Here is a 57,671-nt window from a genome sequence, read left to right as displayed (position 1 = left end):
CCTGATGGAATTCAAACCTCCATTCATCGATGTCACCACCTCTCGCGAAGAGTATATTTATATCGATCGAGATGGGTTGCTCGACAAAAAACTTACTCGGATGCGACCTGGAACTTTAGGAATATGCGCTTCCATAAAACACAAATACGATGTGGATACGGTGCCTCACGTACTTTGCGGTGGATTTACCAAGGAAGAGACCGAATATTTATTGGTAGATTGTCAGTATCTGGGAATCGATAACGTAATGGCACTTCGTGGCGATGCTATGAAGGAACAACGATATTTTGAGGCGACCAATGGCGGCCATCAATACGCAAAGGACCTAGTTGAGCAAATTGCCAATATGAATCGTGGGAATTTTTTGCACGAGGTCGTGGAGACCGATAATTGTTCTAATTTTTGCGTAGGAGTGGCAGGGTATCCAGAAAAGCATATCGAGGCACCTTCTTTGCTTTCAGACTTAAAACGACTGAAGGAAAAAGTGGACGCTGGGGCCGACTACGTGGTGACGCAGATGTTTTTTGACAATAAACGCTTTTTTGAATTTTGTGATAAGGCCAAAGAGTATGGTATCGATGTTCCGATCATTCCCGGTATTAAACCGCTGGCCATAAAAAAGCATTTACAGTTATTGCCTCAGGTTTTTAAGATAGATATTCCGCAGGATCTGGTCGATGCCGTGGAGGCTTGTAAAGATAACAAGGCGGTGCGCCAAGTTGGAGTCGAATGGGCGGCACAACAATCCAAGGAATTGATGGATGCCGGTGTTCCTGTGTTGCATTATTATTCTATGGGGAAATCCGATAATATCAAAGCGATCGCCAAAACGGTATTTTAAGCTCAAGGCTTGCGTAACCCTTTTACTAAAAAATTCATTCACTTGTGAGTTTGCGCTAATTGCTTAGCTTTGCTTCCGTTTATGAAACAACTCCTTTTAATTTGCAGCATGGTAATAGGCTTTGTTGGTCTTTCACAAGAAGACCCAAAGCTGTCCTATTTCGATATCAGCTATTTTAAGGGCAACATTGCAGAACATAATCCCGATATTTCTCATCTCATCACAGGGCACCCAGAAGGATTTATTCTTGGATGGAACCGAAAGACGTTTGGATTCGAGGATTGGGAGGCACGTTATGGCTACCCAGATTATGGCTTTTCGTTTGCTTATCAGAATTTGAAGAATCGATTTCTAGGAGAAAACTTGTCGCTATATGCGCATTACAACTTCTACTTCTTGAAACGAAAGGTAATGCTGCGTATTGGCCAAGGGATCGGCTACACTAACAATCCGTACGACAAAGAGACCAATTTTAGGAATATAGCCTTTGGAACACGGTTGATGAGCAGTACCTATATGATGCTCAATTACAAGAAGGAGCGCATCTTTGATCGTTTTGGATTTCAAGCTGGGTTTTCGTTGATCCATTATTCCAATGCCAATATCAAGGCGCCAAATACCAGTATCAACTCGATCAATTTTAGTTTTGGGTTGAATTATCAATTGGATGATAACACCGAGGTCGAATTTCAGCCTAAAACCGAAGAGGAACGATATACACAACCCTGGAAATACAACCTCGTCTTTAGAACAGGCGCCAATGAGAGCGATATCGTTGATAGCGGGGTATATGCCTTCTATATTTTCTCGGCCTATGCAGATAAGCGCCTTAACAGAAAGAGTGCTATCCAGTTTGGGACAGACATCTTCTTCTCTAACTTTTTAAAGGAATTCATCAAATTTAGAGGAATCGCTTTTCCGGGCCAAGGAATCGATGGTGATGAAGATCATAAGCGCATCGGACTTTTTGTAGGCCATGAATTATTTATCAATAAAACATCGATTGTCACCCAGCTGGGATATTATGTATATTATCCTGTCGATTTTGAAGGACAAGTATATCAGCGCATCGGATTGAAACGTTATTTTAGCGATAAGCTTTTCGGCGCGATCACCTTAAAATCGCATGCGGCAAAAGCCGAGGCGGTAGAATTTGGAATAGGAATTAGATTATAACATGTTGTCATTCCTGTCCCGAGGACTCGGGAGCAGGAATTCATATAATGAAGAAGCTACTATACATACCATTCATCTTTATTCTCTTTGCCTGTAGCAATGAGAATGCATTCGATTGTATCCAGACTGCTGGTAAGATCGTGCAAAGAGAGATAGCCGTTGGAGACTTTGACCGTGTTTTGGTCAATGAGCATATCGAGATGATCATCTCCTCAGGGACAGAGAATAGGGTAGTAGTGGAGACAGGAGAAAATCTGATCAATGATGTAAAGGCCGTGGTCCAAAGCGGACGCTTGATACTCACAGATAATAACGACTGTAACTGGGTACGTGATTATGGCATTACCAAAATATATGTTACTGCTATCGATATTACTGAAATAAGGAGTGGGACCCAGTTTCCCATTCGGTCAGAAGGGGTGTTGACCTTTCCACAGCTCACGATCTTATCTGAGACCTTCGAAGCACCGGATACCGCTGCAGTAGGGGAGTTTTTTCTAGAGATCGATAACGAAAACTTAACCGTTGTCTTCAACAATCTTTCCAATATGTTCATATCTGGGAACGTAGATGATCTCGACCTAAGTTTTGCCGCTGGAAATCCTCGATTTGAAGGAGCAGAACTTATCGCAAGAAACGTAAACGTGTTTCACCGAAGCTCCAACGATATCATCATACATCCAACAGAAACACTAACCGGCAGGATCGTCAGCACTGGTGACGTTATAGCGGTCAACCAACCTCCGGTCGTCGATGTAGAAGTGTTATACCAAGGTAGATTGATATTCCGAAATTAATCAGCCGTGAGCTCTCTAAAAAGGCTCTCCAAATTCTTATTCTTCTGATTCAGCTTTAGTGTTTTCAACTGATTGTCGTGCGCAAAGTCAAAGACGGTTGGGCGCATGTCAGTATCTGTAGCAAAGGTGATCTCGTAGGTAAAGTCATGTGTATTCTTTACCGCTTTCACATGCGGAAGACGATTCAGCAATACATCTTCTACGCGGTAATCGAATTCTACCTCAATTATTTGGTCTTGATTTTCTCGAAGTGCGGATAGCTTGGTATCTGCAACAATAGTTCCTTTATTGATGATGATCACCCTGTCGCAGATGGCCTCGACCTCTTGCATGATATGCGTAGAAAGAAAGACCGTCTTTTCCTTGGCTACATTTTTGATCAAATTCCGGATCTCTACCAATTGGTTAGGGTCCAATCCGGTAGTAGGCTCATCTAGGATCAATACTTCGGGATCGTGAAGCAAGGCGTTTGCCAGTCCCACGCGCTGTCGATATCCTTTAGAGAGTTGTCCGATCTTCTTATTTGCTTCAGGGGTAAGACCTGTCGATTCGATCACCTCCTCTATGCGGTCTTTCGATATCTTGTACACAGAAGCGTTAAAGCTGAGATATTCTCTCACATACATTTCTAGATATAGTGGATTGTGTTCTGGAAGATAGCCAACACTCCGCTGTACCTTCTTTTTTTGGTGCTGGATGTCATGACCGTTCACCTTCGCGCTACCCTCAGATGCCTCGATGTAGGTGGTGAGAATTTTCATCATAGTAGATTTGCCAGCACCGTTAGGGCCTAGAAAACCAACGATCTCTCCCTTTTTTATATCAAAGGAAACCTGGTCGAGTGCTTTTTGAGCATCATAGCGTTTAGAGATATTTTCAACTATAATAGACATTGATGAGAATTTAGGTAAAAATAAGGAATTCATTCAGTTTGACACATTCTTAAAAAAACCATCTTTTTTCCCTCGCAATGCTAATTATTTTGTCGTAAGATTGCTTAATCCAAAAAAATAAGCTCCTTGGTTTGTTTTTCTCGGAATGAATGCTACATTAGCATTATAATTATATGACAAGAATGTTTAACAACACTTTTTTCTGGAACGGTTTTTATTTTTTCTTCTACTATTTTGAAGAGAAAACGGGACGGTACGCAAAAAAGTGAAGTAACAATCACATAAAGCATTAAAAGTCCTGATAGAATTCAGGGCTTTTTTTTATGAATCGTTTTTATGAGTATAAAAGTAGCGATACAAGGCGTAAAAGGATCCAATCATCATCAGGTGGCCAAGGAGTATTTTAGCCCAGATGTCGATCTGGACGAGTGCCTTACCTTCGATGAGCTGATCGATAGTATTGTAAGTAAACGCAGTACCGATGCAGTCATGGCGATCGAGAATTCGATCGCAGGTTCCATAATTCCAAATTATGCCTTGATCGACGCGCACGGGTTGCATATTGTAGGAGAACACTATTTGAATATCAGTCATAATTTAATGGTGCTTCCCGGGCAGGATATCCGTGATATCAAAGAGGTGTGCTCGCATCCAATGGCCTTGTTGCAATGTAAAGAGTTCTTTAAGCAATATCCGCATATCAAGCTGGTCGAAGATGCCGATACGGCCGAGGTCGCCCAAAGGATCGCAACGCATCAATTAAGAGGGGTTGGAGCTATCGCAAGTAAGGCGGCGGCGGCTCTCTTTGATGTAGATATAATTGCCGAGAATATCCAGACTATAAAAAACAATGCCACACGCTTTGTAATTTTACATACGAAGAACTCGCTACATCCCGAGGAGGAGATCAACAAGGCATCATTAAGATTCATCACCGACCACAAACGGGGTAGCCTGGCTGCTGTGCTCAATGTCATGAGCGATTGTAAGTTGAATTTGACCAAAATACAGTCGCTGCCAGTGATCGAGACTCCATGGAAGTATTCCTTCTTTGTAGATGTCACTTTTGAGAGTTATAAAGATTATACAAAGGCGAAGGCCATTTTAGAGATCATGCTTGAAGATTTTAAAGTTTTGGGCGAATATAAAAATGCGCGAATCTGATGGAGACCGCCAATCGTTTACATACCGTTGAAGAATATTACTTTTCTAAAAAGCTGAGAGAAGTGCGCGCTATGATAGCCGAGGGAAAGCCCGTGATCAATATGGGCATCGGTAGTCCGGACCTTGCTCCTCATAAAGAAGTGGTAGACACCATTGCCCAAGCGATGCGGCATAACAATGCACATCAATATCAAAGCTATCAAGGGTTGCCAGAACTTCGAAAGGCGATAGCCACATTTTATGCAAGACATTTTAACACACAGGTGAATCCCGAAAATGAGGTACTTCCGTTAATGGGAAGTAAGGAAGGCATCATGCACATTTCTTTAGCTTATTTGAATGAAGGGGATGCAGTATTAATTCCTGATCCTGGGTATCCAACCTATACTTCGGTCACTAGATTGGTCGGTGCGAAGCCTATCTATTATGATTTAACGGCAAAGAATGATTGGTTGCCAGATTTGAAGAAACTGGAGCAACAGGACCTATCCAAAGTGAAGATACTTTGGATCAATTACCCTCACATGCCTACTGGCGCAAAGGCGGACGAAGCTTTCTTCGAGGACCTGATCGCTTTTGCGAAACGACACGAGATCCTGTTGGTCAATGATAATCCTTACAGTTTTGTGCTTAATCAGCATCCGCTAAGTATTTTGCGGTTCGATGGGGCCAAAGAGGTGGCGCTAGAGCTGAATTCGCTGAGTAAGACCTTTAATATGGCGGGATGGCGAGTTGGCATGCTGCTTGGTGCATCGGATAAGATCGCCAATGTGTTGAAGGTAAAGAGCAATATGGATTCGGGGATGTTCTACGGTATCCAGAAGGGTGCTATCACGGCTCTGAACAGCGGAAGAGAATGGTTCGATGAATTGAATGCGATATACCGACGCAGAAAAGCACTCATTTTTCATTTGGCCGACAAATTGAACTGTACTTATGATAAGGACACTGCGGGAATGTTCGTCTGGGCAAAGCTTCCAGCGGGTAGTCCTTCGGCCGAAGAAGTGATCGACAAAATTTTGATCGAAAAGAATATTTTCATCACCCCAGGAACCATTTTTGGAAGCAATGGTGAAGGCTATATACGATTTTCCCTTTGTGTTGATGAAGAAAAAATAGAAGAAGCAATAAGCAGATTTGAGTAATTAGTATTAAGTGTTGAGGTAGCTTTGAAAATCTAATCTCATTACTCAATACCCATTACTAAATACTATAGAATATGAACGTTTTTGTAATAGGAATAGGATTGATCGGTGGGTCGATGGTGAAAGACCTAAGGTCGTTGTATGACGATATCAAAATTTTTGGTTTGGACGTCAACAAAGCGCATGCTGAAAAAGCACTGTCCTTGGGGTTGATCGATGCACAGACAGATTATGACGAGCTTAAGAAAGCCGATGTGGTCATTGTATCCATTCCTGTGGATGTACAATTGGAAGTGCTGCCAAAGGTGTTGGATCATATTGATGATGATACCGTGGTGATGGATGTGGGATCTACCAAGCTGAAAGTTTGCAATGTAGTTAAAGACCATCCCAAACGAAGAAACTTTCTAGCGACACACCCAATAGCTGGGACCGAGTTTTCTGGACCCGAGGCTGCGATCAATGGACTTTTTAAGGGAAAGACCAATATCATCTGCGAGGTGGAGAAGACCGCATTCAAGCTTCAAGAAAAGGCATTGAAGATCTTCGCGGATCTTGGAATGCGCATACGATATATGGATCCTGTGGCACATGATAAGCACATCGCTTACGTTTCGCACCTATCACATATTAGTTCTTTCATGTTAGGGAAAACGGTCATTGAAAAGGAAAAGAACGAACGCGATATTTTTGATATGGCTGGGTCAGGTTTTGAGAGCACGGTACGATTGGCCAAAAGCTCTCCGGCGATGTGGACGCCTATTTTCAAGCAGAACAAAGAAAATGTCATCGAAACCTTAGAGGAATATATAATGAATCTAGAACACTTTAAGCAGTTGATGATCGATGATAACTTTGAGAAGATCTTCGAAGAAATGCAAGACACGAATCATATAAAAGAAATATTAAACGGAATCATAGTAAACGCATAGAATACAAACATTAAGATGGAAAACAAGAAAGAATTGAGAAACTGGCTGGATGCTCATCAATTAGAACACCCTTTGGTAATTGCTGGCCCATGCAGTGCGGAGACCGAACAGCAAGTATTGAAGATCGCTCACGAATTAAAGGATTCGGATGTGTCCTACCTTCGCGCAGGGATTTGGAAACCGCGTACCCGTCCTGGTAATTTTGAAGGGGTCGGCGCCATCGGATTAAAATGGTTACAACGTGCCAAGGAGGAGACCGGCCTGCTTACTGCTACCGAAGTCGCAAACAAGGCGCACGTGGATCTGGCATTAGAACATGATGTGGACATGCTTTGGATAGGTGCCCGATCTACCGTGAGTCCCTTTATTGTACAGGAAATAGCCGATGCATTGAAAGGAACAGACAAGGTGGTTTTAGTTAAGAATCCAGTAAATCCCGATCTTGCACTATGGTTGGGAGGAATAGAACGTTTGCACTCGGCAAATATCAACAAGTTGGGGGTCATTCACAGAGGGTTTTCCACCTACGAAAAGACCAAATATAGAAATATTCCCGAGTGGCAAATAGCCGTGGAACTTCAAAGTAAGTTTCCAGATCTTCCGTTGATCTGTGACCCCTCGCATATTACAGGAAAGAGAGATATGATCTTGGACGTTTCACAAACGGCACTGGATCTCAACTTCGATGGCTTAATGATCGAAACGCATATCGACCCGGACAACGCCTGGAGTGATGCGGCACAGCAAGTAACTCCAGCTGCGCTAATCCAAATTATGAAGGATCTTAAGATACGTAAGGTCATGGATGATGAGGCAGAATTCAATAATAAGTTGACCACCTTACGAACGCAGATCGACGTGATCGACCATCAACTGATCGATACCCTTGGTAAACGGATGAAGGTGGCAGACGATATCGGACATCTGAAAAAATCCAAAAATGTGGCGGTACTTCAAAATAAGCGCTGGAATGAGATCTTGGGCAAGATGATCCTAGAAGGCGAGGGTAGAGGACTTAGCGAAGAGTTTGTGCTTCGAATGTTCAAGGCTATTCACCAAGAGTCGATCAATCATCAAGAGAAGATCATTAAAAGTTAAACAACAAAAAATCCCGCCAAAGAGCGGGATTTTATATGCTTTGCGATTTACTTGGTTATTGGATGTGTATCCTAAAAGGCAAAGCCGGTTGTAAGTCTATAAACAAAGGCGAAGATGATCGTTGCGATAAGTCCTACGCAGAACATCGTTGCCACTTTGAAAAGGAATGCTACGAAAGCGTTCTCTATTTGGTTAAATGCGTTTGAAAAAATGCTGGTGAAGTGTAATAATGTTGTCATATCCGTATGTTTTATTGTTAAGGCAAATAATCGTTTTCTATATTCCAAAGATGGGGCAAGAACAGAGATTCCAAAACTTTTTTGGACGAACAAACCCGAAAAATAGATTAAAAGGCAAAATGCACGTTTTTTTCGGTTAACAACACTTTTTTGATAGTTCACAACAAAAAAGAAATGTTTCACAACAGAAAGATAATTGCAGGAAACGAAAAAAAAGCGGTCTCAATACGCTTACGGGAAAGATATGTGGTGACATCGCTTCCTTGATTTTTTATGCAAGCCTCCATAATTAATTTTGCAAAGAAAGGGGTACACCGATTTCAAAAGATCTTTATAGAAATAAAAAACCCCGCATGTGCGGGGTCCTTTTTCATGTGTGGTTATTGGTTACCTATATCTTAAAAGGCAAATCCGGTAGCAAGTCTATAAACAAATGCAAAAATGATCGTTGCGATAAGTCCCACGCAGAACATGGTTGCCACTTTGAAAAGGAATGCTACGAATGCGTTCTCTATTTGATTGAATGCGTTTGAAAAGATATTGGTGAATTGTAATAATGTTGTCATATCCGTATGTTTTAATGTTAAGGCAAATAATCGTTTTCTATAGCCCAAAGATGTGACGGCGATATGTAACCCTAAACTTTTTTGGACGAACGAGCATAAAAAATAGACGAAAGACCAAAATCGAGCTATTTTTTTCTGTTTACAACACTTTTTTGCCCTTTCACAACAAGAAAATGACTTTTCACAACAGGCTATAAAATTCGAGGTAAAGGTGAATTTTTTAAAGGATCTAATCGATTGTTACCGAAACCATCGTACGATGGCATCACATTTTTTGATTGAACAACCAGAAAAATGAATGTTGATGTAAGGTGAATTTGAAGAAATTTTTGCTGGAGAGCAGAAAAGTATGGCATGGTAAAAAAAAAACCCCGCATTAGCGGGGATCTTTATTTCATGTGTGGTTATCGGTTGTCTATGTTGTATATCTTAAAAGGCGAATCCTGTTGTAAGTCTGTAAACAAAGGCGAAGATGATCGTTGCGATAAGTCCTACACAGAACATCGTTGCCACTTTGAAAAGGAATGCTACGAAAGCGTTCTCTATTTGGTTGAATGCGTTTGAAAAGATGCTGGTGAATTGTAATAATGTTGTCATATCCGTATGTTTTATTGTTAAGGCAAATAATCGTTTTCTATACCCCAAAGATGAGGCAAGAATGCACTCGAGTAAATTTTTTTGGACGAACAAACCCGAAAAATAGATTAAAAGGTAAAATGCACACTTTTTTCGGTTAACAACACTTTTTTGCACTTTCACAACAAAAAAGTACATTTTTACCACAAAACAGGAAGTATGTAAATTTGTATAAAAATCCCTTTAAGGTTAATGCAATAGATATAAAAGGATTATTTTGCACGGGCTTATTTATAGAATTTGATGACAGGAATCGTATATAAATCTACTGGAAGTTGGTACACCGTTAAAACGGCGACGGGCGAGGTATATGAATGCCGCATCAAAGGCAAGTTCAGGATACAGGATATTAAAAGTACCAATCCGATCGCCGTGGGCGATGTGGTCGATTTTAAACTCGACACCAAAGGTGATGAGTTAACAGGGGTGATCCATCACATTCACGATCGGAAGAATTATATCGTACGCAAATCGGTCAATCTTTCCAAACAGATCCACGTCATCGCTTCCAATATCGATCAGGTATTTTTGATGATCACCTTAGACAACCCACCTACATTTACCAGCTTTATCGATCGCTTTTTGGTCACTACAGAGGCTTACGATGTAAAGACCGTGTTGCTCTTCAACAAAATAGACACCTACTCAGAAGAGGATCTGTTGGAGATAAAGTATTTGGCAGCTATATATCGTGAGATCGGATATGAATGCATTGGCATCTCGGCCAAGACCAAAAAGAACGTTGACCAGGTGAAGGCCATGATGGCTAGCAAAGTGAGTATGTTTGCGGGTCATAGTGGTGTTGGGAAATCTACGTTGGTCAATGCTATCGAACCCTCCTTGAACTTGAAGACCAAAGAGATCTCTGAGCAACATCGCCAAGGCCAGCATACGACGACTTTTGCAGAAATGTTCGATCTAAGCTTCGATGATGCGAAGATCATCGACACCCCGGGTATCAAAGGTTTTGGTGTAGTCGACATGGACAAAGAAGAGATAGGCGATTATTTCCCCGAGTTCTTCAGACTAAAAGAAGATTGTAAATTTCATAATTGTTTACATCTCGAGGAACCCAAATGCGCGGTCAAAGAAGCCTTGGAAGAAGGAATAGTAGCATGGAGTCGATACCGAAGTTATGTGCAGATCATTCAAGGTGAGGACGAAAATTATAGAGTGGACGTCTATGACGAAAAGAAATAACCAACGATGAGGGCCGTCATTCAGCGTGTGTCCGAAGCCTCTGTTAAGGTAGAAGGCGAGGTCGTGGCGAAGATCGATAAAGGACTTCTGGTATTGCTAGGTATTGAGGAAGCAGATACGAAGACCGACATTCAATGGCTTTCTAAAAAAATATGTAATCTTCGCATCTTTAACGATTCGGATGGTGTGATGAACCATTCTATGCTCGATGTCCACGGGGAGGCGATCGTTGTAAGTCAATTTACACTTCATGCCAGCACTAAGAAAGGTAATCGTCCCTCCTATATCAGGGCGGCCAAGCCAGAGATAGCAATTCCGCTATACGAAAATTTTATTCTACAATTTGAGAAGGACCTTGGCAAAAAGGTAGGCAAAGGTATCTTTGGAGCTGATATGAAGGTCGCTCTTCTCAACGATGGGCCCGTAACCATCATCATTGATACTAAAAACAAGGAATAGTCTTACAAAGGTCTGCGTTTATACAAGAATCCTGCGTTCACAAAATATTTTTTGTATTTGGCAAACAGGATAGTATATTAGCGCGCTTAATTAATTTTATTTGTCCCGTGAATAGTGCTAAAATGCTTCTTTTCGTATCGTTGATCGCATCAACGATGCAACTTTTCGCACAAGAAAAACAATATTCGTACAATGCTATCCCCGAAGAACTGCTTAAAGGGGCCAATGCCGTTGTAAGACTCGACGAGACGTCCATAGAGGTCAAAGCGATCGATGAAATGGAGGTGGTGCAGAGACGGATAGTCACCGTCCTCAATAAAGAAGGAGATGCTGCGGTCGATGCGTATGTAAATTATGACCCGAACACTAAAGTGAAAAAACTAGAAGCGATAGTGTATGATATGAACGGAAATGAGATCAAGAAGATAAAAAAAAATGATTTTAACGATGTCAGTGCTGTTGATGGAGGAACACTTTATGCGGACAATAGAACAAAATATCTAAGGTATACTCCGATTGCATACCCATATACGGTGAAGTTCGAGTGCATAACTGAAAAGATAAACACCGCATTTATCCCATCTTGGATTCCAATTGATAGCTATTCGCAGAGCTATGAGAAAACAAGTTATTCAATTAAAGTGACTGAGGGTTTCAATATAAGAACGAAAGAGAAGAATTTTGAATACTTTGATATACAGAGAAAGACTGAAGGTCAATCATCATTTCATTATGAATTGAAAAATGTCCCGTCGTCTAAATATGAATCCTATAGCCCTAGTATTTTAAGGATTCACCCATACTTATTGGTTGCCTTAGACAAGTTTCACTTGGAAGGTGTGGATGGAAGTGCTGTTAGCTGGGAGGAATTTGGCAGGTGGAGATATGAGGATATGATTAAGGGTAGGGACTTGTTACCAGAGTCCACCAAGACAGAAGTAGAGCAATTGGTTCAAGGAATAGAAGACCCAATAGCGAAAGCAAAGAAGATTTATGAGTACGTGCAGGACAATACCCGATACATCAGTGTGCAATTGGGAATTGGGGGCTGGAGCCCGATTGAAGCTGAGGAGGTAGATAGAGTAAAATATGGCGACTGCAAAGGACTTACCAATTATACAAAGGCACTGCTCGCATCACAAGGTATAGAATCCTATTATACGGTGCTTTATGCAGGTAATTATCAACGAAGTATAGAGAGTGATTTTGCCTCGATGCAAAGTAATCATGTGATCTTAAATATTCCTAACGGTGATGAGAACATCTGGTTGGAATGTACAAGCCAGGTGCTCCCATTCAATTTTTTAGGAGATTTCACGGATAACAGAGATGTATTGGTCTTAACACCCGAGGGTGGCAAGGTAAAACATACCCATGTCTATCTGGACGAAGATAATTCATTAAAGACCGTAGCCGAATATAGTTTGTCCAAAGACGGCAAACTAACCGGAGATGTGATTATGACTTCGCGAGGTATACAGTACAACGATCGTTTTAGCCAGATAGGAGGTCTTTCAGAAGAAAAGCAACAGAAATATTACAAAGAATATTGGGACAACATCAATAATTTAGAGGTAAGCGAAATCAACCTTTTAAATATCAAAGATCTTGTCACTTATATGGAAACGGTGAACGTTTCCGCTGAGAACTATGCAACTGCCACTTCCGAAGGGTTGCTCTTTCAATTGAATCCCTTCAATGTTAATGACCATGTACCAAAGCGATATCGAAACCGAAAGCAGCCATTCGAGATCCTTCGTGGGTATTTGGACACTGACGAATATACCATCACCTTGCCTCAAGGTTATAAACCTTCATCTTTACCGGCACCCATCAAACTATCGACGAAGTATGGTGATTATGAGGTCTCCCTTCAAAAAGTTGAAGACAACACCCTGAAATATACTCGTAAGTTCCTTTTAAAGCATGGTTTTTACCCAAAAGAAGAATATAATGCCTATCGCAATTTTAGAAGAAAGGTAGCGAAAGGCGACAAATTGAAAATAATACTCGTAAAACAACAACCCTAACTATGTTAAGAAATGTATTGATGCTGCTAGTCCTGTTGAACGGTCTAGCACTAAGCGCACAGGAAGTAAAATTTGGAAAGGTATCCAAAGAAGAACTCGAAGAAAAAGCATACCCGACAGATTCTACTGCTTCTGCAGCTTATTTATATCGCGATATCAAGATCGATTACCGATTCAATATCAGTGAAGGTTTTAAGATCTACACCGAAGTTCATGAACGCATAAAGATCTATGACAAGGATGGTATGGACTATGCCACACAGCAGCTGTTCCTATACGACTCGGGGAATTCAAAAGATGAGGTCTCTGGACTAAAAGGATATACCTATAATCTCGTAGATGGTGAGGTGGTCGAAACAAAACTTAGAAAGGATGGTATCTTTGACAGTGAACGGTCCAAGTATTGGAACGAAAAGAAATTCACGTTCCCAGATGTGAAGGAGGGGTCCGTGATCGATTATAAATATATGATCGTCTCTCCCTTCACTCAAAACATCGATGAGATAGATCTACAGAGCTTCATCCCCATAAAGGAGCAACATATTAGAATTGAGATACCCGAATACTATGTATTTAAGCCAAATTTTAAAGGATTTTTAAGTGTGAACCCCATCAATACAAAAGGTAGGGGTACCGCAAGATGGACAGAAAAAAATGGGTTAGTGGATGCCAGGGGATATGCTACTGGATCACGCCAAGTGAGAAATAGAACCATAGAATATACCTCGAATATCACCAAATTCAACATGACCGATGTGCCGGCTTTAGTTAGTGAGCCTTATGTGAATAATATCAACAACTATCTGTCGGCTGTTAAGTATGAATTATCGTATATAAAATTTCCCAATTCGCCCTTAGAGACCTTTTCTAATAGTTGGGAAGCCGTGGCCGAACGAATTTTTAAGAGCGACGCCTTTGGTGGAGAGCTTAGAAAGGAAAATTACTATGCCGACGAGTTGGATGCAAAACTCGCAACCGTTTCGGATGAAGTGCAAAGATTGGCAATCGTTTTCAACCATGTAAAAGAAAAGGTAAAGTGGAATACCTATCGCGGTGTATACGCTGACGACGGTGTAAAAAAAGCATATAAGGAAGGAAGTGGAAATATCGCAGAGATCAATTTAATGCTGGTGTCCATGCTAAAGCATGCTAAGCTGCGAGCATATCCGGTATTGGTAAGTACCAGAGACCATGGGGTACCTATGTTTCCTACCAGAGAGGGCTTTAACGCAGTGATCGCTGCTGCCAAGATCGGTGACAACTATGTGTTATTGGATGCCACAGACCCTTTTAGTTTGCCAAATGTACTTCCAGTACGGGATTTGAATTGGTTTGGAAGGATCATCACCGAGGACGGAAATTCTACCTCCATCGATCTGATGCCAAGAAGTACATCTCTAGATGCTATCAATATGATGGTGTCGCTGACTGATAGCGGCAGTATAGAAGGGAAATGTAGAGAACAGTATACCATGCATAGTGCGATGATGGCGCGTAAACGATACAATAGCACCAACCAAGAGGAATACCTCACCTCCTTGGAAGAGCGGCACGAAGGCATAGAAATATCAAATTATTCCTTAAAGAACCATCAGGAGATCGGCAAGCCGATGATCGAGAGTTTTGATTTCTATAAAGAAGATGAGATTGAGACCATTGGCGATAAGCTCTATTTTGCTCCGCTTTTTCACTTGAGGGAGGAAGAAAATCCCTTTAAACTAGAAAAGCGAGAATATCCTGTAGATTTTGCCTTTCCAAGAGAGTTCAAGTACATGGTACATATAAAGATTCCTGAAGGTTACGAGGCGGAGAGCGTGCCAGAGTCGACCGCGATCGCTTTACCCGACAATTTGGGAGTGTTCAGATATTCCATCAAAAAATCTGCAAATTCGATCCTATTGAATGTGAATACAACAATCAATGCTGCGGTGGTTGGGCCTGTATATTACGCTTCCTTGAAGGAATTTTACAATAAAATTGTAGAAAAACAGGCAGAACGTGTAGTTTTGAAGAAAATATAAGTCTCATGGATATCAAAGACGCGCAGCTGGTCGTCGATCGCTGGATAAAAGAACATGGGGTACGTTACTTCAATGAGCTCACCAACATGGCGCAACTTACCGAGGAGGTGGGCGAAGTGGCTCGGATCATCGCCAGGCGCTATGGAGAACAAAGCGAAAAAGAAAGCGATAAGGACAAGGATCTAGGCGAAGAACTGGCCGATGTGGTCTTTGTGGTACTCTGTTTGGCAAATCAGACAGGAATTGACCTGCAGGCGGCCTTTGATAAAAAAATGGATAAAAAGACCAAGCGCGACCATGATCGCCATCATAATAACGAAAAGTTGAAGTAGTAAAAGCTATCTAAACTTCCTATATTTGATTCCCGTTTGTCACTGAAACGTTTTAGTGCAAAACGGGAATCTTTTTTAATAAGACCTGATTTTTATAAAGTTGAAGGAAACCGAGGCGAAAAGATCAAAGGTCAAAGTAGTTCCGCTCGCAGGTGGGGCCTATTATTTATATCCTAATTGGGTCTAATGAATATCAAGTTAAGTACCACGAACCAACACATTCAGAACAGCATACAGATCACGGGATCTAAAAGCGAGAGCAATCGCTTGTTACTTCTCCAAGCCTTGTACCCCAATATCTCGATAGAAAATCTGTCCAACTCCGATGATTCCCGAGTCATGCAACAGGCATTAAAGGTATTTGAAGAACCTTCCTCCACCCTTGGAGTGGGGCTCGCAGACATTCATCATGCCGGGACGGCCATGCGTTTCTTAACAGCTTATTTTTCGATTCAAAAGGAGAGGGAAGTGGTGCTCACGGGTTCTAAACGTATGAAAGAACGTCCCATTAAGATCTTGGTGGAGGCGCTTAGACAGTTAGGGGCAGATATTTCCTATGAATTAAACGAGGGCTTTCCTCCTTTGCGCATCAGAGGAAAACAGTTGACGGCTTCTAGAGTGTCGTTGTCAGCCGATGTAAGCAGTCAGTATATTTCGGCCTTATTGCTTATCGCACCAAAGCTTCAAAACGGATTGAAGCTGGAATTGGAGGGGAAGATCACCTCGGTTCCCTATATCAAAATGACGCTGGCATTGCTCAGTACGTTAGAAATCGAAACTTCCTTTGATGGCAACATCATCAAGGTCCTTCCAAAGGAAACAGTGGCAGACACCCAATTGGTGGTCGAAAGCGACTGGAGTTCTGCCTCCTACTTTTATAGCATCGCGGCGTTGAGCGAACTGGGCTCGGAAATAACGCTATCCAGCTATAAACAAGACAGCTTACAGGGAGATTCGGTCTTGGCCGAGATATACACGCAGTTTGGGGTGGTAACTACCTATGAAGGCACCAGTATCGTGCTTAAAAAGGTGAAAGACCATGAGGACACCACGATCAACTGCGAACTGGCAAATGCGCCTGACATCGCGCAGACCATTGCGGTCACATGCTTGGGCCTTGGAATGGGTTGTGATCTTTATGGATTGCATACCTTACCGATCAAGGAGACCGATAGATTGGCGGCCTTACAAACCGAGTTGCAGAAGTTGGGCGCTGAGGTAGAGATCACCGACAAGAGTTTGCATCTAAAACCTTGTGAGACGATCATTGAGCATATTGCGATCGACACCTATCAGGACCATCGCATGGCGATGGCCTTTGCACCCTTGGCACTGCGGGTGACCATCGCCATCAATGAGGCCGAGGTGGTCTCCAAATCCTATCCGGATTATTGGAAGGATCTGGAGCGTTTAGGGGTTAGAATCGTAGAGATTTAGTGTATCCAATTTGTACTTCATGAAACCCGTTGGTTTCCCAGTTACTTGTATTCGTGTAGCGATATCTGAAAAAGAATTGATTGGTCTTACTGGATTTAAAGAAAACTTGTAATTCTAATTGATGCAGCCAACTAAAATTATCCTGCCCAGTTTTCAGGAAACTTTCTTCAGAGGAAATATCTGCAAAATCTTCCGTCACCGTATTGAAACGAATCGGTCTGAATCTAAAAAAACCTCCGTATCGTTCTTCTGGACGAACTCTATAAATAAAGTCTGGATAAAACCGCCAGGTGCTTGTTTGTGTCTCAGTTGAGAGACCTGTTTTGGTAATTTCATTATTGCTGAAAGTTCGTAGAGAATCTACTGCCAGCGTTCTCCCATATCTAAAACCACCGTTGATTTCGACCCGCGACTTTAACCCTGGCATATCCACTGTAAAAATATTAAGATCTGCACCGACCGAAAGGTTTTCATAGCGCAAGAGCTCTAGATGAGTGGTGTATTTAGATGGGGTGTAGGTTCCATTGCTGAAGGCATCTCTATAGGATATGGGCATTCGCTTGTCAGCATCACCGATTCTCGACCATACCAAGCTTAAATCCAAGTAGTTTGCCACACCAGTGTTCATGCTTCTACCGACTTTACTCAACCATTTACCGTGTCTTCTTGTAAAGATGGGAATGTTCTTATTGACTTCGAATTGAATGAGGCTGTTAGGCTCTTTTTCATCAAAGCCAATAAAATCACTAAAAATATTTAGTTTTAGAAGTTCTGAAGTTTTTTCTTTTTTCAGTACGATATAGCCATCGTTGTATTCTGGGTCTCCTTTATTAATTGTTGCGACCAAATCTCTGGGGCTGAAGTTGGTTCGATCGTTCTGATGCTTTTGGACGTACATTTTTAACACATCGCGCAGGGACATCACGTAGGTTTTCTTTTGTCCGTTAAAATGGTAGAGATAATAGTTGTCAAAATCAGCATAGTCGGTTTTAGAACTTAGACCAATCGGGAATTCATTAACGAATTTTAAATCTTTGGTTAGAATGAAATCTGTTCTTTTTCCGTCTAAACTGTCCTTTTCACTACTGTAGATTTCTCCTAAAACCTCTTGAATCTGTTTTCTAAGATCATATCCTATATATTCTGGTAGCGATATCCCATTTATTTTTCCAACTACCGTTATATTTTCTAAAAAACCGTCATTTACATCTAGTTCGATATTTTCTATCTCAAATGAAAATTGTGAAAAGGACTGAATACTTTTGTGGATTTTATATGTTAGTTCATTAAGACGGACTTGTTTAGTTTCAATTGTCCTTTTAAGTTTTTCTATTTCTTTACTGACCGAAGTATTTAGTGAATCGTTTTTTTCCTCAATCGACTCTCTCTTGTCATTTACTAATTTTAAAAGCGAACCTTTTATCTCGTTAATTTTACTCCAGTAATTGAGGTCACCGCTATTTTCTAAATAAATAGATTCTCGTTTGCTGGCGTTATAAGCATACAAACTATCTATCTTCTTTTTCAGGATTGCTTCATTGGCTTCACCTTCAATAATTGCTTCCAGATTTTCTTTTCCTTTACGCAATGCTTCTCTCGGATTTAGATTGTTCGGTAAGTACCAGAAACTATCACTATAGCCAATAAAAATATTGATATGATCAAGCATGCTCGTTTGAACCTTTTTCTCTAGCTTTCTTACTTCATTTCGATGATAATTCAACGATTCTCGCTCATCTTGATAATGGTCAATTATTGTTTTGAATTTCGAATTTTGAATGGAATATATAATGTCTTCAACTTGAAGTTTATCGATGTAATATTTCTTAAATTTTCTTCGATTCATCCAAGGGGTCAAGTCGAAAGTGTCTTTTTTCCCGTTGGCGATCGCATCCCTGTATCTATGATTGTAAAGCCTTTTGTGGAATAATCGGAGATTAGCTGTATCAACGTCTTTGGTATTGTAATAGATCTCACTCTTTTCCTCAGCCTTACTAATTTTTATCCTTTTAGGCCAATCATCTCTCTCACCTTCATAATTTCTTATTTGCTTCATCTTTCTTCGAGCCATGATCTTATATTTGTCCTCTAGATTCAGGCCATATTGGTCCACTCCTTTGGTAACTGTAATTCCTTGTGTGTTGAAATAAAGAATTCCAGCATCGGGCTCATTGTCATATTTGAACAAGGTGGTTATTGAAGATTCAAAATACTGATAAATGAAGTCGTAGGCCTCTTTATCTCTTGGTGTTATAGAATTCTTAGATGGGCTACTGTCTGGCAATAAATAGGAAAGTTCTTTACCTTTACAACTTCCTTTGTAATCTTTGACAAGCTTGTTAAGTCCCACAATCAAATTTTCTTTAATAAAAGGTGAGACGCTCGTTTCTCCTTTGATCATAGTAGCTGTGGTATCGTTCTCTTTAGTTGCTTGAGTGATCTTAATCTTAATATTATTTGGAGTCAATGCGGTTCCAGAGATTTTAAAGTTGTCCTCACAAATTTTAATGTTGATCTCTGGAATCTGCTTCTGCCCAAAAACTATCCCAACACTTACCAATAAAAGAAAGGTCATATATTTTTTCATCGATCTACTGCTTTATGATATTAATGGATAATTGTTGGTTGTTTACCGAGTAAGAGAGGGTGTCACGGAGCATGTCGTTCTCAAAAGAGAACTTGGGAATACTATCTTGGATGCTTGACAAGGTGCCAATATCGCCCTCATCGTCATTCTTTGAGCTGCCGATAAAGAGCGAGCTGCTGTTATAAATGCCCCGAATGGACCTAAAGGTGTCGGTTTCATTCTCAGCGTAAAGTTCCAATTGTCCATCCATATCGATATAGCCAGAAACGACAAAGAATTCTTCCGGATTCAGAACGCTATCGTTCTGAACACTCCAAAGGGCCACCTCGCCTTTGTAGTTACCACTGATGTCCATAGTGCCAAGACCGAACCTGAGCAGGGAGATCTCAATGGTGTTGGTGTCGATCTTGGTTTCACCTGCCTCGTTTATGGTCAAGGTGTCGTGCACACTGGTGGCCGAGCCCGAATAAATAAAATCAAGATTCTCAAAGGAGCGCTTCTCGTCCTTAAAGACATAGATGGTATAGTCCATGTCCAATGCGTCCTCGGTCAGCTTCTGGATGCTGAGTTGCGTCTTAAACGGAGCGATGCTTGCCGCCAGTTCGCTGGTCTGAATGAATTCAAAACGTGCCTTTCCAGGGATGGATTCCGAATAATTTAAGGTGGTGCGCTCTTCGAGTGGGTCGATGGTGGTTGGGTCTTCACAGGAAAAAAAGGAGTTGGAGAGCGCGCAAAATAGGAGCGCTCCCAGACAGCGTATACAGTGTTTCATAATCTAGTTGGGTTGGTGTTTTAAAAATAGGATAAATACTACAAAATAAGTTGTGGTAAAACCGTAGAAATTCTACTTTTATGACGCAGTAAACTGCACTTCGCCAATTAATACACCAATTACTTGACAACCCCTGTCCACAGATTGTATATTTGCAGCTTGAAAAAATCATATAAATGAAATTATCACATTTTAATTTTGACCTTCCGCCAGAATTATTGGCAGAATATCCTTCCGAAAACAGAGACGAGGCTCGTTTGATGGTCTTGAATCGCGAAAAGCAGACCATCGAGCACAAATACTTTAAAGACCTGATCGATTATTTTGATGAGGGCGACGTGATGGTGCTAAACAACACCAAGGTATTTCCAGCACGCCTGTATGGGAACAAGGAAAAGACCGGTGCGCGCATCGAAGTGTTCTTGTTACGAGAGCTGAACGACGATCAGCGTCTTTGGGATGTGTTGGTCGATCCGGCACGAAAGATTAGAATTGGTAATAAACTATACTTTGGCGAGGACGAGAGTCTTGTGGCCGAGGTCATCGATAATACGACTTCTAGAGGCCGAACGCTACGCTTCTTATATGATGGGTCGTATGAGGAGTTTAGACATAAATTGACCGAATTGGGAGAAACACCACTTCCAAAATATATAAAGCGCGATGTTGAACCAGAAGACGAGGAGCGCTACCAAACTATTTATGCTAAGAACGAAGGTGCCGTTGCTGCTCCGACTGCGGGATTGCATTTCTCGAAGCATTTGCTGAAGCGCTTAGAGATCAAGGGTGTGGATCTTGCCGAGGTGACCTTACACGTAGGATTGGGAACATTCAACCCCGTTGAGGTGGAAGACCTTTCCAAGCATAAGATGGATTCTGAAGAGTTGGAGATCGATACCGCGGCGACCAATGTCGTAAACAATGCGATCCAACAAAAGAGAAGGGTATGTGCCGTTGGGACGACCGTGATGCGTGCGTTGGAGAGTTCGGTGTCCTCAGAGCATACCTTGAACGAGTTTAGAGGATGGACCAATAAGTTTATCTTCCCTCCCTACGAGTTTAGCATTGCCGATAGTATGATCACCAACTTTCATACGCCAAAATCGACCTTGTTGATGATGGTTTCTGCCTTTGCCGGCCACGATTTTATCATGAAGGCCTATGACGAGGCGATCAAGGAAGGCTATAAGTTCTATTCGTATGGCGATGCCATGTTGATCATCTAAGCATACGGTTTTATATTCAATATCTAAAACCCCAGCCCCGAAACTTCGGGGCTGGGGTTTTTTTGTGTGTTTTTATGATAAAGACCAATGGGTAGATACGTATTGGTAGTCTTAAAGAATTGAAACACGTCATTACGATGCCGAGACTTCGGCAGAAGTGATCTGTCTATCTTGAATTAGAATTGAGCGGATTCCTTGGCTTCGCTCGGAATGACGGTCAATAGGACACCCTCTTTTAATGCTCAAAGAATTGTATTCAGGTCTTGCCTGCCTATAATCGCCATGATTTCAACAATGTCGTTGTTTACCCTAAAGTAAATACTATCGGATCCACAAACGCAACGTCGATACCCTTTTCGTATAAAGTCTACCGATTCAAACGAGAAAGGGCTTGCCGCGATAAGGTCGAAATACTCAAAGAACGTATGGAAGTATTTGTCGGCCTGGCCCATTCCAAATTGCTGTACTCCGTATTGATGAATTCTGATCAGGTCTTCCTTGGCTTCATTACTCAATCGGTATTCAGCCATTAAGCAAAGACTTTGATTTGCTTAAGATCTGTTCTTTGCTGTCAGTCGTAAACCCGCTGTTCTCAGCTTTCTCCAATTTTGCTTGTATCCAATCGATTTGGACCTGTTGTTTTCTGGCCTGTCTTATCAGATCATTGACCAGCTCACTCTTGCTCGCGTATTCTTTATTGTCCACCTGCTCTTTTAGCCATTCATCGTTTGGCTTTGTGAAGGAAATACTTTGTCTTGCCATAGTTGTTGTATTTGGTGCGAATTTACACCAAAAATGAATCAATAGCAAATGTAAAGAATGTTGCTGGTATGTACGGTGATATCGAGACCGGCTTAATTACATTCTGCCTTATGGAATTCTAAAAGTTTGTCTATCAAAAGATGGATTTCTTTTTTCTCTTTGATTTTAAAATCAACAAAGATTATCAACCCAAAAAAAACAAAGATCATAGGAAGCATCCAACCACCTTTAACTAATAAGACCATTGATACCAAAATTCCGACAACTAATAAGATTTTAGCGGCAACGTTAATTGGATATTTAAAGACGAACTTTAGGTCGTAACTCCCGACATCATTTAAAACTCCGATCAATCTATGGTTATTTGGAAAACGATTGCGGGTCAATTCAAACTTTTCTGGGCTGACATAGCCATTGTAGCAGCCGCTCGTGATCAAATTATTGAGGATTTCTAAATTTTTATCATTTCGGCTGATCGTTTGCTTCATTGTCTCCTCTTTCTTTCACATGGTTTCGATCAGTTTGTCTGTCCATTCGATGATTCGGTCTTCGTCCTCAGTAATTTTTTCAATTAGGCTCGAAAAATCTTCGTCAAGCTCACCATTATCAAAAATCAGCTCTTCATTTAGATATTGCCACTTTCCTTTGTTCTTTTTCAGAAAGGCTACGATTGCTATCAAATTACTACTGTAATCAATATGGGCGTTAATAAAAGGTAAAAAGATTGGTTTTTGGACGGAATCCTTTTTCTTTATGCCTTTTATAACGCCTTGGAGTGCTTTATTGTCTTCAGGAATACCTTTATTAAGACCCTTGATGATCTCCATTCTTCTCTTAAAATGATCTTTATAGATTTCAGATTGACTCTGATAGCGTTTTAGCACTGCTATTTGATACTCGCACTCTGCTATATCATTTAAAACTGCATAATCCAAGATCCTTGGTTCCATTACCGAATCATAAGATCTTTCCCAGTTGACCATTACCGTATTGTTGATCGCAGCAAATTTTTGCAGATTTCTATAGACCTCCTGTTCGTTACCAGTTGTATTTTGAATAATTTTTGACAAGCTTTCATCTACATTCGCCATATGTTTTTCATACGCCGAATCTATATCTTCTTCGTTATTAATCTCGTCTTTATATGTCGAAAGGGATTCAGTCATCTTCTCAATATTATCGGTTCTTTCCTTGCTCATTGCCTCCATCTCTTTCATTATGCCATAGCACATAATGGCTAGTACAATATTAAAGGTATGGGTTCCGGCATATCTTTTTCGACCTCGAATCAGCCAAACAATCACTGAAAATAGCAATGGTATAAATCCGATGCCAATCCATGAACCTGTAAGATGCCCAAGGCTGGCTGCGTTGATTCCGTCACTTCTTAAAAAGACAAATGATGAAATCACAATTACGATCAGCACAAAGATCCAGTTAACTTTTGATAATCTGAAAGCATGTTTATTTTCTTTCATTTTTTTCTTTAAGTCTAATCAATTTTTCTTACCACCGATTTTCGACTAATACATTTAATTCGTAATCTGTGCGGTTACATGACTTATATACTGCCATTCCGCGCCAAGCAAGAAAAATAGTTTATTTTGAATGATAAATTGCAGAGACTGACCGTTGCGGGGAACATTAAGGTTAGCTGCTACTGTTTATTCACTTCTTTCTTTGAGTCTTTTTAATAGATTCACCATATGTTGTTCGGAGTGTACCCGCATTAAAAATTCGAAATGCCAAAGCGCATCATCCTCACTTGTATTCTCCATCCTCCATTTAACAGCTAACATGTCTTTTATGATATCAGCTAAATCGTCTAACTCATCTTCAATTCCAACTTCTACATTTGGCTCCATTTTATTCGAGTCCAAAACCGAACTGTACCAACCGAAATCAGGAAAGTTAGACTTCACATTTTTTAGAATCTCGTTATAATCAAAATCTGGCTCGTCGTCATAGTCCGATTCATCAAATTCAAAATTGACATTTAGGAATTCCAAGTAAATTTCGACCAAGAGTCTCTTCAAAACATTGGTTTTATCTTTTACCTCTACTTCCGGATTAACTCCAAATTCAGTGATCTTTTCTATAAGGACTTTTAATTCGCTCACGTATTTCTCAAATGTGTTTGGGGTACTAAATAAACAAAATTTTGTTTAATCCTCTTTATTTTGGTTGCTTCATGATCGATAATTAGATATCCATACATCGAGGTATTGGTTACGGCGACAACTAGGCGTTGCGAGAGATTTAATATCATGTTCTTAGGAATTCATTGCTCTGCTACCATTCAGCATTCTAATTCTAAAATATGATTTTTAGAACATCATATAAAAATGTCACAATTAATCCAGTTGTAATTGCGTAAAAAATCCCTCTATGCATTGATGACAAATCGTTTTTAGACTTATATTGAATCTTAGGGTATAACCACCTGAAATAGTGGAACAGAACCCTTAGTGTGAGCATACTCAAGAAAAAAACATAAATAAAAACTGCGCTTCTAAGAAAAGAATTGGAAAATAAGTTACTTATCTCGTTGCTAAGCTTATAACAAGACCAAAAACTCATCGGAATACCAAGAATCCAAACAATGAAGTCATAAAAACTGTTTTTGTGAATTCTCGGAAATGTGGACGAACGCCTATCGAAAAACTTGTCTATTTCGTTAAAAACACCATTTACCCAGGTATTGTCATATCCTTCAACAGTAAAAAAAGAATCATTAGGAGTACTTTCGCTTGGTAAAAATGAGAAATCTAAGACTCTGGGTTTTGTAAAATCTAGTAACACTCTAAATCGATTACGTGGTGGGTGATTGAATTTAAACTCATAAAGCAATTCACTACTTACATAAACTGATTTCACCTGTTCGGGGAAAGATACCGAATCAAAAATTTCATCTATCGAGCCAAAAAGCTCCTCTCCATCTGAACCGGTCAAAGTCAATTTAAGCAGAGCGCAACTTTTCAAGCTTTCTATGGATTGTTCCAACTTATCGACGGGAGGAACCATTGATGCAAGATGATTGCATTCAATTTCACAAGCTGAATCAGCTCTTTCCTGTAAAACTTTTAGAAACTTCAATAAGTCATCTTTGCCAATTGTCAGTGACTCAATCGGTTTATGAAATCTATTTTTTACTAATGTATCTGACATTTCAATGCAATTCAAAATTGAATTAGTCGCCCGGGATAGAGTATTTAAAGATAGGAAATTGGAGTCAATTTTTATATGTGTTGCTGCGTATCTGGCTTAAACCACCAGTCGCAGACTGGCGATAGCGGGGGTTGTCGAGTCTTGACAGTTATTCAAACACAATCGACGACGTCCTAAAAACCTCCCCATCCAATGCAACCGTCTTGGAGATGATCTTGGCGTTAAGGGTATCGGTGGTCCTAATTGTCGCGTCCTTAAAAACAGCCTTTAATACCAAAAAAGTGGTATCGGCAACGGTCTCTTGGCTAATGATCTGTAGTTCTTCCAAACTGGCATCAGCAGATAGGGTTTCAGTAAAAATTCTTTCCTTGAGCTTTACGCTAAAGTCGGGATGCTGGGCCTCGAGTCGGGCACGATCTAACTGGTCCTGGATCCGTTGCTTGGCCAGTTGCAGATAGGCGTCTTCGGTGGTCATGATAGAACCTTCCACGAGGTCGGCCTCTGCCTCGATCGCTGGGGCCATTTCCTTGCTGGTGTTGTTGGCACAAGACCACAACAGCATCAAACTTAGTATGTAGTACCATTTTCTCATGGCGTGATCTTAAATTTAAGTTTCGCGATCTTTCCATCGCTATAACGCGTTTCTACGATCTGCAACTTTTGTAAACTTTGGGTCGGCGTGGTCAGCTTGTCGATAAATTCTTGTTTCTCATAAATAGTGACGCCGAGTTGCTGTGGCAATAGCTCAAAGATCAAGGCATCATCGGCAATGAGCTTGTCCAATACTTCTCGTCGTTTTTGCCAATCTTTTACCTTACCATTGGTATAATAATGCAACATCAACGCATAGTCGTCTGTTTTTAGATAGACCTGATTCTTCCCGCTAGCAAGTGTTCTGTAGATCGTATCGTTCTTATGATAGGGCGATTGCGCCACCAATCGGATATGGTCCTTTTTGGTGGCCCAGTCAAAACAACCTAGGCTGTCCGTCTTTGCATGGGTGGGGGATTCGCCCTCGTTTAAAATGATAATGTCGATGGTAATATCTCGTATCGCCTCCTTCTTATCCGCATCCACAAAGCAAAAATGAAAGTGATGCGTCGTGGGAATCATCGAATAGGCGATGGCAACGATGATCAATGAAGCCAATACGATAGGGATCAATATTTTTTTATTGACCTTCTTTTCGCTACTGTCGACCTGGCGATGCTGTTCCTTAAAATGATTCCAGCTCTGGTAGTCTGCATAGGTAGACAACAAGTTGAGAATATCGATGCGCGGAAGTTTTTCTGGCGTGTTCTTCACATAGCTATAAAACCATTTCTCGCTGATACTTCCCTGAACCTTGGCTCTAAGATCCTCTTGAAATTGCACGATATCCTGGCCTTTCCAATCGGTCATATTAGCGGCAGAAGCCGAATTGTTTTTGAGAAACACGGCCGCCACTTCTTGTAAAAGCAGCTGGAAAAGGGCAATATCATCTTTAGGGTCAGCCATTAAAGCACACTCTTGTAAAACAGTTTACAGATCATTTACAAACGCTTTGCAAAAGATGCAAGGCATCTGTCGATAGGTTTGCTGCAACAATTTAAACTTTAAAATGATGAAGACAAAAAAATTAATGACGTTCCTAAGTTTAGGACTATTGATCGCCGCTTGTAGCCATGAGCCTTCTATGAAGTATTCTGAAAATGTCGACATGGAGACTGTAGCCGAAACCGCCGATGCCAACAGCATTTCTTCGGAAGAAGGCAGTTTGGCCCCAAAAACGAATACCGACCTCCTAAGCAACCTAAAGATCATCAAAAATGCCCAATGTCGTTTTAAGGTGGCGGATATCGACAGTGCCGTACAGAAGGCTAGAGCCATCGTCACACAGCACGGAGGCTATATTTCCGATATGCGCTATCAGCACACGAACTACCATTTGGAGAATCGTTTTACGGTTCGCGTACCTCAGGAAGATTTTGAGCCTGTGATGCAACAGCTAATAACCTTGGCGGAGTTTGTGGATTTCAATAATGTGACCACCAAAGATGTTTCGGAAGAATATATCGACCTGCAAACCCGTCTTAAGACGAAGCAAGAGGTAAAGGCACGCTATGACGAGATTCTGCGAAGCAAGGCCAAAACGGTGGAAGAAGTACTATTGACGGAAGAAAAACTACGGGTCTTACAAGAAGAGATCGAGGCGGCCCAAGGCCGATTGAAGTTTTTGAGCAATAAGGTAGCGTTGAGTACCATTCAGGTGGATCTCTATGCTGCGGTAGCACATAAAGCCGAACCAGAGGTTTACACACAGACCTACGGCTCCAAGATGAAAGAAAGCTTGAGCTTTGGTTGGGAGCTGCTATCCAATTTGTTTTTGGGATTACTTTATATCTGGCCATTTATTCTTTTGACGACTGGAATCATATTGTTTTTTAGATTCCGGAAGAAGTAATTGGAGGATTGCTGGCAATACCTAAAAACACGATTCAAAAAATCCTTCCCTTTTTATGGGAAGGGTTCTTCGTACATATAGTCAAGATTTCCCAACCACCCTCCTAGGACGAATGATAAATGATGATCAGCCTCGCAGAGGTTTCTCTCCCCTGGGAGAGACGGAAGGGAGGACCTCTAGTTAGAAAGCCAAGAGTGATTTTTCTGAACAGAGAGAAGAAAAATTGCCCGCCCGCCGGTTTACCCGCCTATGGAGGGCAGGCAGGTATCGAGAACGCCTATGTTCTGGCGCCCCAACAAACTGCCCGACAATATAAGTAGATAAACAAAGCTATTCCAAAGCCACTAAACTCATCAACTTATCAACTAATAGACACATCATAAAAACGCATCGATAACTAACCAATTTACCTTATTTTTATCCCGTGATTGAAGTGCTTTCCAAATACATTCCAGAGCGTGCTGTAGAACAGGCATTCTCGTTGATCAAAGAACATCAGGTGCATCTAAAGATCGTCAGCCAGCGCGTAACGCGTCATGGGGATTATCGTAAATTACCCAACGGCATGCATATGATCACCGTGAATGCAGGCCCCAATCCCTATCGTTTTTTGATCACCTTGATCCATGAGATCGCCCATTTGGTAGCGTTCAAAAGGTTTGGTAGGTTGATAAAACCACATGGGGTAGAGTGGAAGCAGACCTTTCAGCAATTGATGTTGCCCTTTATCAGACCCGAGATTTTTCCGCAACAATTATTACCGGTCATCGCCCATCACTTTCGCAATCCAAAGGCGAGTAGCGATACCGATGCCAAGCTTTCGATAGCCTTGAAACGCTTTGATCCTGCAAATGATAAAAACTATATCTTTGAGATACCGTTCGGAAGTATGTTCAGGATCCACAACGGAAAGATCTTTCAGCGGGGCAACAAACGAGTAAAGCGCTATGAGTGCGTGGAATTGAGCTCGGGAAGAGTGTATCTCTTTAGCCCCAATGCCGAGGTCGAACTATTACCTAACTAAAACAACCTAAATGAACAAGAACTATTATGCGATACTGATGGCAGGTGGGGTTGGATCTCGCTTTTGGCCGGTGAGCACCACTTCCTTCCCAAAACAATTCCATGATATGTTAGGTACGGGAGATACGCTGATCCAAAAGACCTTTAGCCGTCTTAGCAAATTGATCCCTGAAGAAAACATCTTTATCCTCACCAACGAGCGTTACAACGACCTCGTCTTAGAACAGCTACCGCAGATCACCCAACGACAAGTGGTACTGGAGCCGGCGATGCGCAATACCGCTCCCTGTATTTTATATGCTTCCCTAAAGATCCAAAAGGAAAACCCCGATGCGGTGATGATCGTTGCACCTAGTGATCATTGGATTGAAGATGAGAATGCTTTTGTACAGAATGTAGCGACGGCCTTTGAGGCTTGTGAGGATTCTAAAAAATTGATGACCTTGGGAATCTCCCCGACCTTTCCAAATACAGGATATGGCTATATCGAGTATGATCAAGGTAGTAAAGATGCGATAAAAAAGGTGCTTCAGTTTACGGAGAAACCCAATTATGAGAACGCCAAGAAATTCTTGGCACAAGGTAATTACCTCTGGAATGCTGGTATTTTTATATGGAGTGTCCACGCCATTGTAGCCGCCTTCGAAAATTTTCAACCAGCCCTCTTTCAACTATTTGAAAAAGGCATCAGTGTTTTTAATACCGATTTTGAGGACGATTTTATCAAAGAGAACTATCCAAAGGCGGAAGACATCTCTATCGATTATGCGATCCTCGAATTGTCCAGCGAGGTTTTCGTGCTTCCCGCGACCTTCGACTGGAACGATCTCGGAACTTGGGGATCGCTTTATGACAAATTGGAGAAAGACGATGCGCAAAACGCGGTAGTGAATTCGAAATTGCTGTCTCAAGATGCTGTTGGGAACATGGTGCGAACGAAAAAAGATAAAGTGGTGGTGATCGATGGACTTATTGACTATATTGTCGTAGATAAGGAAGATGTGTTGCTGATTTACCCAAAAGCAAAAGAACAGGATATTAAAAAAGTGCTGAAGCGTGTCAAAGACACCTTTGGAGAAGATTACGGATAATAGAAGGTTATGGAAGAAAGTAAATTCAACTTCAGTGACGAGCCACAACAGAATGAGGCTCAAAGCACTCAAGAGAACAAAGAGGCCGTTACAAAAGGGGCAAAAGGACTCTTTCAAACGTTTAGCATGTTCATCAAAGAACTGCTCAACTTTAGAAAGGATACCGATCGCGATACAACGATCGATGCCATCAAAGGAGATATTCCTTTCAAAGGAGCAACTGCCTGGATTTTGGTTTGTTCCATTTTTGTCGCCTCCTTTGGTCTGAACGCCAATTCCGAAGCGGTGGTTATCGGTGCCATGCTTATCTCTCCTTTAATGGGTCCTATCTTGGGGATAGGGATGTCTATCGCCATCAATGATATCGACACCTTACGACGTTCGCTGGTCAATTTTGCAGTGATGGTCGTCTTGAGTGTGGTCACGGCCTTCCTTTTTTTCTATCTTTTTCCTTTACGAGAGGAATCCTCACAATTGTTGGCACGTACGGCCCCGGATATTCGGGATGTGTTCATTGCCTTTTTTGGTGGCTTGGCCTTGGTGATCGCCCGAACTAAAAAAGGGACCATCGCCTCCGTGATCTTCGGTGTGGCCATTGCTACGGCGCTGATGCCGCCCTTATGTACCGTTGGTTTTGGTCTAGCGATTGGAAATTGGGCCTATGCCGGTGGTGCCATGTATCTCTTTACGATCAATACCGTTTTTATCGCCTTGGCGACATTCTTAGTATTGAAAATATTGCGTTTTCCAATGCTGAAGTATGCGAACTCTGCCAGACGTAAGCGAACTGCGAGAATCGCTTCCTTTATTGCGGTGCTTACGATGATCCCTGCGGGAATTACCTTTTATAATGTTTTTCAGCAGTCGATCTTTAGGAAGAATGTCAATGAATTCTTGAGAAACGAGGTAGCCTTGTTCGAACTACCCAAAGGAGGTCGTTATCTAGAGAACCTTACCGAAGTGAATTATGATGGTCCACAAGGGAAGACCATCGACCTGGTCTTTATGGGCGATAACATGATTCCTGAAAGTGTGGAGAATACTTGGAGAACCAAATTGCCATCATACGGTTTAGAGGAAACCATACTTAATATAACACAAGGCGGACAGGACGAGTCGGGGCAAATGCTCGAATATGTGAGTGAACTCTACGAATCCAAAAAGGCCGAGGTCGCAACCAAGGATCAGCGCATTGAGATGCTAGAAAAAGAGGTGAATCGACTGAGTAAATTGAGTGCTGGACAAATTCCTTTCAGTCAGATCAGTGATGAGGCGAAGGTCCTTTATGGCGAGTCCATAAGATCGATTGCATTCTCTAATGTCATACGTTCCGATTTTAATCGTATCGATACTATCCCGACCTTTGTTTTAACCTGGAAGGATAATTTACCTTCCGATACCACGAAAGAGCGAGAGAAGAAGAAGATCGAAGAATGGTTGAAATTGAAAGTAGGGGCGAAGAAGTTTTTGCTAGAGATAGAAAACTAAGGGCTATTGCTCCTCTTGATACATCTTTCGCACTTTTTTAAAGAGTTCCGACGAGTAGACAAAGTTGGTCACGGCCTCATTATCTGTTCTAAAGATCTCTTGGTTGGTTCCTTCCCAGGCTTTCACTCCATCTTTTAGGAAGACGATCTTTTCGCCTATCTCCATCACCGAATTCATATCGTGGGTGTTGATCACCGTGGTGATATTGAATTCCTTGGTGATCTCTTGAATCAGATTGTCGATCAGGATGGCGGTTCTGGGGTCAAGGCCAGAGTTTGGCTCGTCGCAGAACAGATATTTTGGATTCATCACAATGGCACGAGCGATGGCCACCCGCTTTTGCATACCACCGGAGATCTCTGAGGGGAATTTATCGTTTGCATTCTCTAAATTCACCCGGGCCAATACAGTATTTACACGATCTCTCATTTCTTCAGGGGTCTTCTTAGAGAACATTTCCATTGGAAATCGCACATTTTCTTCCACGGTCATCGAATCGAATAAAGCACTTCCTTGAAAGACCATTCCCATACTTTGTCGCAGTTCGGTACGCTGGTCCTCATCCATCTCAGAATAATTGGTGCCGCTGTAATTGATGGTGCCTTGTTCTGGCACAAAAAGCCCCAACAGGCATTTGAGAAAGACCGTTTTCCCAGAACCGCTTTGTCCGATGATCAGATTGGTCTTTCCTTGGTCGAAAACGGTAGAAATGCCTTTTAAGATCTTGGCGTCGCCAAAGGATTTGTGTATGTTATCTACGGTGATCATTATGTAAGTAGTAATTGAGTGATGAGGTAATTGACCAAGATGATGGCCACACTGGTCCAAACAAAGCTGGTGGTACTGGCTTTCCCAACTTCGAGGGCGCCACCTTTCATAAAATATCCATGAAACGATGGGATGGTCGCTAGTAAAAAGGCAAAGACCAACGTTTTTATAAAGGCGTAAGTTACATGAAAGGGATTAAAGTCGATCTGCAATCCTTGGACAAAATCGGCGCTACTGGAAAACCCACCATAAATAGAGGCCATAAGTCCCCCCAAAATACCTAAGAACATACTAATGGTAATGATGAACGGATATAACATTAGCGCGGCGATCTTTGGTAGGACCAGATAGTTCAAAGGATTGATACCCATCACTTCCAAGGCATCGATCTGTTCCGTGACGCGCATGGTACCAATACTCGAGGTAATAAAGGATCCTACTTTTCCCGCCATGATGATAGAGATAAAAGTAGGCGCGAATTCCAAGATCACCGACTGCCTAGTGGCAAAACCCACTAGATATTTTGGAATAAGCGGGTTGTCGATGTTCAATGCCGTTTGAATGGCCACAACGCCTCCAACAAAGAAAGAGATGAAGCATACGATTCCCAACGACCCAATGATTAGGTCGTCGATCTCCTTTAGGATAAGCTTCCAAAGCACATTTCTTTTGGTGTACCTGCTAAAAACATCTTTTAGCATCAAAAAGTATTTGCCAACGGCGGTGAGGTAATTCATGCAAATATTATATGGTTTCAAAAATAGGAAAATAATCCTAGTGCGATTTAACATTCATATGATATAAACCGTTTAAAAACACTTAATTTTGTATGTCTTAATTTTTACCATTCATGAAAAGAGTGTTTCTAATAGCATTGTCGCTGCTAATGTTTTGGCAGAGCCAATCCCAAAATAATTCATCTTCAATTGCAGATGATACACCTTTTAGCCGCCCCAAATTGGTGGTGGGCATCGTTGTTGACCAGATGCGATACGATTATCTCACCCGTTTTTGGCATCGTTACGGTGATGATGGATTCAAGCGAATGATCGACGAGGGCTACAACTTTAAAAACAATCATTACAATTATGTGCCCACCTATACCGGACCGGGGCACGCATCGGTCTTTACCGGTACTACGCCTGCCAACCATGGCATTATCTCCAATGATTGGTATTCTAAGGCCGAAGGCAAGATGGTCTATTGTTCTAGCGATCCCAATGTGATCCCGGTGGGAACGACCTCGAGTGCTGGGAAGATGTCACCGATGCGGATGAAGACCACAACGGTGGCAGATCAGAATAGATTGCATACCCAATTCAAAGGAAAGACCATTGGTATCGCAATAAAAGATAGAGGAGCCATCATGCCCGCTGGACATAGTGCCAATGCTGCCTATTGGTTTCATGGAAAAAATGAAGGCGTATTTATCAGTAGTTCTTTTTATATGGAAAAACTACCTGAATGGGTGCAAAAATTCAACGCTTCCAAGAAGATCGACACCTATATGAAACCTTGGGAAACTCTTTATGACATTTCTTCTTATGACGAAAGTGGTGCGGATGATAATTCTTATGAAGGTGTATTTAAGGGTGAAAAATCACCTGTTTTTCCCCACGACCTTCCAAAATACGCACCTTTTAATGGAAATTATGATATCATCAAAGCCACACCTTTTGGAAACAGCTTGACGACCGATTTTGCCTTGGCGGCGATCGATGGGGAGTCACTCGGCGCTGATGAGGTCACCGATTTTTTAACGCTCAGTTTCAGCAGCACGGATTATGTAGGGCATCAATATGGGGTCAATTCCAAAGAGGTTGAAGACACTTATCTACGATTGGACAAAGATCTAGAACGTCTCTTCAACTATTTGGATATCAAAGTTGGTAAAGATGCCTACACCGTATTTCTGACGGCAGATCATGGTGCGGTCCATGTTCCAGGCTATCTCCAGTCTAAAAGAATACCTAGCGGTTATGTCGGTGGTGGCATGAAGCAAAAGCTGAACAAGGCACTTCAAGATAAGTATGGAAAGAATGATTTTATCAGAAATATATCGAATAAGCAAATTTTCTTTGACAGGGCCAAATTGAAGTTGGCCAAGGTAGAAGTTGACGATGTCAGTGCCTTTGTCGCTTCACAGCTCGTTGATTTTCCGCAAGTAGACAAGGTCTTCACCTCTAAGCAGATGAGAGAAACACAATATGAGAACGGGATCGCCGCATTGGTGCAACGAGGGTATAATCAGAAGCGGTCGGGAGATGTTCTTATCGTATTCGATCCGGCTGTCATAAGCCATTCCAGAACAGGGTCTACCCATGGTTCGGGACTAAGGTACGATACGCATGTACCCTTGCTATTTTTTGGAAAGGGGATCAATCGAGGAAGTACAACTACCTATTCGGCTATTGAAGATATTGCTCCAACCATTGCTGCACTTATAGGTACGGCCTTTCCAAATGGAGCCACTGGTAAGGTACTCTCCAAGGTGATCGACTAGAGGATACCGTACATGATCTTCAACATGTTTAGGATGTTCTTACGGTTTCGTGAGGCAATGGTCACATTATGACCATTGGTCAGGTTAATGACACCGTCCTTGTTAAATCCCTTAACATGCTTTAAGTTGATCAGTATAGAACGGTGGATTCTACAAAAATTAGCTTCTTGTAATAGGCTTTCCACCTTCTTGAGATTATTGGACGATACGAATTGTTTGTTATCCGTGGTATGAAAGGCACAATAACTACCATTCGCCTCGCAAAAGATAATATTACGTACGTCTAGGACCTCATAACCCGAAGAGGTTGATAGGGTCAGATAATCATCCTTATTTTCCAGTTGTTTTTTAAAGGCCAGGTATTTTTCTAGGTCAAAGTTCGTCTTCTTCGAAATATATCTGTCGAGGACCTTCTTCAGCTCTTCCTCAACAAGAGGTTTATTCAAATAATAAAAGGCAAAATAATCCATGGCCTTTTCTTTGTAGTCCAAGAAGGAAGTGGTGAAAACAGTTTCAAACTTGATGGTGCTTCCAAAATGATCGAGCACATCAAAACCATTCCCAACCCTTAGTTGAATATCTAAAAAGACAAGTTCTGGATCGGTGTCTTCAATCAATTTGATGGCACCTTGTACATTGTCGGCATTCCCCAAAATGGTCATTTCTGGATAGTACTTTTCTAATAGCCTAGTCAGATGCTGCAGATGTCCAATTTCGTCTTCAACGATTACGACGCCTATCATAGGGGTTGTTAGCTTTATTTAACATGATTGGTTGAGTGAACAACGAATCTGTTACAAAATTTGTTGTATTCTTTCAAAAATGTGTATGTATCGTACCAAGTAGTACAAAGTTAAAATATAATTGCGGGAATCTTCAATGTGACCAGGCTTCCTGTCTTATTCCCAGGAAAATCAATGGAAGTTTTGATACAGAACATGTCTTCACTATCATTTGTATCGCTAATAAGTGCGAGTCGTTCCTTTATGTTTTGAACAGAGATGCCCGAGCTAGTGAAATCCGCATCGCTGGCCAAGCTGTCTTCATTCAAAATTCCTTTGTCGCAGATCTTGCAAGTAAGGGTGTCGTTGGTCAAGGTGAAAAGAATGTCTAAGTTGCCGTGCTCGTAATTTCTCAATCCATGAAGAATACTGTTTTCTATCAAAGGCTGCAGCAGCATTGGTGGTATGTGTATTTTTTTCAATAAACGCTCATCGATGTTTTCTGTGTGGATCTGGTAGTCGAATGAATTGCCCAGACGAATTTGTTGTAATTCGATATATAATCGTAAGGTGTCGATCTCTTCGTTCAAAGAGATGAGATTTGATCTTGTGGCCTTGAGTACCAAGTTGATAAGTTTGGAGAATTTATCCATACTTTCGGCGGCCTTGGTCCCATCACCCTGTTTCAACTGGGCATTGATATTGAAAAGCATGTTCTTTATGAAATGCGGATTCATTTGAGCCATCAAGGCCTGATACTTGAGACTGGCTATTTTTGCCTTGGCCCTCTCAATATTCTTTTGCCTTTGTATTCGCCTTGCTATAAATATGCCGAGCAAACTGATTAGCAGTATTAAGCACGTTATTACGAACCACGCTCTCTTGTAGAATGGTGGGGCTATCCTAAAGGCAATACATGCTGGCCTTGTACTCTCTACCTGGCCTTTTGCGATGGCCTTTACCTTAAATTTGTAATTTCCGGGTGGCAAGGATGAATATCTCACCACATTGCTAGTGGTACGAAGCCAGCTATTTTCTATCCCGTCCAGCTTATATTCATAGCTTATATTCCCCATACTTTTGAAGGAGATACCCGCGAATTTAAATTCCATATTCTTCTGGTCGTAACTAAAGGTATAGGTGCTATCGATATCTAACTTTTCATTGTTTAGATAAAACTCATTGATATGAACCTTTGGTGGAAGGATCTCGTGTTGCTCTTTGTTGAGATCTATGATATTCAGGCCACTCGAAGTGGCCACATAGCATTTGTTCTCAAAAACATAGCAAGAACGAACATCATTGGTATAGAGACCATCGGAAATTGTATAGGCAACGATGCTTTCTAGGGAGTTGTCTGCATTCAATTTTAAACGGTTAATACCTGTATTGGAGCATATCCAAATATGGTTATGGTCGTCAATATGTACAAATTTTATGTTGTTGCTCAGCAAACCATCTTGTCGATTATAGGACGTAAGGACGTTTTTATTGAGTATCCCCAATCCCAATGTATTGGAGCTAAAGACGAGATTGTTACCGTAAGAATCAATTTCTGTGATGGTTGTACGGTCAAAATCCGTTTCAGTGCTTAATTTCTTCACTGCATCATTGTCGTAATAGTGAAGGCCATTGGTGGTCCCGATCCATAGGGTGTCTTTGTTGGCGCGATGGAGATTTGTGCCTCGTTCGTTCCATATGACCTCTTGGCTAAGATCTTTCCGTTGAATTCTCAGTATCCCATACGAATTGGCGGTATACCAGAAGTCATTTTGAAAGTCGATGGACTTAAAAACGGAAAAGTCAATAAATGGTCGTAGCTCGTTTCTAGAAATTTCTTTTGGTTTTCGGTCCGAGTTAAGGGCTATGATCGAATTGTCACTGAGAAAATAAACGTTATTGGCGTGTGCTTTTATCTCATTAACAGCACCTATCTCTGATGTTTTAAATTGCGCTACTTTCTCTAATGATATTTTCTTTAAGATTTCGATAGTGCCGGTTTTACTTCCGGTATAGATAAAATCGTTATCTACATAAATACTTACAAGGTCATTGTCCGTACCGTTCTTATAGCCAGTAATATTTTGGTTAGGAAGAAATACAACACCGCTAGATAGACTTCCGATCCATACATTTTTCTCTCTATCTTCATAACTTCTAGACGACCGAATGTCTGGAAGTATCTTTTGGTAACGATCAAGTCCGGCAGATGGGTCGTAGATATTCACACCATTCTCACAATTGGTGACCCAGAAGGTACCGTTGCTGAATTTCGACATGATAAAATATGGGGGATTCGAGCCGTATTGCGGATTGTTCATGCGCTCATGATACGATACATTATACATTTCTTTAAGGTAGGAAGCATCATTAGGTCGAAGGGTGCTATTTTCGGAAATCCCCCACTGGTCATCCTTTTTAAAGTTAAGGGTATACAGCTTGTTTGTTTCGATATCATAATCCTCAAAGTCGTGCTTCTTTAGATCAGCAATATTTTGATGGGTCAAAATCACCTCCCCTTCTTTTTTCTCTGCGAATAAGATGCAGGTATATGGGCCTTTTTTTTCGTGAATTAGAGGGATTTTGTCAAATGAAGTAACGCTATTGTCATTTGCTAATGTCTTCACACCATCCTTGAATTGGTAAAACCAAATATTTCCGCGAGAGTCCTCATAGATATCGCTTACATATTGGCGAAATGTTAAGCTTCCCAGAAATTCAGTGTTGTCGGCATTGTGAAAGCGACCGTTATGGTAATATCCTATTTTCCCGTTGAAGGCGATGAGCCAAATTCGCTGTTTTGAATCTTTGAAAAAATACAGGATCTCATTGTCTGGAAGTCCATCTTCAAGGGCATAGTTCGAAAAGCTCTTGCCATCGAACTTGCTTACCCCATTGTCTGTAGCCAGCCATATGAAACCTTGTTCATCTTGAATAACATCGTAAACAGTATTGCTTGGCAGACCATTGTCAATGGTAAATTGTGTAAGCCCAGGAATCTGAGCCTGTACCGCCATTGTGGTAAATATCAGTATGAATATGAGGGTTTCTTTCATTAAGCAGCCATAACGGGAAGCATAGCACGTCTAGTCTATCGCCTAACGAAAATAATCAATTCGATCTACACTTCGTAAATTAAGGCATTGATATTCATACCTGCGCCGACACTTGCAAAGATGATCACATCCCCCTTATTTATGGCCTGTCGCTCTATCTGATCGTGCCGTACCATATCGAGCAATGTAGGGATGGTGGCGACCGAGCTGTTGCCGAGCTTGTGGATGTTCATCGGCATCACACCTTCGGGAACTTGTTTCTTATACAATCTAAAGAATCGCTTTGCGATGGCCTCATCCATCTTCTCATTGGCTTGGTGTAAAAAGATCTTTTTTACATCGTCGATCTTTTTTCCGCTCTTGTCTAGACACTCCTTCATCGCTGCAGGGACCTTGCTAAGTGCAAATTCATAGATCTTGCGCCCGTGCATCTTAATAAAGCGTGTTTTTTGACAGGCATCGGGATGATATGAGTTTCCAAAATAGAGGTAGCCGGCCTCCTCGGTCGTGTAAGAGGCGCTTTCGTGGGCTAAGATTCCATTTTTCTCATCGGTTGCTTCGATGATCGTGGCACCGGCACCATCTGAAAATATCATGGAGTCGCGGTCAAATTTATCCACTACACGTGATAAGGTTTCGGCTCCGATGACCATGCACCTCTTTGCAATACCAGATCTTATAAATGCATGAGCTTGTATCATTCCTTCTACCCAACCAGGACATCCAAAAATAAGGTCGTAGGCAATACACTTTGGATTCTTGATGCAGAGCAAATGTTTCACCCGCGATGCCAAACTGGGTAACATATCGCTCTGTACGGTTCCATGACGCACATCACCAAAATTATGGGCAACAATGATATAATCGATGGTTTCTGGATCGATATTGGCATTTGCAATAGCTTTTTCCGCGGCATAGAAAGCGAGGTCAGAGGCGTTAAGTTCTTTACTGGCATAGCGACGTTCGCCAATACCTGTGATAGCTTTAAACTTTTCAATGATAACGCCGGTCTCTTGAGCAAAAGGGGTTCCGTCTTCGTTCAAAAATTCTTGTTGAATGAAGTCTTCGTTCTTTTCTACTTCTGAAGGAAGGTAACTTCCTGTGCCGATGATCTTTATACCCATAATTTGTATCTGATGGTTGTAAACAAAGGTAGAAGAACCATTGTAAGTATATTATGCTAGCATAAAATATGCTACGATGCCCAAAAGGTAGATTTCACAATTTATCGATGGTCAAACACAGGGCGTCATACTTATGAATAGGTTTAAACTAACTTGCTATCAGTATTTTAAGTAATTATTGACTCGCTTATTCGAATAAGGTAAGGACCAGCCGATTTCGACAGAAATTACGATTGTCAAGAAACTTCGAGGCTGTTCTTACTCAATTCTTATGTCATAAAAATTCCAACAGCGTTCACTACAGTTCCCTTCCTTCAAATTAAAATTTTTCACGGTGGTGATGTCAATTTTTTCAAAAAACAGGATCACATAAGTGGACGCAAGGATCTTCTTTTGATATCCGAAGCCCATGGAACCGTCTCCATTCCAGCCATATTGGGCTAGCAGCTTGTATTCCTTGCCAGTGTTGTCAATTATCTTGTAAGCCTTCTCACCACCAGGAGGATGCAATGTGCCTCCAAGATCGGACTGATTAAATTTTAGTGTTAGCTCCGTCGTTTGGTCAGTGACCCGTAACTCATAAAGTTCTACAGTATTCGAGCCTTTCCCTCCAACAGGCACATCTCTTTTAATATAAATTGGAACCAATCGTGCAAATCCTTTAGCATTTTTTGTAAAGCAGTTCTCATTTTCGTCGAAACAATCTTGAGACTTGTTGTTATTCACCGAGCGTTTCCAAGAATATTCTAAGATGTAGGGATTGCCATGATAAAAGAAATTTCCAGTCTGGGTTTCCGTCCATGGACATCCATCACAGGTGTTGATCCAAGTATGGCTACTATTGTTGTTGTTGGTAAGGCTTGCCTCTTTGAAATTATATTTCGCCGTATTTTCATCATTTTTTGTCCATATGTCGTATCGTCCTTTATCTTTCATCAGACCTGCTCTATATATCATGCCATCTTGAAAGATATAAACGCCATTGGCGTTTCCATAGCTAAATGCACCCTCACCACCATACCAGATGCCGTTTGGAAGATTGCTCTGAGCAATAGTGATCGAAGAGAAAACGATAAAAAGGAATGTGATTCGAATCGGATGTTTCATGAAAGGGAGGTTTTATCTGCTATAAAATAGAAACTATTTTTGGTAATGACCATACTTGACGATGTGTTGCATTTTTTTTAGACGTGTTGCTATTTTAGTCGAATTATTTGCCAAACCAATTAGCTGTCCAATCGTTTCCATGCCCGCCTTAATTTTCGTAACTTTAAGAGAATCCCCTTTATCAATCCAAGATCCTTTTGTCTTTAATGAAACGAACCTAGCGCTTTTGGTTGGAACCTCATAAAATGGCTTTAACCAGCACTTTTACCGTCTGTTTTCTTATTCCTAATCATCAAACAAAATAGTATGAACCCTATAACAATTATCAGTGTCCTATTCGTTGTATTTCTATTGACAGGAATACGTGTCATATTTGAATACAAAAGAGCCTTAAAATTTAGATTTGGAAAATATGTAAAGATCCTTAAGCCTGGTTTTCGATGGATCATTCCGATCATTGAAACGATTCAAATAGTGGATATCCGAGTGATAACGATCAACATTGTTTCGCAAGAAGTGATGACAGAGGATAATGTTCCGTGTAGTATTGACGGTGTTGTCTTCTTTAAGATCAACGATCCAGAAAAAGCCGTTCTAGAGGTGGAAGAATATAGATTTGCGATCACACAGCTTTCTCAGGCCGCCTTGCGAGATGTATGCGGAAAGGTTGAGTTGGATACGATCTTATCTAAGCGCGAAGAAATGGGTAAGAACATCAAGGCTATTGTGGTTCAAGAGACCAGCGAATGGGGGATAGACATCATCGACGTGAAGATCAAGGATATTCAACTGCCAGAAAATATGAAACGTATGATGGCCAACCAGGCCGAAGCCGAGCGATCGCGCAGGGCACGTATCATTTTGGCATTGGCCGAGGAACAAGCCGCAGGGAAATTATTGGAAGCGGGTAAATTGATCGACCAATCGCCCTCGGCGATCAAGTTGCGACTTTATCAAACACTTTCTAATATCGCGGCCGAGAAGAATTCAACTATTCTTTTCCCGTTTCCAGAGGAAGTGTTGCCAAGAAAACCAAAAGATGATTAAGCATGCGTCAGTTTTGTGATGATGGCTTTGTGTTGAGGGAATTTTTCCACTAGCATTTGCCGCATTGGCAGGTCAAAATCTTGAAAATCAAATCCAGGTGATACCGTACAACCTACCAAACTGAAGGTGTTTTCTGTAGGCACTTCGGCAGCGAACCAATGGCCTCCTGGCACAATGAATTGTGGGACTTGAGCTTTTTCGAGCGCATTGCCGATAGTGATACTGCTGTAACGACCATTAGGTGCAATTAGGTGTAAGAGAATCGGAGCACCATCATAAAAGTGCCATATCTCGTCCTGGTTAATTCGATGAAAGGCAGAGAAGTTATCTGACGTCAGCAGAAAGTAGATGCAGGTGCAATAGTTCCGACTACCTTGGTAGCTTTCACCTAAATTCTCTTCGGTGATGACGCCTGCACTTCTGTAGGTCTCCCTAAAGTAGCCTCCTTCAGGATGTGGCTGCAACTGCAGTTTTTCAATAATATCCTTTGCCTTATTCATCAAAGAATGACTAAGCTTCCATATATTCTTCGATAGGCGCACAGGTGCATATCAAGTTACGGTCGCCATAGGCGTCATCTACACGGCGCACACTTGGCCAAAACTTATTATCTGATACAAAGTCTAATGGAAAAGCAGCTTTTTGCCTGCTGTAAGGAAGATCCCAAGTATCAGAAGTCAGCATTACCTGTGTATGCGGAGCGTTCTTCAACACATTGTTTCCGTCTTCTTTGCTCGCCTCTGCGATCTCCTTTCTTATAGAGATCATGGCATCACAAAAACGGTCCAATTCTGTAAGGCTCTCACTTTCCGTAGGTTCTATCATCATCGTACCTGCGACCGGAAAAGATACCGTAGGCGCGTGAAAACCATAGTCCATCAATCTCTTGGCGATGTCCACGACTTCGATACCGTGCTCTTTAAATGGACGGCAATCGATGATCATTTCGTGCGCAGCACGACCGCGTTCTCCTTTATAGAGAACTTCATAATGACCCTCTAAGCGGTCTTTGATGTAATTGGCATTTAAGATGGCATAAATGGTTGCCTTTTTCAATCCTTCTGCGCCTAGCATCGTAATATATCCGTACGAGATAAGGCATGCCAATGCGCTTCCCCAAGGAGCGGCTGAAATGGCTGTGATCGCTTGGTCGCCACCTGTGGTCACTACTGGGTTACTCGGTAAAAAGGGCACTAGATGTTCTGCGACACAGATCGGGCCAACACCCGGCCCACCACCACCATGTGGAATAGCAAATGTTTTGTGCAAATTAAGGTGACATACATCGGCACCAATGGTGGCCGGATTTGTAAGTCCTACCTGGGCATTCATATTGGCACCATCCATATATACCTGCCCTCCATTATCGTGAATGATCTTGGTGATCTCTTGAATCGAAGATTCAAATACGCCATGTGTGGACGGATATGTGACCATCAATGCTGCGAGATGATCTTTGTATTTCTCCGCTTTTTCACGAAGGTCATCAACATCGATGTTGCCATTCTCAGCGGTCTTGGTAACGACCACTTTCATACCGGCCATCACCGCCGATGCTGGGTTGGTGCCATGCGCCGATGCAGGAACCAAGCAAATATTTCTTTCAAGGTCGCCTCGAGAATGATGATACGCTCGTATCACCATCAACCCAGCAAACTCACCTTGAGCCCCAGAGTTTGGTTGTAACGAGGTGCCCGAAAATCCAGTGATCTCATTTAGTTGTTCCTCTAGGCGTTTTAGCATGCTCTGATAGCCTTCGACCTGAGAAAGTGGAGCAAAGGGATGAATATTGCCCCATTGCGGATTGCTCAATGAAAGCATTTCAGCCGCAGCATTCAGCTTCATTGTGCAAGAGCCTAAAGAGATCATGGAATGATTGAGCGAAAGGTCCTTTCTTTCTAGTTTTTTGATATAACGCATCAATTCGGTCTCGGAATGGTAGCGATTAAAGATCTCATTGGTCATAAAATCACTGCTCCTCGCTACCGAATCGATGATCGCATTTCCACCATTCAGGGATTCGATCAAAATAGGGTCTTTTCCAATGGCTTCGGCAAAAACCGAAACAATATCATTCAGATCCTTTAACGTGGTCGCCTCATTAATAGCAATCCCAACGGTCTCATCATCGATATACAGGAAATTGATGTCTTTGACCTCCGCTTTCAGCTTCACTGCTGCTGCATTGGTTTTGACCTGGATCGTATCAAAATAGGCCGTGTTGGCTTGATAAAATCCTAATTTTTCCAAAGCGTCTGTCAGGGCAGTGGCGCTCTGATGTACCTTTTTTGCGATGTACTTCAATCCTTCGGGACCGTGATATACAGCATACATTCCTGCCATCACTGCAAGCAACACTTGCGCGGTGCAGATATTGGAGGTTGCCTTATCACGTTTTATATGTTGCTCTCTTGTTTGAAGGGCCATTCGTAAGGCGCGATTGCCATCGGTATCTTTTGTAACTCCGATGATCCTCCCTGGTATATTTCGTTTGTACTCCTCCTTGGTTGCAAAGTATGCCGCGTGTGGACCACCGTAACCTAGTGGAATGCCAAAACGCTGAGTGGTTCCGACCACTACATCGGCACCCCATTTACCTGGAGCTTCAAGCAATACAAGGCTCAAAATATCCGCTGCGACGGCGACTTTGATATTTTTTTCCTTTGCTTTCCCCGCAAAATCTGCATAGTCAAATAGCTGTCCATATTTGCCAGGGTATTGTAGAATGGCGCCAAAAAACTCAGCTGAGAAATCAAAAGCTTGATGGTTCCCAACGACCAATTCGATGCCGAGGGGTATGGCTCTTGTCTTAAGAAGTGAGAGGGTTTGTGGGAGTATTTCTTCCGATACGAAGAATTTGACCGCTTCATTCTTTTTTTGCTCTCGCGAGCGCACCGAGAACAACATTCCCATTGCTTCTGCAGCTGCTGTGCTTTCATCCAAAAGCGAGGCATTGGCCAATTCCATTCCAGTAAGGTCGGTGATCATGGTTTGATAGTTGAGCAAAGCCTCTAAACGTCCTTGCGCTATCTCGGCCTGATAGGGCGTGTAGGCCGTGTACCACCCAGGGTTCTCTAGAATATTTCGTTGGATGACCGCAGGGGTGATCGCCTCATGATATCCAAGACCAATGTAGGATCTATTTACTTTATTCTTAAGGCTGAGCTGATAGATATGGCTCAAAAACTCATGCTCGCTCAATGCAGACGGCAAGTCCATTTCCTTTTTAAGTACAATGTTGTCTGGAACGGTTTCATAGATCAGTTGGTCTAAGGAGTCGACACCAATGGTCTTTAGCATATGTGGTAGATCTTTCTCTGTTGTCCCAATATGACGAAGTGCAAAAGAATCAGTTCTCATTATAGCAAATAAAGTTGTGTTTTAGCGTGTCAAAAATACGTATTTAAAATGTTATTAAAACGTTTTCGTAACGGTTGTGAAAGTTAAAGTTTTTAACGAAAATACAGGGTTATGAACACTTTGATATAACTTTGTTGAATGCGCTGGTTAAAGCAAATTTTTAACTTTTATTTGGACAGCAGTATCCATGTGGCCTTAGCGATATATGCCTTGGTCAGGATTACCTTAGAAAGCTTCAACATTTTGTATGGCGAGGCGTTGTGCTATTTTATATTTTATGGCAGCATTGTGAGCTATAACTTTATCAAGTATGGCAGTAATGCTAAGAAATTTTTTGTTGTAAGGACGACCTATGTTCGTTGGATACAGGTCTTGAGCTTTGTCGCCTTTGGACTCACAGTATTTTATGCGGTGCGTTTATCTATAGGCACTTTGCTATGGGCTGCTGGTATCGGCTTGATCAGTTTGCTGTACATCTTACCCTTTTTGCCAAGGTCTAAAAGTATGCGCATGCTATCGGGTTTAAAAATATACATTGTGGCTCTGTGCTGGGCAGCAACTACTGTATGGCTTCCTTTAGTGAATAGCGGAGTGGGTTTTACAGCTGATCTGATGATCGAACTCATACAGCGGTTTTTGTTCGTATTGGTGATCACGTTGCCATTTGAGATCAGGGACCTAAGTTTTGATAGTTTGGCCTTGGCGACGATCCCACAGCGGATCGGTGTTAGAAAAACAAAGATTTTAGGGATTAGCTTGCTATTCAGCTTCTACCTTTTAAGTTTTTTGAAGAATGACATATATGAGCGGGAAATGCTGGTGAATATGGTGATTGTATTGATATCTGCGCTCTTTTTGGTGTTTGCACGAAAAGAACAAACCACCTATTACAGTGGTTTTTTTGTCGAGAGCATTCCTGTCATTTGGATGCTCCTCTTGTTATATTTCAATTAATTACTTGGAAAGTTCTTCTTGTAACTTTTTTCTCATTCGGTCTTTACATTCTGGCTCTAGACTATCTAGATGGGCCTTGTTTACCAATTGTGTGAGCTTGGCATTGCGACGGCTGTAGGCGCGTGTAATTTTACACCAAGAAAGACGAATGTTCAGCTTCACTTTTTCCCAAACGGTAGCTTCGCCGTATTGGCTCTTATCGCAGATCTGCTTTGCTTCGTCGCAACTAATAAATAAAAAACTCTTTTTAGTACTCATCTTATCATTCAATCTTTGTTCTTTTTTAAAACCAACTTTCCTCTAAACAACCCATCAATGCGGTTCTGGCTCTATGTATAATGACCCAGAGGTTAGACGGGGTGATGTTCAATTCATTACAGATAACTTCGGTGTCGTACCCTTGTATGGTCTTCATCTTGAATATGGTCGATTGTTTTTCTGGTAACTTACCGATACAATCCTCAATTGCTAGGCCCAACTCCTCGTTTTGCATACTATCTTCGGCATTCAGATCAAATTTATCGGCAACACGTTCTTCGAGCCAATCTCCTTCTGACTCTGAATCGGAATTATAACTCATTCGGACTTCGGCCTGCCCTTTTTTCGAATTGATCTTGCGATAGTGGTCGATGATCTTTCGTTTCAAAATCGATATCAACCAAGTTCTTTCTGAGGCCTCTCCTTTAAAGTTCTCCATAGACTTGAGACCCGCCAAGAAGGTTTCCTGCACCAGATCTTCGGCGGTTTCCCTGTCTTTTACCCGTACAATAGTATAGTTAAATAGATAGTCGGCATAACGGTCTATCCAAGTATTAGGGTCTAACTGATGTTGTGGCATTGGGTTATAGCTGTTATTTTTTATTCAAAAGTAACGAAAAACTAACCATTTATCGTATCAACTGGGTTTTCAAACGCCGCTTGATGACTTTAATTCGATTATTTTGTAGTAGAGAAATTTGCTATAACCCTCTGGTCATTTTTCCCAAATTTATTTTTTCGGCTTTGGTAAAGGTCACTTCTCGCACATAGATCATATCGTCCCATAGATACTTATGACCTTTTAGGTCTTTGGTTCTGCGCACTCTTCGAGCGAGTGCCCTGATTTGAGCATCGGAGGCTTTCTTGAGCGCCCCGAGTTCGCCATACAACTTTAGTGCTGGATACTGTCTAAATCGTCCTTCGTACAGCGACCGTATCCATAACCATCGGTTGCTGTTGACGCCGAGGACGCATATCTTATTGTTGGTCGTTGCATTTACGGGCAGTTTTGTTACGAATTTTTCGAAATAGAATCCCGTTTGGTCGGCATTTAGGAAGAGTGAGCCCACAGGAGTAGTGGTCGGATTGTTCTCTGCATCTACCGAAGCGATCGCAACATGTAGGTTGCGCCTAAAGCTTTTACTGAAGTGGATGCGGATCTTTTCCCAATCGGCTAGAATATCCATAGTGTCTTTATTTAGTTTTTGGTAAGTGATCTTATCGCTAACTCCAAGTTTGGGTAAGAATGTTCAAATCCAGCTTCCTGTAGACGTCTTGGGATGACATTTCTACTTTTGAGGACAAGTTCTGGTTCTGTTCTAATGATACGGGCACCAATGTGAAGCAACCACTCGGGAGTAGGGATACCGATGGGCATTCCCAAGGATTTACGTAAGACTTTCATAAGCGTCTTATTATCGGTAGGTCTAGGAGCTACCAAATTGATGACACCTTCAATACTTTTCTTTTCAATGATGAATTCTATGGCACGGGCGAAGTCCAGCTCATGTAACCAACTTACTTTTTGGTGTCCATCACCTTGTTTGCCACCCAAACCGAACTGTGTGAGTTTTTTTATCGGCACAAATGCGCCTCCATCTTTTCCTAGTACAATTGATGTGCGAAGAGCCACTTTTCTTACTCCAGAATTTTCCGCCTCAAAGAAGGCTCGCTCCCAGGATTTGGCAACATTCATAGAGAAATCGTCACCGATCTCACCCTTGTATTCATCCATCTGCTTGTCCGTCGAATGTCTGTATATGGTAGCTGTGGAAGAATTAAGCCAAACTTTTGGTGGGCTCGTGCATTGGTCGATAGCCGTAGACAGAATACGAGTGCTATCGACTCTCGACGTTAAGATGTCCTTTTTGTTCTTCTCGTTGTAACGACAATCTACTGATTTTCCTGCGAGGTTGATCAGCGCATCTGCATCGTTCAAGGCATTTGACCAGTCACCAAGGGTCTTTGCGTCCCAATGTAGGAACTGTACGTTATCTCTCTTGACCGTTTTGCCTCTAGTGAGAATAATAATGGTCTCGACCTTATCCTTGAAGTAGGAGGTAAGGACCTTCCCTAAAAATCCGGTGCCAGCTGCGATGACTATGTTGTTCATAAGTCGATTATTTTGTCATTCCTGTCCCGAGTCCTCGGAGCGGGAATTCAATGATAGCTATCAAAATAGATTAAAATTAGAACTAAACATCTGTACAATACCCAGCTGATTGTTAACAGTGATGGTAATCCCAGTAGTTTCACCCTCCTAATATGTTCTATTAGCATGAGAGTGAAGACGATTCCAAACCAAAGCAATCCGATAAATGGTGTTAGAGAAATAAAGCTGTTGAATAGTAGATAGACGCTTAGCAGCAAAGACCCGCCAAGTGAGATAGTCGTCATGTTTCCTAAGTAGTTCACAATCGTTTTTCTACTAAAGGATTGTAAGATGAGTGCTTGGAAAGCAATTTGTCCTGAAGCAATCGACAACTCTCTCGATAATCCAGCCGTTGGAAGGAATGCTGCTAATACATTCCCATAGCTGTTCAAAATAAGACCTGTGAATATCGTAGCAACGATAATAAACAACCAGCGATAGGTATAGTTGAAGGTAGGGACACATTGTAATGTGTTATTAGGTCTTGGCATGTTAGGAATAATGACCTTCCTATTGTAAGAAATGAACTTGTATATTTTTTTCAATAGAAAATTGATCGGTCGCCAGTGTCCGACAATGGCCACTAAAGGGATGGCATTCCCTATGACCTTGAGCATGCTGTCTATACCGTAAAGTACATTTCCCGTAGTGCGGTCTACCAAAGCGATCTCATCAGCCGCCTTTTCAATACTTAAAACAGCTTGGGTCTGCGAACTCATTTCAGAAAATGCTTCCCGTCCGTTATTATCTAGCATACCGGTCTTTATAAATGCTGAGGTATAGCCGACGCACATAGGGCAGTCTTTGTCATAGATAAGGGTATGATCGGTTAGTGTTTTCATACTTTCAGAATAGGATTAGAAGACGATCAAGTAACTTTTCTAAATGCCCAGCATATCAATTTCATCGATCTGGTCTTCGATTGTTTTCGCTTTATATAATTTGTGGGTGATGTGTACAAAAAAGGTGGCGATCAACATGGGAAATACAAAGAGCGTCAACATAAATGGCAGATAGCTGTTTATTTCCATATTAGCAATAGTGGCAAAGGTCAGCCCATCCAACGCGACGGCCAAAAAGTAGATCCTAAGTTCGTTAAAGACCTTCTTTGGAAAACCTTTGAATTTATAAATGATGAAGGCCGCGGAAAGGACTTGAACGATTCCCAGAACGATCTGCGCCAACATGCCCAAAGAGAGGGTGAGATAAAGGCCTAAGGTGATAAAATAAAGTACTGCGTTGATTCTGAACAGGGTTTTCATGATTAAATGTTTTAAACTTTCAATAATTATTGAAATATATAATTAAAAAATATATCAAGACATTAACTTGAATATGGTCTTTGTGACCCAATTTTCTTTTTGTTCGGTGATCTTTTCCATCATATTGTCGGCTCTTGAGACAAAATCATAGAGTTCTGCGGTCTTATCTTTAAAGACTTTAGCTTCATAATTGTTCTCATCATCAATCTGCGAGACCTCCTTTAGCACTCTAATGGCTGGTTTTATCTCCCGCTTACTTCGCTCTCTCGCTATCTTTCTGGCCAATTCGTCTATATTCTTCTCAGCGGAAAAGAATTCTTTGCGTTCTCCAGGTTTGTACTCCTTGAAAACAATTCCCCAATCGATGAGTCCGCGAAGGTTCATGCTTGCATTTCCTCGAGAAATATGCAGTTCCTCCATAATGTCTTCCATGGAAAGCAGATCGTCCGATATCATCAACAATGCATGAATCTGTGCCATGGTCTTATTGATTCCCCATTGAGAGCCGAGGGCTCCCCATGTTTGTATGAATTTGTTCTTTGCGTCCTTGAATTCCATACAACAAATATAAGATAAATTTTAAACTTTCAAAAATTATTGAAAGTTTTATTTTGACTGATAGAATTTGTAACTTTAGGAAAAAGATGTTCTCATGAAACGCTCACTACTCATACTAGGGCTACTTTTGTTAAGTTGCAAGGCGCAATATCCTGTTGGGATCACCATGCTCGATGTTGAAAATTTTGCAAATAACACGACTAAAAATGTTACATTGGTCGATGTGAGAACCCCTGAAGAATATGCTGATGGGCACATCGCTGGTGCCGCTAACATCGATTATTTTAACGACGACTTCGCGAAGGATATTTCTACATATGACAAACAAACACCTATCTATATTTATTGCCGTTCGGGAAAAAGAAGTGCGAAAGCTGCCACTCAGATGGATTCTTTAGGCTTTCGATACATCATTAACCTAAAAGGAGGTCTTATGGCTTGGGAAGAAGCCAATAGGCCCATTGTAAAGGACCAATAATAGTACATTATTTTCTCTCTATTAGACCAGCACGTCTTAACAAGGCTTCGGGTTGAGGTGCTTTACCTCTAAAGCGTCTATAAAGTTCCATCGGGTTTTCTGTACCTCCTTTAGAGAGCACATTTTCTTTAAATTTGTTAGCCACGGTCTTATTGAAGATCCCTTCTTCCTTAAAAAATTCAAAAGCATCTGCATCCAGCACTTCTGCCCATTTGTAACTGTAGTACCCAGAAGAGTAGCCACCTTGGAAAATATGTGAAAAGGCAGTACTCATGCATGTCTGAGGCGTTTCAGGATACAGTTTGGTGCTAGAAAAAGCCGCTTGCTCGTATGCCTTTACATCCTTGATATTGGAAGGGTCCGTTCCATGCCAACTCATGTCTAGCAGTCCAAAGCTTATCTGACGCAGTGTTTGCATTCCTTCCATAAAGGTGGAGGACTCCTTTATTTTTTTAACATATTCCATTGGGATGACCTCGCCTGTCTCGTAGTGCTTGGCAAAAAGTTCTAGGGCCTCTTTTTCATAACACCAATTCTCCAATACTTGGCTCGGTAGTTCTACAAAGTCCCAATAAACGCTAGTGCCACTCAGGCTAGGGTAGGTGGTGTTTGCCAACATCCCATGCAAGGCATGACCGAATTCGTGAAATAAGGTCGTGACCTCGTTAAAGGTTAGCAAAGAAGGTTTGGTTTCGGTAGGTTTTGTGAAATTACAAACAATGGAAATGTGGGGACGCTCGTTTTGGCCATCTTTGATCATTTGTGGCTTGTAGCTCGTCATCCAAGCTCCGTTACGTTTTCCGGGTCTCGGATGAAAATCCGCATATAATATCGAAATGAATGCACCTTTCTCATCGGTCACCTTATAAGTTTTCACCTCTGGATGGTAGATGTCGATATCCGAGATCTCCTCGAAATTTAGGCCGAAGAGCTTTTTGGCAACTCCAAATACTCCATCGACGACATTTTCTAACTTAAAATAAGGTTTTAGTTTTTCATCATCCAGGTCAAATAATTTTTGTTTCAACCTTTCGGAATAATAGGCACCATCCCACTTTTGTAACTGGTCTATTCCGTCTAGTTCCTTGGCAAAGTTTTGAAGTTGTGCAAATTCGCGTTCTGCAGCTGGCTTTGCCTTTTTTAAAAGGTCATGCAAAAATGATGTTACTTTTTCTGGTGTCTCGGCCATGCGCTCTTCGAGTACAAAATGTGCGTGTGTTTCATAACCGAGAAGCTGAGCTCTTTGGTGGCGTAACGCTGCAATTCTCAGTACAATTTTCTGATTATCCAACGCATCCTCATGAAAACCTTTGCTTCCGAATGCCAAGGATAATTCTTCACGTAATTCCCGATTATCGGCGTAGGTCATAAATGGAATGTAACTGGGATAATCCAATGTAAAGACCCATCCTTCCTTTTCCTTGTTCTTTGCGAGGGCTGCAGCGGCTTCAATTGCGCCATCGGGCAAACCAGAAAGATCGCTTTCATCGGTGATATGAAGCTCGTACTTATTGGTCTCGGCAAGGACATTCTCACCAAATTGTAAGCTCAATTTTGACAATTCTTTATCAATTTCTCGTAGTTTTTGTTTCTTCTCTTCTGGTAAATTGGCACCATTTCTAGAAAAACTCTTGTACTTCTTGTCAAGCAAGGTCGCTTGTTCCTTGGTAAGATGTAAGGATGCTCTATGCTCATAAATCGCCTTAACTCTTTCAAACAATTTCTCGTTGAGCCTAATATCATTTGCAAACTCCGATAACATCGGCGATACCTCCTGTGCTATCTTTTGAATCTCCTCGTTTGTCTCAGCGCTGTTAAGATTAAAGAAAATACTGGTGATTCGATCTAACTGTTCACCCGAGAATTCGAGTGCTTCAATGGTGTTTTCGAACGAAGCTGGTGCTGTATTAGAGGTGATCTCTTCGATCTCGATCTTCGCCTTTGTAATTTCCGTTTTTATCGCGGGCAGGAAATCGGTTGTCTTTATTTTGGAAAATGGTGCAGTGCTAAAAGCGGTTTCAAATGGTGATGTTAAGACATTCATATAATATATTGCTGATAAAGAGGTTTTTGTACGTTTTTTTTAATAATTTTGTATCAAATGTATGTATTTAAACGAAGAGTCTCAACGTTTGATCGAACTTCCTACAAATAGACTTCCCCGACTTTCTCCCTATTGAACGCATTTATCCTTTTTAATAATTAATTGTAGTGGATATGAAGAAAGTACATTTACTCCTTATTTTTAGTTTGGGAATGTTGACGATTTACGCTCAACCATGTGGCATCGACTTCCATTTGAACGGTACGGATGATCATATCACCATTCCGAATACCGACGCTATAAATTTACAAAATACACGAAACAGAACGGTCGAATTTTGGTTCAAAGCCTCGGACATTACTACTCGGCAAGTGATATATGAAGAGGGGAGTCAACTTCATGCGTTATATTTCTACCTAGAGAATGATCAATTGTACTTAGGAGCGTATCGCAGCAATGCGGGTGCAGTTGGAAATAGAAGGCTATTTAGGTCTGGTATAGGAACATTAGCGGTAGATACTTGGCATCACGTTGCTTTGGTATTAAGTGACACTGGTACCGATGTCGACTTTCGGTGGTATTTGGATGGAGTACTTCAAGATGATCAAATAGGCACGCAGGTCAATAATCGGAGCGGTAACATCAGTATTGGACATAATGGGGGGAACCTTCGTTTTCCATCGGGAACGACCTGGACGGCCAGCTCGGTGGGAGGTTCGACTGCCGAAACCTATAATGGAACTTTCGGCGCCAGCGACGCCAATGCGTATAACTTCAACGGCGACCTTTCACTCTTCAGAATATGGAACACTCCTAGAACGCAAACAGAGATCGATAACAACAAAGAGTCCCTTTTGATTTCAGGGACTGACCTTGTTGCGTATTTAGATGCAGGAGATCTGACCTATGTTCCAAATGGTCTCACCACGCTGAGTGCTTCTGTTGAAGGTAATGGAAACAATGTAACCTACACCTGGTCGGGTGCTACAGGCACGGATTGGAATACAGGGAGCAATTGGGTAGGGGGCAGCGCACCACTATCTAATAAGTTGGAGAAGATTACTATTCCTCTTTCGGGAAACTATCCGGAAATCGCTTCTGAGATAAGGATAGGAGAGCTTACCGTTGTTACAGGGGTTCAATTGGAAATCAGTCCTGGAGGAACACTAAATGTGTACTATGATCTAACTAATAATGGTCTGATCACCGTTACCGACGATGGTTCCTTGTTGTACAACAACTGTGATGCCATTGCTGGAAGCGGAACCTTTTTTGTAGTTAGGGATTCTCCCAATTATCCAAGCGCTGACTTTTTCTCCATTTGGTCAACACCAGTTTTCTCGGCAGAAGCAACACTGGGTCAAGTCTTTGCAGGGCCGATTCGAGCATTTTCTTGGGATGCGAGTGCCAACCCAGGAGTTTATGTAGAGCGAGGCGGAAGCTACGCCATGATCCCAGGTGAGGGAATTTTTGTTCGGCCAGATGATATGGCCGGTACACAGACAAGGACCTTTGGAGGAAGATTGAATAATGGAATTATCGATTTGCCCATTTACTTTAATAGTCCAACCGATAATTTTAATCTTATAGGAAATCCCTACGCTTCGGCAATCGATTGGTTCAAGCTTTATGAAGACAATTCTGATGTAATTACTGGAACCATGTACTATTGGAACCAAACCGTCACAGGGGCCAACAATCAAGAATCTGATTATATCACCTTTAATAGCACAGGCTCGAATCCGCCAGGAGCCACCGAATTTATTTCAACTGCCCAAGGGGTATTTACCGAATCCCTTCAACCTGGCACTTTGACCTTTAAGAATACACACAGAGTGGTTTCCAATAACAGTCAGTTTTTCCGAAGTGATGATAGAACGTCCGATTTGGATGGACGAATTTGGCTAAAGTTGTCCAACGCAGATAGAACCAGCACCTTGTTGTTGGGTTTATTGGAGGAGGCTACCAATGGCTATGACGAAAAATACGATGGTCGCTATTTGGATGAGGGTTATCTGCTACAGTTTTACTCATTATTAGTTGACAGGAAATTAGCTATTCAGGCGAGGGCGGAACTCAATGGGGAGGATGTTTCCATCCCATTGGGATTTAAAACTGCGACCGCTGGAAATTTTACGATCGAGATCGACCTTCATTATCTAAATGAAGAAGTGGAGGTCATTCTTGAAGACAAAGAACTCGGTGTGTTCGCAGACCTTAGAGCGGGAGGTTATCTTTTTAATACATCGGTTCAAGAGAATAATGAAAGATTTGTGCTGAACTTTCAAGATACCAGCGTTTTGGGCGTAGAGGATGATATGTTCCAGAATGATAATCCACGAGTATCGGTATCCTTCGATGATCACTCACTTATCGTTGATACGGATATTGAAGATACAGGAGTATTGGAATTATATGACATATCAGGGAAAAAGGTCTTTCAAAATGTCTTCGAAGAGCGCCGGTACTTTGTTCCTGGATTATCGCGAGGCATATTTATTCTCAATCTGAAACTGGATAATGGTAAAACCATATTCAGAAAGCTCATCAAGTGATAAAAAATGACGATGAATCGTATTGTTTTCGCCTTGTTTGTAGGAGGGACTAGGGAGGATTTTTCAGATTTTCAAAATGTTGTGACGCTCTGATAAAAACATTAAGATTTACCTGTTATCGATATATTGATGACAATCACCGATAATTTATGCAGTTTGGCTCGTAGTTTAAAAAAGGATCCTATATTTGCATCAACTATAAGTGTAGCTGCTTTTTAGGTTTGGGGCAAATAATTACCGTATGGTAATACCTATCGCAGTTATTACGCCGCCTGGATCTTCTCCAGGCGGTTTTTTTTCCTCGCGAATCATAAAAATAAAGTTAATACGTTTGAATTATTGGCCTTATTTAATTAGTTTCATTCTTTAACCGTTAGTTGCCCCAAACATAGAATTATGTATTTTGCTTATTTTCTAGCCGGTTTCCTCGTATGTCTCATATCCTATCATGGTTTTAGGTTTATAGAGACCATATATGCGCGAAAAAGTGGGAGGCCATTCTTCATACACTTTTACCCTTTTAGGGCATCTATCAGTAATCAACAACGGTATATTCTAGAACAACGATTCCCATTTTTCACCAAATTGGATTTTAGGAACAAGGAATTTTTTGAACATCGGTTGGCTACTTTTTTAAATGAAAAAAGCTTCGAGGGCCGAGAAGGTTTAGAGATCACCGATGAGCTGAAGATCTTGATCTCTGCTACGGCGATCATGCTCACTTTTGGGATGCGGGAGTATATGTTGGACCTGGTCGAAAAGATCATCATTTATCCAACACGGTATTATTCGAGATTTAATGGCGAGTATCATATTGGAGAGTTCAATCCCAAGTTCAAGGCATTGGTTTTCTCTTGGGAAGATTTTAAAAAAGGATTTGATGTAGAAAATGACAATCGCAATTTGGGAATTCATGAGTTCGCGCATGCCATTCATCTAAGCAGTATAAAAAATAGAGACACAAGCTCCACGATTTTCTCTGACGGATTTAGAGAGTTAGAGTTGATGCTCTTAGACGAACAACTGCGAACTAAACTTCAAGGGAGCGATTATTTCAGAGATTACGCGTTTACCAACAAATTTGAATTTGTGGCGGTTGTGTTGGAAAATTTCATAGAAACACCGAATGAATTTAGAAGAGAATTCCCAGAGGTCTATGAAAAGGTGAAAAGAATGCTCAATTTCGATTATGCAGGATATTGATAGTTATCTATCTATCTACCTTCTCTAAAATGGCCTTGACGATGGTCGCTGCATGTACCCTAGAGTTTTCTATAAACCATAGGTGGGTATCCATCCCACCGCAGATTACACCTGCCAAATATAGCCCTTCGATATTGGTTTCCATGGTATTCTCATCGTATTGAGGATATAAGTTGTCATCGTCGGATAGATGAACCCCCAATTTTCTTAGAAACTCGAAGTTTGGCATATAGCCCGTGAGTGCTAAGACGTGGTCATTTTCAATCTTAATCATTCCTTCTTCGGTTTCTATGATCAATGCTTTGGGCAAGATCTCTTTTAAAGTACTGTTATAATATGCTTTGATACTGCCTTCCTCGATCCGATTCAAAATATCAGGGCGCACCCAATATTTGACCCGTTTGCCTATTTCTGGTCCGCGGATCACCATGGTAACCTCCGCACCCTTTCGGTAACATTCAAGGGCGGCATCCACTGCAGAATTGCTGGCGCCGATCACCGCTAATTTTTGTTTTGCAAAATAATGAGGGTCTTTGTAATAGTGGGATACTTTGGGGAGTTCCTCACCTGGTACATTTATAAGATTTGGCAGATCGTAAAATCCGGTGGCGATAACAATGTTCTTTGCCTTGTATTCACTCTTGGAAGTGACGACCTCGAATGTGTCGAGGACTTTGGTGATCGCTTCCACCTTTTCGAATAAGTGAATGTTCAGCTCGTTGGAGGTGACGATCCTGCGGTAATACTCTAAGGCTTCATTCCGCTTTGGTTTGGCCTCTTTACTGATAAATGGGATATCATCGATCTCCAGTTTCTCCGAAGTGGAGAAGAACTGCATATTCAATGGATAATTATATAGTGAATTGGCGATACAGCCTTTTTCGATGATCAAATGTGACAATCCCTTTTTCTTGGCTTCTAATGCACAGGCAATTCCGATTGGACCGCCGCCAACGATGATCAGGTCAAAAGGGTTCATCAGTTCACCTTTTGT

56 protein-coding genes (2 of these 56 cut by a window edge) are annotated in these 57,671 nt (G+C 41.5%); 24 read left to right on the top strand and 32 right to left on the bottom strand.

Translation table 11 applies throughout. The features are described from left to right. The 3 genes from metF to ACFQ1M_RS11190 all read left to right on the top strand — a co-directional run. Positions 1–841: the 3' portion of a methylenetetrahydrofolate reductase [NAD(P)H] gene (gene metF, locus ACFQ1M_RS11200; RefSeq protein ID WP_386408214.1), read on the top strand. It extends 113 nt beyond the left edge of the window; 841 of the gene's 954 nt are visible here — the last part of the coding sequence; the start codon falls outside the window, past its left edge; the stop codon is at positions 839–841. A gap of 108 nt (positions 842–949) precedes the next feature. Next, positions 950–2,017, top strand: a complete 1,068-nt coding sequence (locus ACFQ1M_RS11195) for an acyloxyacyl hydrolase (protein WP_386408212.1) — start codon at positions 950–952, stop codon at positions 2,015–2,017. Positions 2,018–2,064: 47 nt separating this feature from the next. Then, positions 2,065–2,814, top strand: a complete 750-nt coding sequence (locus ACFQ1M_RS11190; RefSeq protein WP_386408210.1) for a head GIN domain-containing protein — start codon at positions 2,065–2,067, stop codon at positions 2,812–2,814. Here the strand turns inward: ACFQ1M_RS11190 and gldA are convergent. Further along, positions 2,811–3,707, bottom strand: a complete 897-nt coding sequence (gene gldA / locus ACFQ1M_RS11185) for a gliding motility-associated ABC transporter ATP-binding subunit GldA (RefSeq protein WP_386408208.1) — start codon at positions 3,705–3,707, stop codon at positions 2,811–2,813. The two genes, ACFQ1M_RS11190 and gldA, sit on opposite strands and share 4 nt — an antisense overlap. 336 nt (positions 3,708–4,043) lie before the next feature. Between gldA and ACFQ1M_RS11180 the strand changes: the two genes are divergently transcribed. From ACFQ1M_RS11180 to ACFQ1M_RS11165, 4 genes are all read left to right on the top strand, one after another. After that, entirely contained in the window at positions 4,044–4,871 is an 828-nt protein-coding gene (locus tag ACFQ1M_RS11180; RefSeq protein WP_386408206.1) for a prephenate dehydratase, read from the top strand. Continuing rightward, positions 4,871–6,016 carry a pyridoxal phosphate-dependent aminotransferase gene (locus tag ACFQ1M_RS11175; protein ID WP_386408204.1) on the top strand — a complete coding sequence of 382 codons (1,146 nt, stop codon included), beginning with the start codon at positions 4,871–4,873 and terminating at the stop codon, positions 6,014–6,016. The genes ACFQ1M_RS11180 and ACFQ1M_RS11175 overlap by 1 nt, the downstream gene beginning before the upstream one ends. 74 nt (positions 6,017–6,090) lie before the next feature. Further along, entirely contained in the window at positions 6,091–6,948 is an 858-nt protein-coding gene (locus tag ACFQ1M_RS11170) for a prephenate dehydrogenase (protein ID WP_386408202.1), read from the top strand. 15 nt (positions 6,949–6,963) lie between these two features. Continuing rightward, positions 6,964–8,046 carry a chorismate mutase gene (locus ACFQ1M_RS11165; protein ID WP_386408200.1) on the top strand — a complete coding sequence of 361 codons (1,083 nt, stop codon included), beginning with the start codon at positions 6,964–6,966 and terminating at the stop codon, positions 8,044–8,046. A gap of 71 nt (positions 8,047–8,117) precedes the next feature. Here ACFQ1M_RS11165 and ACFQ1M_RS11160 read toward each other — a convergent pair whose 3' ends face one another. The 3 genes from ACFQ1M_RS11160 to ACFQ1M_RS11150 all read right to left on the bottom strand — a co-directional run bounded on the left by ACFQ1M_RS11160 (position 8,118) and on the right by ACFQ1M_RS11150 (position 9,448). Continuing rightward, positions 8,118–8,285, bottom strand: a complete 168-nt coding sequence (locus ACFQ1M_RS11160; RefSeq protein ID WP_386408198.1) for a DUF6747 family protein — start codon at positions 8,283–8,285, stop codon at positions 8,118–8,120. A 398-nt stretch (positions 8,286–8,683) separates the two neighbouring features. Continuing rightward, positions 8,684–8,851 carry a DUF6747 family protein gene (locus ACFQ1M_RS11155; RefSeq protein WP_386408196.1) on the bottom strand — a complete coding sequence of 56 codons (168 nt, stop codon included), beginning with the start codon at positions 8,849–8,851 and terminating at the stop codon, positions 8,684–8,686. Positions 8,852–9,280: 429 nt separating this feature from the next. Then, complete coding sequence (locus ACFQ1M_RS11150; protein WP_386408194.1) at positions 9,281–9,448, bottom strand: DUF6747 family protein; 168 nt, start codon at positions 9,446–9,448, stop codon at positions 9,281–9,283. Positions 9,449–9,730: 282 nt separating this feature from the next. Here ACFQ1M_RS11150 and rsgA point away from each other — a divergent pair, with 282 nt between their 5' ends. From rsgA to aroA, 6 genes are all read left to right on the top strand, one after another. Next, a complete protein-coding gene (gene rsgA, locus ACFQ1M_RS11145) occupies positions 9,731–10,687 on the top strand; it encodes a ribosome small subunit-dependent GTPase A (protein WP_386408192.1) in 957 nt (318 codons plus the stop codon). 6 nt (positions 10,688–10,693) lie between these two features. Then, on the top strand, positions 10,694–11,146 hold the full coding sequence (gene dtd / locus ACFQ1M_RS11140; protein ID WP_386408190.1) for a D-aminoacyl-tRNA deacylase: 453 nt from the start codon (positions 10,694–10,696) through the stop codon (positions 11,144–11,146). Positions 11,147–11,268: 122 nt separating this feature from the next. Further along, positions 11,269–13,176: a DUF3857 domain-containing protein gene (locus tag ACFQ1M_RS11135; RefSeq protein WP_386408188.1), complete on the top strand. Its 1,908-nt coding sequence runs from the start codon at positions 11,269–11,271 to the stop codon at positions 13,174–13,176. A 2-nt stretch (positions 13,177–13,178) separates the two neighbouring features. Continuing rightward, the gene (locus ACFQ1M_RS11130; RefSeq protein ID WP_386408186.1) at positions 13,179–15,197 is read left to right on the top strand and encodes a DUF3857 domain-containing protein; all 2,019 of its coding nucleotides are present in this window, start codon (positions 13,179–13,181) and stop codon (positions 15,195–15,197) included. 5 nt (positions 15,198–15,202) lie between these two features. Further along, positions 15,203–15,529, top strand: a complete 327-nt coding sequence (locus ACFQ1M_RS11125) for a nucleotide pyrophosphohydrolase (RefSeq protein WP_386408184.1) — start codon at positions 15,203–15,205, stop codon at positions 15,527–15,529. A 186-nt stretch (positions 15,530–15,715) separates the two neighbouring features. Then, a complete protein-coding gene (aroA, locus tag ACFQ1M_RS11120; RefSeq protein WP_386408182.1) occupies positions 15,716–16,966 on the top strand; it encodes a 3-phosphoshikimate 1-carboxyvinyltransferase in 1,251 nt (416 codons plus the stop codon). Here aroA and ACFQ1M_RS11115 read toward each other — a convergent pair. Together ACFQ1M_RS11115 and ACFQ1M_RS11110 are read right to left on the bottom strand one after the other, a co-directional pair. Next, entirely contained in the window at positions 16,947–19,553 is a 2,607-nt protein-coding gene (locus ACFQ1M_RS11115) for a hypothetical protein (RefSeq protein WP_386408180.1), read from the bottom strand. The two genes, aroA and ACFQ1M_RS11115, sit on opposite strands and share 20 nt — an antisense overlap. Before the next feature lie 4 nt (positions 19,554–19,557). Beyond that, positions 19,558–20,325, bottom strand: coding sequence for a hypothetical protein (locus tag ACFQ1M_RS11110; protein WP_386408179.1), 768 nt, complete (start codon positions 20,323–20,325; stop codon positions 19,558–19,560). A 176-nt stretch (positions 20,326–20,501) separates the two neighbouring features. Here ACFQ1M_RS11110 and queA point away from each other — a divergent pair, with 176 nt between their 5' ends. Continuing rightward, positions 20,502–21,551 (top strand): tRNA preQ1(34) S-adenosylmethionine ribosyltransferase-isomerase QueA, encoded by a 1,050-nt coding sequence (queA, locus tag ACFQ1M_RS11105; RefSeq protein WP_386408177.1) that lies wholly within the window; start codon positions 20,502–20,504, stop codon positions 21,549–21,551. Between the two features lie 242 nt (positions 21,552–21,793). On the opposite strand, the gene ACFQ1M_RS11100 is transcribed toward queA, so the two are convergent. From ACFQ1M_RS11100 to ACFQ1M_RS11065, 8 genes are all read right to left on the bottom strand, one after another. Beyond that, positions 21,794–22,081, bottom strand: a complete 288-nt coding sequence (locus ACFQ1M_RS11100; protein WP_386408175.1) for a type II toxin-antitoxin system RelE/ParE family toxin — start codon at positions 22,079–22,081, stop codon at positions 21,794–21,796. Next, a complete protein-coding gene (locus ACFQ1M_RS11095) occupies positions 22,074–22,313 on the bottom strand; it encodes a ribbon-helix-helix domain-containing protein (RefSeq protein ID WP_386408173.1) in 240 nt (79 codons plus the stop codon). Before ACFQ1M_RS11095 ends, ACFQ1M_RS11100 begins: the two co-directional genes overlap by 8 nt. A 92-nt stretch (positions 22,314–22,405) precedes the next feature. Further along, positions 22,406–22,801 carry a hypothetical protein gene (locus ACFQ1M_RS11090; protein WP_386408171.1) on the bottom strand — a complete coding sequence of 132 codons (396 nt, stop codon included), beginning with the start codon at positions 22,799–22,801 and terminating at the stop codon, positions 22,406–22,408. Between the two features lie 15 nt (positions 22,802–22,816). Continuing rightward, on the bottom strand, positions 22,817–23,791 hold the full coding sequence (locus ACFQ1M_RS11085; RefSeq protein ID WP_386408169.1) for a hypothetical protein: 975 nt from the start codon (positions 23,789–23,791) through the stop codon (positions 22,817–22,819). Between the two features lie 186 nt (positions 23,792–23,977). Next, entirely contained in the window at positions 23,978–24,433 is a 456-nt protein-coding gene (locus ACFQ1M_RS11080; RefSeq protein ID WP_386408167.1) for a DUF5063 domain-containing protein, read from the bottom strand. Positions 24,434–24,626: 193 nt separating this feature from the next. Then, positions 24,627–25,481, bottom strand: a complete 855-nt coding sequence (locus tag ACFQ1M_RS11075) for a hypothetical protein (protein ID WP_386408165.1) — start codon at positions 25,479–25,481, stop codon at positions 24,627–24,629. Between the two features lie 148 nt (positions 25,482–25,629). Next, a complete protein-coding gene (locus ACFQ1M_RS11070; protein ID WP_386408163.1) occupies positions 25,630–26,073 on the bottom strand; it encodes a hypothetical protein in 444 nt (147 codons plus the stop codon). After that, entirely contained in the window at positions 26,070–26,978 is a 909-nt protein-coding gene (locus tag ACFQ1M_RS11065) for a hypothetical protein (RefSeq protein ID WP_386408162.1), read from the bottom strand. The genes ACFQ1M_RS11070 and ACFQ1M_RS11065 overlap by 4 nt, the downstream gene beginning before the upstream one ends. Positions 26,979–27,081: 103 nt before the next feature. Here ACFQ1M_RS11065 and ACFQ1M_RS11060 point away from each other — a divergent pair, with 103 nt between their 5' ends. The 4 genes from ACFQ1M_RS11060 (at position 27,082) to ACFQ1M_RS11045 (ending at position 31,526) form a co-directional block, all read left to right on the top strand. Then, on the top strand, positions 27,082–27,924 hold the full coding sequence (locus ACFQ1M_RS11060) for a DUF4349 domain-containing protein (protein WP_386408160.1): 843 nt from the start codon (positions 27,082–27,084) through the stop codon (positions 27,922–27,924). Positions 27,925–28,348: 424 nt separating this feature from the next. Next, positions 28,349–28,948: a SprT-like domain-containing protein gene (locus tag ACFQ1M_RS11055; protein WP_386408158.1), complete on the top strand. Its 600-nt coding sequence runs from the start codon at positions 28,349–28,351 to the stop codon at positions 28,946–28,948. Between the two features lie 10 nt (positions 28,949–28,958). Beyond that, positions 28,959–30,038: a mannose-1-phosphate guanylyltransferase gene (locus ACFQ1M_RS11050; protein WP_386408156.1), complete on the top strand. Its 1,080-nt coding sequence runs from the start codon at positions 28,959–28,961 to the stop codon at positions 30,036–30,038. A gap of 9 nt (positions 30,039–30,047) precedes the next feature. After that, a complete protein-coding gene (locus ACFQ1M_RS11045; protein ID WP_386408154.1) occupies positions 30,048–31,526 on the top strand; it encodes a DUF389 domain-containing protein in 1,479 nt (492 codons plus the stop codon). Positions 31,527–31,529: 3 nt separating this feature from the next. Here the strand turns inward: ACFQ1M_RS11045 and ACFQ1M_RS11040 are convergent, their stop codons facing one another. Further along, complete coding sequence (locus ACFQ1M_RS11040; RefSeq protein ID WP_386408152.1) at positions 31,530–32,294, bottom strand: ABC transporter ATP-binding protein; 765 nt, start codon at positions 32,292–32,294, stop codon at positions 31,530–31,532. Beyond that, on the bottom strand, positions 32,294–33,031 hold the full coding sequence (locus ACFQ1M_RS11035) for an MlaE family ABC transporter permease (protein WP_386408150.1): 738 nt from the start codon (positions 33,029–33,031) through the stop codon (positions 32,294–32,296). Before ACFQ1M_RS11035 ends, ACFQ1M_RS11040 begins: the two co-directional genes overlap by 1 nt. A gap of 113 nt (positions 33,032–33,144) precedes the next feature. On the opposite strand from ACFQ1M_RS11035, the gene pafA reads away from it, so the two are divergent. Beyond that, positions 33,145–34,797, top strand: a complete 1,653-nt coding sequence (pafA, locus tag ACFQ1M_RS11030) for an alkaline phosphatase PafA (RefSeq protein WP_386408148.1) — start codon at positions 33,145–33,147, stop codon at positions 34,795–34,797. Here the strand turns inward: pafA and ACFQ1M_RS11025 are convergent. From ACFQ1M_RS11025 to ACFQ1M_RS11010, 4 genes are all read right to left on the bottom strand, one after another. Next, a complete protein-coding gene (locus ACFQ1M_RS11025; protein ID WP_386408146.1) occupies positions 34,794–35,540 on the bottom strand; it encodes a LytR/AlgR family response regulator transcription factor in 747 nt (248 codons plus the stop codon). The genes pafA and ACFQ1M_RS11025 overlap by 4 nt on opposite strands. A gap of 110 nt (positions 35,541–35,650) precedes the next feature. After that, a complete protein-coding gene (locus tag ACFQ1M_RS11020) occupies positions 35,651–38,575 on the bottom strand; it encodes a sensor histidine kinase (RefSeq protein WP_386408144.1) in 2,925 nt (974 codons plus the stop codon). Between the two features lie 65 nt (positions 38,576–38,640). Further along, positions 38,641–39,699 carry a 3-oxoacyl-ACP synthase III family protein gene (locus ACFQ1M_RS11015; RefSeq protein ID WP_386408142.1) on the bottom strand — a complete coding sequence of 353 codons (1,059 nt, stop codon included), beginning with the start codon at positions 39,697–39,699 and terminating at the stop codon, positions 38,641–38,643. A 258-nt stretch (positions 39,700–39,957) separates the two neighbouring features. Beyond that, positions 39,958–40,806, bottom strand: coding sequence for a hypothetical protein (locus ACFQ1M_RS11010; RefSeq protein WP_386408140.1), 849 nt, complete (start codon positions 40,804–40,806; stop codon positions 39,958–39,960). Positions 40,807–41,112: 306 nt separating this feature from the next. On the opposite strand from ACFQ1M_RS11010, the gene ACFQ1M_RS11005 reads away from it, so the two are divergent. After that, entirely contained in the window at positions 41,113–41,853 is a 741-nt protein-coding gene (locus ACFQ1M_RS11005) for a slipin family protein (protein WP_386408138.1), read from the top strand. Here ACFQ1M_RS11005 and ACFQ1M_RS11000 read toward each other — a convergent pair. Beyond that, positions 41,850–42,353, bottom strand: a complete 504-nt coding sequence (locus ACFQ1M_RS11000) for a cupin domain-containing protein (RefSeq protein ID WP_386408136.1) — start codon at positions 42,351–42,353, stop codon at positions 41,850–41,852. The two genes, ACFQ1M_RS11005 and ACFQ1M_RS11000, sit on opposite strands and share 4 nt — an antisense overlap. Positions 42,354–42,363: 10 nt before the next feature. Next, positions 42,364–45,213, bottom strand: coding sequence for an aminomethyl-transferring glycine dehydrogenase (gcvP, locus tag ACFQ1M_RS10995; RefSeq protein WP_386408134.1), 2,850 nt, complete (start codon positions 45,211–45,213; stop codon positions 42,364–42,366). 138 nt (positions 45,214–45,351) lie between these two features. Here gcvP and ACFQ1M_RS10990 point away from each other — a divergent pair, with 138 nt between their 5' ends. Further along, a complete protein-coding gene (locus ACFQ1M_RS10990) occupies positions 45,352–46,167 on the top strand; it encodes a hypothetical protein (RefSeq protein WP_386408132.1) in 816 nt (271 codons plus the stop codon). Here the strand turns inward: ACFQ1M_RS10990 and ACFQ1M_RS10985 are convergent, their stop codons facing one another. The 7 genes from ACFQ1M_RS10985 to ACFQ1M_RS10955 all read right to left on the bottom strand — a co-directional run bounded on the left by ACFQ1M_RS10985 (position 46,168) and on the right by ACFQ1M_RS10955 (position 50,397). Continuing rightward, complete coding sequence (locus ACFQ1M_RS10985; protein ID WP_386408130.1) at positions 46,168–46,425, bottom strand: hypothetical protein; 258 nt, start codon at positions 46,423–46,425, stop codon at positions 46,168–46,170. 25 nt (positions 46,426–46,450) lie between these two features. Further along, positions 46,451–47,005: a sigma-70 family RNA polymerase sigma factor gene (locus ACFQ1M_RS10980; RefSeq protein ID WP_386408128.1), complete on the bottom strand. Its 555-nt coding sequence runs from the start codon at positions 47,003–47,005 to the stop codon at positions 46,451–46,453. A gap of 121 nt (positions 47,006–47,126) precedes the next feature. Further along, positions 47,127–47,612: a hypothetical protein gene (locus ACFQ1M_RS10975; RefSeq protein ID WP_386408126.1), complete on the bottom strand. Its 486-nt coding sequence runs from the start codon at positions 47,610–47,612 to the stop codon at positions 47,127–47,129. Between the two features lie 11 nt (positions 47,613–47,623). Further along, on the bottom strand, positions 47,624–48,538 hold the full coding sequence (locus ACFQ1M_RS10970; RefSeq protein WP_386408124.1) for a TIGR01777 family oxidoreductase: 915 nt from the start codon (positions 48,536–48,538) through the stop codon (positions 47,624–47,626). Between the two features lie 47 nt (positions 48,539–48,585). Then, positions 48,586–49,419, bottom strand: a complete 834-nt coding sequence (locus ACFQ1M_RS10965; RefSeq protein WP_386408122.1) for a DCC1-like thiol-disulfide oxidoreductase family protein — start codon at positions 49,417–49,419, stop codon at positions 48,586–48,588. 39 nt (positions 49,420–49,458) lie between these two features. Next, a complete protein-coding gene (locus tag ACFQ1M_RS10960; protein ID WP_386408120.1) occupies positions 49,459–49,839 on the bottom strand; it encodes a hypothetical protein in 381 nt (126 codons plus the stop codon). A 54-nt stretch (positions 49,840–49,893) separates the two neighbouring features. After that, entirely contained in the window at positions 49,894–50,397 is a 504-nt protein-coding gene (locus tag ACFQ1M_RS10955) for a GbsR/MarR family transcriptional regulator (RefSeq protein ID WP_386408118.1), read from the bottom strand. Between the two features lie 94 nt (positions 50,398–50,491). On the opposite strand from ACFQ1M_RS10955, the gene ACFQ1M_RS10950 reads away from it, so the two are divergent. Further along, positions 50,492–50,875 carry a rhodanese-like domain-containing protein gene (locus ACFQ1M_RS10950; RefSeq protein ID WP_386408116.1) on the top strand — a complete coding sequence of 128 codons (384 nt, stop codon included), beginning with the start codon at positions 50,492–50,494 and terminating at the stop codon, positions 50,873–50,875. A 7-nt stretch (positions 50,876–50,882) separates the two neighbouring features. Here ACFQ1M_RS10950 and ACFQ1M_RS10945 read toward each other — a convergent pair whose 3' ends face one another. After that, on the bottom strand, positions 50,883–52,919 hold the full coding sequence (locus ACFQ1M_RS10945) for a M3 family metallopeptidase (RefSeq protein ID WP_386408114.1): 2,037 nt from the start codon (positions 52,917–52,919) through the stop codon (positions 50,883–50,885). Positions 52,920–53,092: 173 nt separating this feature from the next. On the opposite strand from ACFQ1M_RS10945, the gene ACFQ1M_RS10940 reads away from it, so the two are divergent. Both ACFQ1M_RS10940 and ACFQ1M_RS10935 read left to right on the top strand, forming a co-directional pair. Beyond that, positions 53,093–55,474, top strand: coding sequence for a LamG-like jellyroll fold domain-containing protein (locus ACFQ1M_RS10940; RefSeq protein ID WP_386408112.1), 2,382 nt, complete (start codon positions 53,093–53,095; stop codon positions 55,472–55,474). A 396-nt stretch (positions 55,475–55,870) separates the two neighbouring features. Then, on the top strand, positions 55,871–56,677 hold the full coding sequence (locus ACFQ1M_RS10935) for a zinc-dependent peptidase (protein WP_386408110.1): 807 nt from the start codon (positions 55,871–55,873) through the stop codon (positions 56,675–56,677). Positions 56,678–56,684: 7 nt separating this feature from the next. Here ACFQ1M_RS10935 and ACFQ1M_RS10930 read toward each other — a convergent pair whose 3' ends face one another. Then, entirely contained in the window at positions 56,685–57,656 is a 972-nt protein-coding gene (locus ACFQ1M_RS10930) for a YpdA family putative bacillithiol disulfide reductase (protein WP_386408108.1), read from the bottom strand. Further along, positions 57,656–57,671, bottom strand: partial view of a ribulose-phosphate 3-epimerase gene (gene rpe, locus ACFQ1M_RS10925; protein WP_386408106.1) — the final stretch only. It continues 641 nt past the right edge of the window; only the last 16 of its 657 coding nucleotides appear in the window; the start codon falls outside the window, past its right edge; its stop codon occupies positions 57,656–57,658. The genes ACFQ1M_RS10930 and rpe overlap by 1 nt, the downstream gene beginning before the upstream one ends.

The organism is Sungkyunkwania multivorans (genome assembly GCF_042675645.1).
Taxonomy (GTDB): Bacteria; Bacteroidota; Bacteroidia; order Flavobacteriales; family Flavobacteriaceae; genus Sungkyunkwania; species Sungkyunkwania multivorans.
This window is presented reverse-complemented; position numbering and strand designations above follow the sequence as displayed.

Excerpts from the sequence above, each read along its gene's own strand:
- ACFQ1M_RS11195 (WP_386408212.1), top strand. The coding sequence starts at position 950 with ATGGTAATAGGCTTTGTTGGTCTTTCACAAGAAGACCCAAAGCTGTCC.
- ACFQ1M_RS11190 (WP_386408210.1), top strand. The coding sequence starts at position 2,065 with ATGAAGAAGCTACTATACATACCATTCATCTTTATTCTCTTTGCCTGT.
- gldA (WP_386408208.1), bottom strand. The coding sequence starts at position 3,707 with ATGTCTATTATAGTTGAAAATATCTCTAAACGCTATGATGCTCAAAAA.
- ACFQ1M_RS11180 (WP_386408206.1), top strand. The coding sequence starts at position 4,044 with ATGAGTATAAAAGTAGCGATACAAGGCGTAAAAGGATCCAATCATCAT.
- ACFQ1M_RS11175 (WP_386408204.1), top strand. The coding sequence starts at position 4,871 with ATGGAGACCGCCAATCGTTTACATACCGTTGAAGAATATTACTTTTCT.
- ACFQ1M_RS11170 (WP_386408202.1), top strand. The coding sequence starts at position 6,091 with ATGAACGTTTTTGTAATAGGAATAGGATTGATCGGTGGGTCGATGGTG.
- ACFQ1M_RS11165 (WP_386408200.1), top strand. The coding sequence starts at position 6,964 with ATGGAAAACAAGAAAGAATTGAGAAACTGGCTGGATGCTCATCAATTA.
- ACFQ1M_RS11160 (WP_386408198.1), bottom strand. The coding sequence starts at position 8,285 with ATGACAACATTATTACACTTCACCAGCATTTTTTCAAACGCATTTAAC.
- ACFQ1M_RS11155 (WP_386408196.1), bottom strand. The coding sequence starts at position 8,851 with ATGACAACATTATTACAATTCACCAATATCTTTTCAAACGCATTCAAT.
- ACFQ1M_RS11150 (WP_386408194.1), bottom strand. The coding sequence starts at position 9,448 with ATGACAACATTATTACAATTCACCAGCATCTTTTCAAACGCATTCAAC.
- rsgA (WP_386408192.1), top strand. The coding sequence starts at position 9,731 with ATGACAGGAATCGTATATAAATCTACTGGAAGTTGGTACACCGTTAAA.
- dtd (WP_386408190.1), top strand. The coding sequence starts at position 10,694 with ATGAGGGCCGTCATTCAGCGTGTGTCCGAAGCCTCTGTTAAGGTAGAA.
- ACFQ1M_RS11135 (WP_386408188.1), top strand. The coding sequence starts at position 11,269 with ATGCTTCTTTTCGTATCGTTGATCGCATCAACGATGCAACTTTTCGCA.
- ACFQ1M_RS11130 (WP_386408186.1), top strand. The coding sequence starts at position 13,179 with ATGTTAAGAAATGTATTGATGCTGCTAGTCCTGTTGAACGGTCTAGCA.
- ACFQ1M_RS11125 (WP_386408184.1), top strand. The coding sequence starts at position 15,203 with ATGGATATCAAAGACGCGCAGCTGGTCGTCGATCGCTGGATAAAAGAA.
- aroA (WP_386408182.1), top strand. The coding sequence starts at position 15,716 with ATGAATATCAAGTTAAGTACCACGAACCAACACATTCAGAACAGCATA.
- ACFQ1M_RS11115 (WP_386408180.1), bottom strand. The coding sequence starts at position 19,553 with ATGAAAAAATATATGACCTTTCTTTTATTGGTAAGTGTTGGGATAGTT.
- ACFQ1M_RS11110 (WP_386408179.1), bottom strand. The coding sequence starts at position 20,325 with ATGAAACACTGTATACGCTGTCTGGGAGCGCTCCTATTTTGCGCGCTC.
- queA (WP_386408177.1), top strand. The coding sequence starts at position 20,502 with ATGAAATTATCACATTTTAATTTTGACCTTCCGCCAGAATTATTGGCA.
- ACFQ1M_RS11100 (WP_386408175.1), bottom strand. The coding sequence starts at position 22,081 with ATGGCTGAATACCGATTGAGTAATGAAGCCAAGGAAGACCTGATCAGA.
- ACFQ1M_RS11095 (WP_386408173.1), bottom strand. The coding sequence starts at position 22,313 with ATGGCAAGACAAAGTATTTCCTTCACAAAGCCAAACGATGAATGGCTA.
- ACFQ1M_RS11090 (WP_386408171.1), bottom strand. The coding sequence starts at position 22,801 with ATGAAGCAAACGATCAGCCGAAATGATAAAAATTTAGAAATCCTCAAT.
- ACFQ1M_RS11085 (WP_386408169.1), bottom strand. The coding sequence starts at position 23,791 with ATGAAAGAAAATAAACATGCTTTCAGATTATCAAAAGTTAACTGGATC.
- ACFQ1M_RS11075 (WP_386408165.1), bottom strand. The coding sequence starts at position 25,481 with ATGTCAGATACATTAGTAAAAAATAGATTTCATAAACCGATTGAGTCA.
- ACFQ1M_RS11070 (WP_386408163.1), bottom strand. The coding sequence starts at position 26,073 with ATGAGAAAATGGTACTACATACTAAGTTTGATGCTGTTGTGGTCTTGT.
- ACFQ1M_RS11065 (WP_386408162.1), bottom strand. The coding sequence starts at position 26,978 with ATGGCTGACCCTAAAGATGATATTGCCCTTTTCCAGCTGCTTTTACAA.
- ACFQ1M_RS11060 (WP_386408160.1), top strand. The coding sequence starts at position 27,082 with ATGATGAAGACAAAAAAATTAATGACGTTCCTAAGTTTAGGACTATTG.
- ACFQ1M_RS11050 (WP_386408156.1), top strand. The coding sequence starts at position 28,959 with ATGAACAAGAACTATTATGCGATACTGATGGCAGGTGGGGTTGGATCT.
- ACFQ1M_RS11045 (WP_386408154.1), top strand. The coding sequence starts at position 30,048 with ATGGAAGAAAGTAAATTCAACTTCAGTGACGAGCCACAACAGAATGAG.
- ACFQ1M_RS11040 (WP_386408152.1), bottom strand. The coding sequence starts at position 32,294 with ATGATCACCGTAGATAACATACACAAATCCTTTGGCGACGCCAAGATC.
- ACFQ1M_RS11035 (WP_386408150.1), bottom strand. The coding sequence starts at position 33,031 with ATGAATTACCTCACCGCCGTTGGCAAATACTTTTTGATGCTAAAAGAT.
- pafA (WP_386408148.1), top strand. The coding sequence starts at position 33,145 with ATGAAAAGAGTGTTTCTAATAGCATTGTCGCTGCTAATGTTTTGGCAG.
- ACFQ1M_RS11025 (WP_386408146.1), bottom strand. The coding sequence starts at position 35,540 with ATGATAGGCGTCGTAATCGTTGAAGACGAAATTGGACATCTGCAGCAT.
- ACFQ1M_RS11020 (WP_386408144.1), bottom strand. The coding sequence starts at position 38,575 with ATGAAAGAAACCCTCATATTCATACTGATATTTACCACAATGGCGGTA.
- ACFQ1M_RS11015 (WP_386408142.1), bottom strand. The coding sequence starts at position 39,699 with ATGGGTATAAAGATCATCGGCACAGGAAGTTACCTTCCTTCAGAAGTA.
- ACFQ1M_RS11010 (WP_386408140.1), bottom strand. The coding sequence starts at position 40,806 with ATGAAACATCCGATTCGAATCACATTCCTTTTTATCGTTTTCTCTTCG.
- ACFQ1M_RS11005 (WP_386408138.1), top strand. The coding sequence starts at position 41,113 with ATGAACCCTATAACAATTATCAGTGTCCTATTCGTTGTATTTCTATTG.
- ACFQ1M_RS11000 (WP_386408136.1), bottom strand. The coding sequence starts at position 42,353 with ATGAATAAGGCAAAGGATATTATTGAAAAACTGCAGTTGCAGCCACAT.
- gcvP (WP_386408134.1), bottom strand. The coding sequence starts at position 45,213 with ATGAGAACTGATTCTTTTGCACTTCGTCATATTGGGACAACAGAGAAA.
- ACFQ1M_RS10990 (WP_386408132.1), top strand. The coding sequence starts at position 45,352 with ATGCGCTGGTTAAAGCAAATTTTTAACTTTTATTTGGACAGCAGTATC.
- ACFQ1M_RS10985 (WP_386408130.1), bottom strand. The coding sequence starts at position 46,425 with ATGAGTACTAAAAAGAGTTTTTTATTTATTAGTTGCGACGAAGCAAAG.
- ACFQ1M_RS10980 (WP_386408128.1), bottom strand. The coding sequence starts at position 47,005 with ATGCCACAACATCAGTTAGACCCTAATACTTGGATAGACCGTTATGCC.
- ACFQ1M_RS10975 (WP_386408126.1), bottom strand. The coding sequence starts at position 47,612 with ATGGATATTCTAGCCGATTGGGAAAAGATCCGCATCCACTTCAGTAAA.
- ACFQ1M_RS10970 (WP_386408124.1), bottom strand. The coding sequence starts at position 48,538 with ATGAACAACATAGTCATCGCAGCTGGCACCGGATTTTTAGGGAAGGTC.
- ACFQ1M_RS10965 (WP_386408122.1), bottom strand. The coding sequence starts at position 49,419 with ATGAAAACACTAACCGATCATACCCTTATCTATGACAAAGACTGCCCT.
- ACFQ1M_RS10960 (WP_386408120.1), bottom strand. The coding sequence starts at position 49,839 with ATGAAAACCCTGTTCAGAATCAACGCAGTACTTTATTTTATCACCTTA.
- ACFQ1M_RS10955 (WP_386408118.1), bottom strand. The coding sequence starts at position 50,397 with ATGGAATTCAAGGACGCAAAGAACAAATTCATACAAACATGGGGAGCC.
- ACFQ1M_RS10950 (WP_386408116.1), top strand. The coding sequence starts at position 50,492 with ATGAAACGCTCACTACTCATACTAGGGCTACTTTTGTTAAGTTGCAAG.
- ACFQ1M_RS10945 (WP_386408114.1), bottom strand. The coding sequence starts at position 52,919 with ATGAATGTCTTAACATCACCATTTGAAACCGCTTTTAGCACTGCACCA.
- ACFQ1M_RS10940 (WP_386408112.1), top strand. The coding sequence starts at position 53,093 with ATGAAGAAAGTACATTTACTCCTTATTTTTAGTTTGGGAATGTTGACG.
- ACFQ1M_RS10935 (WP_386408110.1), top strand. The coding sequence starts at position 55,871 with ATGTATTTTGCTTATTTTCTAGCCGGTTTCCTCGTATGTCTCATATCC.
- ACFQ1M_RS10930 (WP_386408108.1), bottom strand. The coding sequence starts at position 57,656 with ATGAACCCTTTTGACCTGATCATCGTTGGCGGCGGTCCAATCGGAATT.